Annotated in this window: 43 protein-coding genes, 1 rRNA gene and 1 other annotated feature (1 of these 45 running past the window's edge); of the genes, 22 read left to right on the forward strand and 22 right to left on the reverse strand. The window is 35.4% G+C overall.

What is annotated here, in order from left to right; translation table 11 throughout:
* Nucleotides 1-36: 36 nt before the first annotated feature.
* Nucleotides 37-1,594 (reverse strand): 16S ribosomal RNA (locus tag AC4BBX_RS08535).
* A gap of 776 nt (nucleotides 1,595-2,370) precedes the next feature.
* Here AC4BBX_RS08535 and croR point away from each other — a divergent pair.
* The 4 genes from croR to AC4BBX_RS08555 all read left to right on the forward strand — a co-directional run bounded on the left by croR (nucleotide 2,371) and on the right by AC4BBX_RS08555 (nucleotide 7,345).
* Nucleotides 2,371-3,060: a response regulator transcription factor CroR gene (gene croR, locus AC4BBX_RS08540; protein ID WP_490453443.1), complete on the forward strand. Its 690-nt coding sequence runs from the start codon at nucleotides 2,371-2,373 to the stop codon at nucleotides 3,058-3,060.
* The gene (locus AC4BBX_RS08545; RefSeq protein WP_490453444.1) at nucleotides 3,050-4,219 is read left to right on the forward strand and encodes a sensor histidine kinase; all 1,170 of its coding nucleotides are present in this window, start codon (nucleotides 3,050-3,052) and stop codon (nucleotides 4,217-4,219) included. The genes croR and AC4BBX_RS08545 overlap by 11 nt, the downstream gene beginning before the upstream one ends.
* A 35-nt stretch (nucleotides 4,220-4,254) precedes the next feature.
* Nucleotides 4,255-4,456, forward strand: a binding site (T-box leader).
* Nucleotides 4,457-4,517: 61 nt separating this feature from the next.
* Nucleotides 4,518-5,792 (forward strand): serine--tRNA ligase, encoded by a 1,275-nt coding sequence (gene serS, locus AC4BBX_RS08550; RefSeq protein ID WP_490453445.1) that lies wholly within the window; start codon nucleotides 4,518-4,520, stop codon nucleotides 5,790-5,792.
* 113 nt (nucleotides 5,793-5,905) lie between these two features.
* The gene (locus AC4BBX_RS08555) at nucleotides 5,906-7,345 is read left to right on the forward strand and encodes a polysaccharide deacetylase family protein (RefSeq protein ID WP_490453446.1); all 1,440 of its coding nucleotides are present in this window, start codon (nucleotides 5,906-5,908) and stop codon (nucleotides 7,343-7,345) included.
* Nucleotides 7,346-7,393: 48 nt separating this feature from the next.
* Here the strand turns inward: AC4BBX_RS08555 and guaB are convergent, their stop codons facing one another.
* From guaB to AC4BBX_RS08600, 9 genes are all read right to left on the reverse strand, one after another.
* The gene (guaB, locus tag AC4BBX_RS08560) at nucleotides 7,394-8,878 is read right to left on the reverse strand and encodes an IMP dehydrogenase (RefSeq protein ID WP_490453447.1); all 1,485 of its coding nucleotides are present in this window, start codon (nucleotides 8,876-8,878) and stop codon (nucleotides 7,394-7,396) included.
* 219 nt (nucleotides 8,879-9,097) lie between these two features.
* Nucleotides 9,098-9,793 carry a DUF1129 domain-containing protein gene (locus AC4BBX_RS08565; RefSeq protein WP_490453448.1) on the reverse strand — a complete coding sequence of 232 codons (696 nt, stop codon included), beginning with the start codon at nucleotides 9,791-9,793 and terminating at the stop codon, nucleotides 9,098-9,100.
* 164 nt (nucleotides 9,794-9,957) lie between these two features.
* The gene (ychF, locus tag AC4BBX_RS08570; protein ID WP_490453449.1) at nucleotides 9,958-11,070 is read right to left on the reverse strand and encodes a redox-regulated ATPase YchF; all 1,113 of its coding nucleotides are present in this window, start codon (nucleotides 11,068-11,070) and stop codon (nucleotides 9,958-9,960) included.
* Between the two features lie 7 nt (nucleotides 11,071-11,077).
* Nucleotides 11,078-11,266 (reverse strand): DUF951 domain-containing protein, encoded by a 189-nt coding sequence (locus tag AC4BBX_RS08575; RefSeq protein ID WP_490455792.1) that lies wholly within the window; start codon nucleotides 11,264-11,266, stop codon nucleotides 11,078-11,080.
* 15 nt (nucleotides 11,267-11,281) lie between these two features.
* The gene (locus tag AC4BBX_RS08580) at nucleotides 11,282-12,169 is read right to left on the reverse strand and encodes a ParB/RepB/Spo0J family partition protein (RefSeq protein ID WP_490453450.1); all 888 of its coding nucleotides are present in this window, start codon (nucleotides 12,167-12,169) and stop codon (nucleotides 11,282-11,284) included.
* Entirely contained in the window at nucleotides 12,159-12,923 is a 765-nt protein-coding gene (locus AC4BBX_RS08585) for a ParA family protein (protein WP_490453451.1), read from the reverse strand. Before AC4BBX_RS08585 ends, AC4BBX_RS08580 begins: the two co-directional genes overlap by 11 nt.
* Nucleotides 12,924-12,948: 25 nt before the next feature.
* Entirely contained in the window at nucleotides 12,949-13,665 is a 717-nt protein-coding gene (rsmG, locus tag AC4BBX_RS08590) for a 16S rRNA (guanine(527)-N(7))-methyltransferase RsmG (RefSeq protein WP_490453452.1), read from the reverse strand.
* 1,634 nt (nucleotides 13,666-15,299) lie between these two features.
* Nucleotides 15,300-16,580 carry a 2-hydroxycarboxylate transporter family protein gene (locus AC4BBX_RS08595; protein WP_490453453.1) on the reverse strand — a complete coding sequence of 427 codons (1,281 nt, stop codon included), beginning with the start codon at nucleotides 16,578-16,580 and terminating at the stop codon, nucleotides 15,300-15,302.
* A 13-nt stretch (nucleotides 16,581-16,593) separates the two neighbouring features.
* Nucleotides 16,594-18,255, reverse strand: a complete 1,662-nt coding sequence (locus tag AC4BBX_RS08600; protein WP_490453454.1) for a malolactic enzyme — start codon at nucleotides 18,253-18,255, stop codon at nucleotides 16,594-16,596.
* A gap of 116 nt (nucleotides 18,256-18,371) precedes the next feature.
* Between AC4BBX_RS08600 and AC4BBX_RS08605 the strand changes: the two genes are divergently transcribed.
* On the forward strand, nucleotides 18,372-19,268 hold the full coding sequence (locus tag AC4BBX_RS08605) for a LysR family transcriptional regulator (protein ID WP_490453455.1): 897 nt from the start codon (nucleotides 18,372-18,374) through the stop codon (nucleotides 19,266-19,268).
* Between the two features lie 254 nt (nucleotides 19,269-19,522).
* Here AC4BBX_RS08605 and AC4BBX_RS08610 read toward each other — a convergent pair whose 3' ends face one another.
* The 3 genes from AC4BBX_RS08610 to AC4BBX_RS08620 all read right to left on the reverse strand — a co-directional run bounded on the left by AC4BBX_RS08610 (nucleotide 19,523) and on the right by AC4BBX_RS08620 (nucleotide 21,064).
* Nucleotides 19,523-19,720, reverse strand: a complete 198-nt coding sequence (locus tag AC4BBX_RS08610) for a hypothetical protein (protein ID WP_490453456.1) — start codon at nucleotides 19,718-19,720, stop codon at nucleotides 19,523-19,525.
* A gap of 303 nt (nucleotides 19,721-20,023) precedes the next feature.
* Nucleotides 20,024-20,665 (reverse strand): FusB/FusC family EF-G-binding protein, encoded by a 642-nt coding sequence (locus AC4BBX_RS08615; protein ID WP_490453457.1) that lies wholly within the window; start codon nucleotides 20,663-20,665, stop codon nucleotides 20,024-20,026.
* A 138-nt stretch (nucleotides 20,666-20,803) separates the two neighbouring features.
* Complete coding sequence (locus tag AC4BBX_RS08620) at nucleotides 20,804-21,064, reverse strand: hypothetical protein (RefSeq protein ID WP_490453458.1); 261 nt, start codon at nucleotides 21,062-21,064, stop codon at nucleotides 20,804-20,806.
* A gap of 642 nt (nucleotides 21,065-21,706) precedes the next feature.
* Between AC4BBX_RS08620 and malQ the strand changes: the two genes are divergently transcribed.
* Both malQ and AC4BBX_RS08630 read left to right on the forward strand, forming a co-directional pair.
* Nucleotides 21,707-23,266, forward strand: coding sequence for a 4-alpha-glucanotransferase (gene malQ / locus AC4BBX_RS08625; RefSeq protein WP_490453459.1), 1,560 nt, complete (start codon nucleotides 21,707-21,709; stop codon nucleotides 23,264-23,266).
* A 128-nt stretch (nucleotides 23,267-23,394) separates the two neighbouring features.
* The gene (locus AC4BBX_RS08630; RefSeq protein ID WP_490453460.1) at nucleotides 23,395-25,677 is read left to right on the forward strand and encodes a glycogen/starch/alpha-glucan phosphorylase; all 2,283 of its coding nucleotides are present in this window, start codon (nucleotides 23,395-23,397) and stop codon (nucleotides 25,675-25,677) included.
* Nucleotides 25,678-25,755: 78 nt separating this feature from the next.
* Here AC4BBX_RS08630 and AC4BBX_RS08635 read toward each other — a convergent pair whose 3' ends face one another.
* From AC4BBX_RS08635 to AC4BBX_RS08655, 5 genes are all read right to left on the reverse strand, one after another.
* Nucleotides 25,756-26,289: a GNAT family N-acetyltransferase gene (locus tag AC4BBX_RS08635; protein WP_490453461.1), complete on the reverse strand. Its 534-nt coding sequence runs from the start codon at nucleotides 26,287-26,289 to the stop codon at nucleotides 25,756-25,758.
* An 85-nt stretch (nucleotides 26,290-26,374) separates the two neighbouring features.
* Nucleotides 26,375-26,671 carry a hypothetical protein gene (locus AC4BBX_RS08640; protein WP_490453462.1) on the reverse strand — a complete coding sequence of 99 codons (297 nt, stop codon included), beginning with the start codon at nucleotides 26,669-26,671 and terminating at the stop codon, nucleotides 26,375-26,377.
* Nucleotides 26,672-26,856: 185 nt separating this feature from the next.
* Nucleotides 26,857-28,755: a tRNA uridine-5-carboxymethylaminomethyl(34) synthesis enzyme MnmG gene (gene mnmG, locus AC4BBX_RS08645; RefSeq protein WP_490453463.1), complete on the reverse strand. Its 1,899-nt coding sequence runs from the start codon at nucleotides 28,753-28,755 to the stop codon at nucleotides 26,857-26,859.
* Nucleotides 28,756-28,771: 16 nt separating this feature from the next.
* Complete coding sequence (gene mnmE, locus AC4BBX_RS08650; protein WP_490453464.1) at nucleotides 28,772-30,166, reverse strand: tRNA uridine-5-carboxymethylaminomethyl(34) synthesis GTPase MnmE; 1,395 nt, start codon at nucleotides 30,164-30,166, stop codon at nucleotides 28,772-28,774.
* A 360-nt stretch (nucleotides 30,167-30,526) separates the two neighbouring features.
* Nucleotides 30,527-30,727 (reverse strand): hypothetical protein, encoded by a 201-nt coding sequence (locus tag AC4BBX_RS08655; RefSeq protein ID WP_490453465.1) that lies wholly within the window; start codon nucleotides 30,725-30,727, stop codon nucleotides 30,527-30,529.
* A 480-nt stretch (nucleotides 30,728-31,207) separates the two neighbouring features.
* Between AC4BBX_RS08655 and AC4BBX_RS08660 the strand changes: the two genes are divergently transcribed.
* Nucleotides 31,208-31,543, forward strand: coding sequence for a heavy metal-binding domain-containing protein (locus AC4BBX_RS08660; protein WP_490453466.1), 336 nt, complete (start codon nucleotides 31,208-31,210; stop codon nucleotides 31,541-31,543).
* A gap of 51 nt (nucleotides 31,544-31,594) precedes the next feature.
* On the opposite strand, the gene jag is transcribed toward AC4BBX_RS08660, so the two are convergent.
* From jag to rpmH, 4 genes are all read right to left on the reverse strand, one after another.
* Nucleotides 31,595-32,344 carry an RNA-binding cell elongation regulator Jag/EloR gene (gene jag, locus AC4BBX_RS08665; protein ID WP_490453467.1) on the reverse strand — a complete coding sequence of 250 codons (750 nt, stop codon included), beginning with the start codon at nucleotides 32,342-32,344 and terminating at the stop codon, nucleotides 31,595-31,597.
* Nucleotides 32,345-32,361: 17 nt separating this feature from the next.
* Nucleotides 32,362-33,189 carry a membrane protein insertase YidC gene (gene yidC, locus AC4BBX_RS08670; protein WP_490453468.1) on the reverse strand — a complete coding sequence of 276 codons (828 nt, stop codon included), beginning with the start codon at nucleotides 33,187-33,189 and terminating at the stop codon, nucleotides 32,362-32,364.
* A gap of 18 nt (nucleotides 33,190-33,207) precedes the next feature.
* Nucleotides 33,208-33,543 (reverse strand): ribonuclease P protein component, encoded by a 336-nt coding sequence (gene rnpA, locus AC4BBX_RS08675; RefSeq protein WP_490453469.1) that lies wholly within the window; start codon nucleotides 33,541-33,543, stop codon nucleotides 33,208-33,210.
* 612 nt (nucleotides 33,544-34,155) lie between these two features.
* Nucleotides 34,156-34,290, reverse strand: a complete 135-nt coding sequence (gene rpmH / locus AC4BBX_RS08680; RefSeq protein ID WP_002293121.1) for a 50S ribosomal protein L34 — start codon at nucleotides 34,288-34,290, stop codon at nucleotides 34,156-34,158.
* A 597-nt stretch (nucleotides 34,291-34,887) separates the two neighbouring features.
* Between rpmH and dnaA the strand changes: the two genes are divergently transcribed.
* From dnaA to AC4BBX_RS08750, 14 genes are all read left to right on the forward strand, one after another.
* Entirely contained in the window at nucleotides 34,888-36,228 is a 1,341-nt protein-coding gene (dnaA, locus tag AC4BBX_RS08685) for a chromosomal replication initiator protein DnaA (RefSeq protein ID WP_490453470.1), read from the forward strand.
* A 161-nt stretch (nucleotides 36,229-36,389) separates the two neighbouring features.
* Complete coding sequence (gene dnaN / locus AC4BBX_RS08690) at nucleotides 36,390-37,520, forward strand: DNA polymerase III subunit beta (protein WP_490453471.1); 1,131 nt, start codon at nucleotides 36,390-36,392, stop codon at nucleotides 37,518-37,520.
* A gap of 225 nt (nucleotides 37,521-37,745) precedes the next feature.
* Complete coding sequence (yaaA, locus tag AC4BBX_RS08695) at nucleotides 37,746-37,985, forward strand: S4 domain-containing protein YaaA (protein WP_490453472.1); 240 nt, start codon at nucleotides 37,746-37,748, stop codon at nucleotides 37,983-37,985.
* Nucleotides 37,972-39,093, forward strand: a complete 1,122-nt coding sequence (recF, locus tag AC4BBX_RS08700; RefSeq protein WP_490453473.1) for a DNA replication/repair protein RecF — start codon at nucleotides 37,972-37,974, stop codon at nucleotides 39,091-39,093. Before yaaA ends, recF begins: the two co-directional genes overlap by 14 nt.
* Nucleotides 39,090-41,039, forward strand: a complete 1,950-nt coding sequence (gyrB, locus tag AC4BBX_RS08705) for a DNA topoisomerase (ATP-hydrolyzing) subunit B (protein WP_490453474.1) — start codon at nucleotides 39,090-39,092, stop codon at nucleotides 41,037-41,039. Before recF ends, gyrB begins: the two co-directional genes overlap by 4 nt.
* 40 nt (nucleotides 41,040-41,079) lie before the next feature.
* On the forward strand, nucleotides 41,080-43,569 hold the full coding sequence (gene gyrA, locus AC4BBX_RS08710; protein ID WP_490453475.1) for a DNA gyrase subunit A: 2,490 nt from the start codon (nucleotides 41,080-41,082) through the stop codon (nucleotides 43,567-43,569).
* Between the two features lie 442 nt (nucleotides 43,570-44,011).
* Nucleotides 44,012-45,871: a glycoside hydrolase family 66 protein gene (locus tag AC4BBX_RS08715; RefSeq protein WP_490453476.1), complete on the forward strand. Its 1,860-nt coding sequence runs from the start codon at nucleotides 44,012-44,014 to the stop codon at nucleotides 45,869-45,871.
* 100 nt (nucleotides 45,872-45,971) lie between these two features.
* Entirely contained in the window at nucleotides 45,972-46,979 is a 1,008-nt protein-coding gene (locus tag AC4BBX_RS08720) for a LacI family DNA-binding transcriptional regulator (protein WP_490453477.1), read from the forward strand.
* Between the two features lie 190 nt (nucleotides 46,980-47,169).
* Nucleotides 47,170-48,732 (forward strand): ABC transporter substrate-binding protein, encoded by a 1,563-nt coding sequence (locus AC4BBX_RS08725; RefSeq protein WP_490453478.1) that lies wholly within the window; start codon nucleotides 47,170-47,172, stop codon nucleotides 48,730-48,732.
* Between the two features lie 422 nt (nucleotides 48,733-49,154).
* Entirely contained in the window at nucleotides 49,155-52,079 is a 2,925-nt protein-coding gene (locus AC4BBX_RS08730; RefSeq protein WP_490453479.1) for an extracellular solute-binding protein, read from the forward strand.
* Complete coding sequence (locus AC4BBX_RS08735) at nucleotides 52,072-53,019, forward strand: carbohydrate ABC transporter permease (RefSeq protein ID WP_490453480.1); 948 nt, start codon at nucleotides 52,072-52,074, stop codon at nucleotides 53,017-53,019. Before AC4BBX_RS08730 ends, AC4BBX_RS08735 begins: the two co-directional genes overlap by 8 nt.
* A 22-nt stretch (nucleotides 53,020-53,041) precedes the next feature.
* Complete coding sequence (locus AC4BBX_RS08740; RefSeq protein ID WP_490453481.1) at nucleotides 53,042-53,911, forward strand: carbohydrate ABC transporter permease; 870 nt, start codon at nucleotides 53,042-53,044, stop codon at nucleotides 53,909-53,911.
* Nucleotide 53,912: 1 nt separating this feature from the next.
* Nucleotides 53,913-55,934, forward strand: a complete 2,022-nt coding sequence (locus AC4BBX_RS08745) for a YIP1 family protein (RefSeq protein WP_490453482.1) — start codon at nucleotides 53,913-53,915, stop codon at nucleotides 55,932-55,934.
* Nucleotides 55,931-57,671 carry the 5' portion of a DUF5696 domain-containing protein gene (locus AC4BBX_RS08750; protein ID WP_490453483.1) on the forward strand. Its footprint extends 518 nt past the window's final position, so 1,741 of the gene's 2,259 nt are visible here — the first part of the coding sequence; its start codon is at nucleotides 55,931-55,933; the stop codon falls past the right edge of the window. Before AC4BBX_RS08745 ends, AC4BBX_RS08750 begins: the two co-directional genes overlap by 4 nt.

A 57,671-nucleotide genomic window follows, 5' to 3' on the forward strand; every position in this document is an offset into this window, starting at 1 on the left:
TGCAATCGACTGTGTAGTCTCCGTACTATTCCTTAGAAAGGAGGTGATCCAGCCGCACCTTCCGATACGGCTACCTTGTTACGACTTCACCCCAATCATCTATCCCACCTTAGGCGGCTGGCTCCAAAAAGGTTACCTCACCGACTTCGGGTGTTACAAACTCTCGTGGTGTGACGGGCGGTGTGTACAAGGCCCGGGAACGTATTCACCGCGGCGTGCTGATCCGCGATTACTAGCGATTCCGGCTTCATGTAGGCGAGTTGCAGCCTACAATCCGAACTGAGAGAAGCTTTAAGAGATTAGCTTAGCCTCGCGACTTCGCGACTCGTTGTACTTCCCATTGTAGCACGTGTGTAGCCCAGGTCATAAGGGGCATGATGATTTGACGTCATCCCCACCTTCCTCCGGTTTGTCACCGGCAGTCTCGCTAGAGTGCCCAACTAAATGATGGCAACTAACAATAAGGGTTGCGCTCGTTGCGGGACTTAACCCAACATCTCACGACACGAGCTGACGACAACCATGCACCACCTGTCACTTTGTCCCCGAAGGGAAAGTCCTATCTCTAGGATGGTCAAAGGATGTCAAGACCTGGTAAGGTTCTTCGCGTTGCTTCGAATTAAACCACATGCTCCACCGCTTGTGCGGGCCCCCGTCAATTCCTTTGAGTTTCAACCTTGCGGTCGTACTCCCCAGGCGGAGTGCTTAATGCGTTAGCTGCAGCACTGAAGGGCGGAAACCCTCCAACACTTAGCACTCATCGTTTACGGCGTGGACTACCAGGGTATCTAATCCTGTTTGCTCCCCACGCTTTCGAGCCTCAGCGTCAGTTACAGACCAGAGAGCCGCCTTCGCCACTGGTGTTCCTCCATATATCTACGCATTTCACCGCTACACATGGAATTCCACTCTCCTCTTCTGCACTCAAGTCTCCCAGTTTCCAATGACCCTCCCCGGTTGAGCCGGGGGCTTTCACATCAGACTTAAGAAACCGCCTGCGCTCGCTTTACGCCCAATAAATCCGGACAACGCTTGCCACCTACGTATTACCGCGGCTGCTGGCACGTAGTTAGCCGTGGCTTTCTGGTTAGATACCGTCAAGGGATGAACATTTTACTCTCATCCTTGTTCTTCTCTAACAACAGAGTTTTACGATCCGAAAACCTTCTTCACTCACGCGGCGTTGCTCGGTCAGACTTTCGTCCATTGCCGAAGATTCCCTACTGCTGCCTCCCGTAGGAGTCTGGGCCGTGTCTCAGTCCCAGTGTGGCCGATCACCCTCTCAGGTCGGCTATGCATCGTGGCCTTGGTGAGCCGTTACCTCACCAACTAGCTAATGCACCGCGGGTCCATCCATCAGTGACGCAAAAGCGCCTTTCAGCTTGCTCTCATGCGAGAAAAAGCATTATACGGTATTAGCACCTGTTTCCAAGTGTTATCCCCTTCTGATGGGCAGGTTACCCACGTGTTACTCACCCGTTCGCCACTCCTCTTTTTCGATGAACCGAAGTTCGGTGAAAAAGAAGCGTTCGACTTGCATGTATTAGGCACGCCGCCAGCGTTCGTCCTGAGCCAGGATCAAACTCTCATAAAAAAATTTGAAAACAATCTTGCGATTGTTAAGCTCATAAAATTAACGTTGCTAGCATTACTGCTTGCTTGTTGTTGTTTGCTTCTATAAAAGAAGCATCCTACACATTTGGTTCGTTTGCTTGCTTTGTTCAGTTTTCAAAGGTCTACGTTGTGCTGTGTTAGCAACTTTTATATCATATCAGCCGACCAAGTAAATGTCAACCGTTTTATAAAAGTTTTTTCAGAAGTTTTTCAACTAACTGAGCTACTGTTTTCAGCGACTTGATTATCTTAACAAATGAATTGTTATTCGTCAAGGACTTTTTTAAGAAATTTTCTTGTATTATCAAGGTTATTACTCGATTCGTTTTTGACGACTTTGTTATAATATCATCTGTTTTACTAAGCGTCAATCTTTTTTTCATAAAAAAGAAAAACTTCTCTTAGTCAATTAAGACAAGTAATAATATACCAAGTTTTCAGCCTTTCGTCAACAGAAAAAACCTTGATACATCAACGTTTCTACTTACATCCCTTTCATTAAAATTATACTGAATTTTAGCTATTTTTTTCTGTGAAACAAGAAGATTTATTCTGTTTTCATGAAAATCGTTCGTTTTTCCTTCTTGATGCTTTTCTATTTCCTTATATTCTCTAAAGATTGGGTAGAAATTTATCTATTTTGATGGATTTTTGATAAAATACAGCTAGAGAATGCTGTCTATATAGTAGATAGTTTTAACTAAATAGAATAAATACTACAAAAAAGCTATTTAAATAGAAACTAGGAGGATTTTTATGAAGATATTAGTTGCAGATGATGATAAAGAAATTGTAGAGCTGATCAGTATTTACTTACACAATGAGGGCTATGAACCAGTTAAAGCTTATGATGGTAAAGAAGCTTTGTCTAAAGTGCGGACAACTTCTGATATTGAATTACTTATCTTAGATATCATGATGCCTGAATTAGATGGGATGCAAGTAGTTAAGACGTTAAGAAAAGAATCGCAAATCCCTATCATTATGTTAACAGCCAAAACAACAGATATGGATAAAATTAAAGGTCTTGTCGCTGGTGCAGATGACTATGTAACGAAACCTTTTAACCCTTTGGAAGTGATGGCTCGTGTGAAGTCACTGTTACGTCGGACAAAAATGCAAGTGGCTTCTAGTCAACCAGATGTCTTAGAAGTTAGTTCCTTAGTCATTAATCGTGACTCTCATGAAGTGAAGACGATTGATGATAAAGAAATTCAATTAACCGCCTTAGAATTTGGGATTTTATACTTGTTAGCTTCCCATCCTAATCGAGTGTTTAGTGCGGATGAAATTTTTGAACGTGTCTGGAAACAAGAAAGTGTCGTTTCAGCTAAAACCGTGATGGTTCATGTTAGTCACTTACGAGATAAAATTGAAGAAGCAACTGGTGGAGAAAAAATTATTCAAACCGTATGGGGAGTTGGATACAAAATAGATGCAAAATAACCATAATAATATAGAAAGAAAAAAACGAATTACACTGACATCGAAAGAAATTAGTGAACTTTTTGCTGAAGCGATTATTACAATTATTCTATTAATTATAGTAAATATTGCTATGCTAGTAGCTATTTCTGCCATTGTTCACAGCACTCCTGCTTTAAATGAAGCGATATTTGTTTCAAGACAAAGCTTTGTTGAAAACTTAAATTCCGATATCTTTTGGAGTGGGAGAAATATCTTGGTGCCAATTATGCTGATATTGGATGTGGCATTTCTATACTGGCGTTTGATTCGTCGGTATCGTCAAATGCAATTGCGCCACATTATTAGTGAATTGCATTACATCGCAGAAGGAAACTACGATCATCGCATTCCTTTTGAACTAAGAGGCGATTTGAATCGAGTTGTCAGTAGCATTAATGGCTTAGTCGATAGTACAGTAGCGGCGATTGAGGAAGAACGACGTATCGAAAAATCTAAAGATGAGTTAATTACCAATGTCAGTCATGATATTCGCACTCCTTTAACATCAATTATTGGCTATTTAGGCTTAATAGAAGATCGGCAATATCATTCAGAAGAGGATTTACTAAAGTATACACATACCGCTTATGTCAAAGCCAAACAAATGAAGTCTTTAGTCGATGATTTATTTGAGTATACAAAAGTGAGACAACCTAGTGTACCAGTCAATTTGATGACTTTCGACATGATGCAATTAATCGAACAATTAGCTGCTGATTTTGAATTGGAAGCTTCTAAGAAAAATATCGAAGTATTCACGTTATCTAGACCTGCTCAAATTATGATGGATGGTGATACGGAAAAATTAGTCCGTGTCTTTAATAATCTATTAACAAATGCTTTGAAGTACGGCAAAGGTGCAACAAAGATTGTCATTGAAGCGGAAAAAGTCGGAACAGAAGTCGTTGTTATCGTCAAAAATAATGGGAAAATGATTCCCAAAAAAGCCCTTGACTCTTTATTTGACCGCTTTTACCGTGTGGAAGAATCTCGTTCACAAGAAACAGGTGGAACAGGACTAGGCTTAGCGATTGCTCAAAGCATTGTCGCTCTACATGGTGGGTATATTTATGCTAAGTCTACTCAGGAATGGACCTCTTTTATTATTCATTTGCCGTTAAACCGCAACAGAGGTTGACGAATGGCAAAAATTCGGCTATGCTAATACCAATTAAATGATCTATGAGCAAAGAACCTAGTACAAAGTAAGTCATTTTTAGAGAGCTGATGGTAGGTGAAAATCAGCAATGACTCATTTGGAATCCAGTTCTTATGATGCGTCTTTTGAAAGAAAGAACCTTCCCTCAGGTTACGAGGTCAAGTGCGACATTAGTCGAACTTGGGTGGCACCGCGAACAACTATTTCGTCCCAAGCTTTTTAGCTAGGGATGGAATAGTTTTTTTTATTATTCAACTATTATTTAGGAGGAAAAAGTATGTTAGACATTAAAATGATTCGTCAAAATGCAAAAGTCGTTCAAGAAAAATTGAAAACCCGTGGCGTTTCTGAAGTAGTAATTACTGAATTTGTACAATTAGATGAAAATCGTCGTCAATTATTAGTTCAAGTGGAGGATTTGAAAAAATATCGAAATGATGTTTCTGCAGAAATCGCACAATTAAAACGAAACAAAGAAGATGCAGCTGATAAAATTGCTGAAATGAAAGAAGTGGGCGGAAAAATCAAGGCTTTAGATACAGAAGTCGCTGAAATTGATGAACAATTACAAGTCATCGCCACTACTTTTCCAAATATTCCTCACGATAGTGTTCCAGTTGGCGGGGATGAAGAAGAAAATGTGGAAGTTCGTCGTTGGAGTGAACCGAAAACCTTTGATTTTGAACCAAAACCTCATTGGGAAGTTGCTGAAGACTTAGGAATTCTAGATTTTGAACGTGGTGCCAAAGTTTCAGGTAGTCGTTTTGTTTACTATACAGGATTGGGTGCTCGTTTAGAACGTGCCTTGTATAACTTTATGTTGGATCAACATATCTATGAACATGGATATACTGAAATGATTACTCCTTATGCTGTTAACAGTCAAGCGATGTTTGGTACTGGTCAATTTCCAAAATTCAAAGAAGATGTTTTCCAATTAGCGGATACAGATTTAACTTTAATCCCGACTGCTGAGGTTCCTTTAACAAATTACTACAGCCAAGAAATTTTAAATCAAGAAGACTTGCCGGTATACTTCACTGCCCTAAGCCCTGCCTTCCGTTCTGAAGCAGGTAGTGCCGGTCGTGACACTCGTGGATTGATTCGTTTGCACCAATTTAACAAAGTTGAGATGGTAAAATTCAGTGATGCAGATCATTCTTATGAAGAATTAGAAAAAATGACAAACGATGCAGAAGCGATTTTACAAAAATTAGATTTACCTTATCGTGTATTAGCATTATGTACTGGCGATATGGGCTTCTCAGCTGCCAAAACTTATGATTTAGAAGTCTGGATTCCAGCCCAAGATACTTACCGCGAAATCAGCTCATGTTCAAACTGTGAAGATTTCCAAGCCCGTCGCGCGATGATTCGTTACCGTGATGAAAACAATAAAATACAATACGCTCATACCTTAAATGGTTCAGGTTTAGCAGTAGGACGCACAGTTGCTGCCGTTTTAGAAAACTACCAAAATGCGGATGGTAGCGTAACAATCCCAGAAGTATTAGTACCTTACATGGGTGGCTTAACCAAAATTGAAAAATAATCAATGAACAGAGGCTCAAGTAGTCTCTGTTTTTTTAAATGGTTTTCCATTGCAAGAATATTACAGTCATGTTACAGTGTTAGTAATTATTGCATAAAAGAAGGGTTTTACTTATGACTGTTTATACATCACGCAGTGAGCTACATCGCAAGAAAAAATCAAGTAAAAAATGGATTTGGCCACTCGTAATACTACTAATAATGCTATTACTTGCCGGCGGTTTCTTTATTTACCAACGAATCCAAGATTATCAACTTCAACAAAAAATTAATGCACAATTAAGCGACTTGATTACCGAAATTCAACAAGAACAAACCGAAAATGATTTAGTCAGTGAAGAAATAGAAGTTGTCCGAAAAAGAAACCATTCTCTTTTCTATCTGCCAACCGAACAACCTCTACCTTTTAACCCAGAGCATCAGCTGAATGAACTAATGCTCGCTGAGAGAAAGAAGGTTGATCAACCCAGACAAACGTTAACAGTAGGTTCCGTAGTACAAGAAAAATTGACCGAACAATTAAGTACTTTTCATTTACACGTAGATACTTACAATTGGGAAGATGACCAAGAAGAATTTGCGAAAGTTGGCGAAGTTTCAACAGATCCCATTTATAGTGTGACAGAGACTGGGGCAACCATTACTGTACAAGACTTGATTGGATCTGAAGAGGATCTATTTGGAATCCAACAAGTACTACAACAAAAACTTTTAGATGAATCTGAAAATCCGGACGAAATTTTAGATGCTGTATTAGACTTTCCCTCTTTATCTTTTGAAACAGAGATGACTTATACTCCTGACCATCTGATGGTTTCCTTACCTACAGATTTGGTTGGCGTTGCAGAAATCAATTTAACTTATAATGAAATTCTGCCTTTTATTGATCAAAATTTTGTTGATCCATCCGTGATTACTGACGAATCTCCTACTTTTGAAGAAGGAAAAAAATATGTTGCTTTAACTTTTGATGATGGACCTAATCCTGATACCACACCTGAGTTGATTCGCATTCTAGGTAGTAAGGATGTATCAGCTACATTCTTTATGTTAGGTCAAAATGCTGAATATTATCCAGAAATTGTCAAACAATTAGCTGATGAAGGCCATGAATTGGCAAACCATTCTTACTCTCATCCGATGTTAACACAGATTGATGAGGATACTTTAAAAGAAGAGGTTCAAAAAACCGACAAAGCAATCTACCAAGCTTCCGGTATTTTACCAAGAAGTCTACGTCCACCTTATGGCGCCATTGATGCAACTTCTGCCGCAGTTATCGGCAAGCCAATTATTCAATGGGACATCGATTCTTATGATTGGGATTCAAAAAATACTGAAGCAACGGTTCAACAAGTAAAAAATACAATTCATGCAGGTGGAATTATATTAATGCACGACATCCATCCATCAACAGTCAAAGCTGTCGGAAAAATCATTGATGATTTGCGACAACAAGGGTATGAATTTATTACAGTCAGTCAATTATTGTCCAACAAAGAAAAACCACACTACCAATATTTCAGCCAAAATGATAAACGCGAAATTGAATAAGAAAAGGACCAAAGAAAGCTCATCATAAGCTTTCTTTGGTCCTTATTTTTATTTTTCGATAGAGTAGTTTGGTGCTTCTTTTGTAATTTGTACGTCATGCGGATGTGACTCTTTTAAGCCATTGCCACTCATTTGAATGAACTGCGCATTGTCACGTAATTCTTTTAGATTGGCTGCTCCAACATACCCCATACCAGATCTTAAGCCACCAGTCATTTGGAAAATAATGTCTGAGACACTTCCCTTATAAGCCACTCGGCCTTCAATTCCTTCTGGTACTAATTTATTGGCTTCATTGACGCCACCTTGGAAGTAACGATCACTTGATCCTTTTTCCATCGCGCCTAATGAACCCATCCCACGATAAGTTTTGAAACGGCGACCTTGGAAAATTTCAAATTCACCTGGTGATTCATCAGTACCTGCCAACATACTTCCTAACATAACTGCATAACCACCCGCAGCTAAAGCTTTCACGATATCTCCAGAATACTTAATTCCACCGTCGGCAATAATTGTTTTTCCATATTGACGAGCGACAGAGGCAGAATCATAAATGGCTGTTAATTGCGGAACTCCCACACCTGCAACAACACGGGTTGTACAGATAGAACCTGGTCCAATCCCTACTTTTACTACATCCACTCCTGCATCATACAGAGCTTTTGTTCCTTCGCCTGTTGCAACATTTCCAGCAATTAAAGTTGCTTTAGGGAATTTTTCACGAATTTCTTTAATTTTACGTAAAACACCGGCACTATGACCATGAGCAGTATCAATCACGATAGCATCTGCGCCAGCTTCTAGTAATGCTTCTGCGCGTTCAAAAGTGTCACTAGTCACACCGACAGCTGCCGCTACTAATAAACGGCCATGTTCATCTTTAGCCGCATTTGGAAATTCAATCACTTTTTCAATATCTTTAATAGTAATCAGACCACTTAGACGATAGTCGTCATCAACGATTGGTAATTTTTCAATTTTGTGTTGTTGTAAAATCTTCTCGGCATCTTTTAAAGAAGTCCCGATCGGTGCTGTCACCAATTGATCTTTTGTCATCACTTCATCAATAGCGATATGATAGTCAGTGACAAAACGTAAGTCACGATTGGTTAAAATCCCTACTAATTTACGGTTTTCCATGGTTTCAACAATTGGGACACCACTGATACGGTAACGACTCATTAAGTCTTCCGCATCTTGAACTAAATGATCCGGTGTTAAGAAGAATGGATCAATAATAACGCCACTTTCTGAACGTTTTACTTTACGTACTTCATCGGCTTGTGCGGCGATACTCATGTTTTTATGAATGACCCCTAGGCCACCTTGACGAGCCATCGCAATCGCCATTTTGTTATCTGTTACGGTATCCATACTGGCACTTATAATTGGGAGATTCAGCTTAATATTTTTTGCTAATTGCACACCCATATCAACATCATTTGGCAATACATGACTTTCTGCTGGCACTAGCAACACATCATCAAAAGTCAATCCTTTTTTTACGAACTTTGTTTCCCAGTTGGACATTTTCGTAACCACTCCTTAAAAATTTTTATTTTAATGAAAAAAATAGCAAATATTACTTAATAAGTCAACCATTCACCGCTAAAAGATATTTTTCTTGATAAATTGATTAGACTAACCTCATTTACAGCTAAATAATTTGTTTTAAACTTACAAAACAAACAAAAACTTAGACATTTACTAAAGGGAGTGTGATGAACGAACATCACACTCCCTTTTGGATTATCTTCGAGGTGCTGATAAGCTACCTACAATGTTATATCGTTTCTTCAAGTAGTAACGGCCACCTAATGAAGCGGCTCCCAAAGCTACAAGAATTACTGGATCTAAAATAATGTTAATTACTGGTGGCAATAATGAAGAAAGAGCAATGACTGAAATCCAAACAAGGAATGATCCCGTCAAAATCAGCATAACTTTCCAAATTTTTGGACGTTGACTCTTATCTGCACCTGGTTGTTCGTATTTGTAAATGTATTTATACATCAAATAGAAGACCCAACCACCGATCATTGACATAAGTAGTAAAGTAATTAAGCCGTAGACTTGGGTACTTTCTTGAACAAACAGCCCCATAACCCCTGTCATTAAGGCAAAAATACCTAAAACTAACAAAGTATTATCTAACCACATTAAAACTGGTTTGCTTTCTCCGGTTGCTGCTTCTGGTTTCGTCAAAATTGCTTCTGTACGTTCAGAGACTGTACCGAATAATTGACGTGCCGTACGTCCACCTTTTTGTTCTTGAACTAATACTGGTAAGATTTCATGCAAAGCGACTGTTTTTTCCTCTTCCGATAAGTTCGCTGCATCCAATGATTTTTTTAAATCAAAGATATACTGTTGATTTCTTTTTGTTAATTGTTTTTCTAGTTCACGATTTTCTGAAACATATTCTCGCAGAGTTTCTGGTTCCATGACTCTCGTTTCTCCCTTCTCCGCCTAAACTTTCAACACCCACAGGATATTTTACCATAAAAAAGAATCTTTATGATAGCCTTTTCTCTCCTTGCAACAGAATTTTTTCTGTCGAAAATCCTCTGTCAAAACGAACCGTATTGGCACTTGATGATCGCTTTTAATTAGACGTTAAAACGGAATAACATAACATCTCCGTCTTGAACAACGTATTCTTTTCCTTCTAAACGAACACGACCTGCTTCTTTTGCAGCTTGATTGCTACCATATTGATCTAAATCATCAAAAGAAACTGTTTCGGCACGGATAAAGCCACGTTCAAAGTCCGTATGAATAATTCCAGCTGCTTGTGGCGCTTTGATTCCTTTACGGAAAGTCCATGCACGCACTTCTTGTTCACCGGCTGTAAAGTAAGTCGCTAAGCCTAATAAGTCATAAGCTGCACGAATTAATTGATCTAAGCCTGATTCTTCAATGCCTAAAGCTTCTAAAAATTCTGCTTTGTCTTCCTCATCTAATTCCGCAATTTCTTCTTCTGCACGAGCACTTACGACAATCACTTCTGCATTTTCACTCGCTGCAAATTCACGTACTTGTTTCACATAATCGTTGCTTTCTGCATCAGCCACTTCATCTTCTGAAACATTGGCTACATATAAAACAGGTTTAGTCGTTAATAAGAATAATGAACGAACAAATTTTTCTTCTTCTGCAGAAAACTCAATCGTACGAGCTGACAAACCTTCTTCTAAAACTGGTTTGATTTTTTCTAAGATAGCCAATTCAGCTAAAGCGTCTTTATCTTTGGTTTTAGCGACTTTTGCGACACGAGCATAACGCTTCGTCACAGAATCTAAATCTGCCAAAATCAATTCTAAATTAATTGTATCGATATCTGCTAACGGATCGACAAAATCCGCATCACGGTTTTGTTCACGCATGATATTTTCGTCATCAAAACAACGTACCACGTGACAAATAGCATCTACTTGACGAATGTGACTTAAGAATTGGTTTCCTAGACCTTCACCTTTACTCGCACCTTTAACGATTCCGGCAATATCGGTAAATTCAAAAGTGGTTGGAACTGTTTTTTTCGGTTTAACTAATTCAGTTAAACGTTGCAGACGCCAATCAGGAACTTCAACCATTCCTACGTTTGGGTCAATTGTTGCAAAAGGATAGTTAGCTGCCTCTGCTCCAGCTTTGGTAATTGCGTTAAATAAAGTTGATTTTCCTACGTTTGGTAAACCTACAATTCCAGCAGTTAATGCCATTTTTTCTTCACTCTTTCTCTGCTTTTTCTAAAACTTTTTTCATTTTTTTATTAAAATCACGGCGGGGCATCATCACGATATGCCCGCATTTTTCACATTTGATTTTGATGTCTGCCCCCATGCGGATAATCTCCCAGCGGTTGGTCTGACAAGCATGTGGCTTCTTCATTTCTACTGTATCACCTAAGTCGTACATCTGCTCACCCATTTCTTATGCTTCATCAAATTGAATATTTAAAATATCTAAAATCCGCGTCAAGTCACTTTGAGAAAGGTACTCAATTTCGATTTTTCCCTTGCCTTCTTTTTCATGGATTTCAACACTTGTGCCGAATTTATCCATTAAACGATCTTCACTTTCTCTTAGATAATACGGTTTTTCTTTAATAATACGAGGGACTTTCTTTTTATCTTTTGATTCATTCATTATCCCCACTAACTGTTCCAATTGACGAACAGTTAAGTTTTCTTTCACACAACGATTGGCTAATTTTAAAATTTGCTCTTTATTCTTCAATCCTAGCAAGGTTCTCGCTTGTCCCATTGATAAACGGTCATCTTGCATCATTTCTTTGACCAATTTAGGTAAAGACAACAAACGAAGATAATTCGCAATATATGGACGACTCTTTCCTAAACGTTGAGCAACTTCTGCTTGTGTCAATTTTAAATTTTTCATCAACATTTCATACGCTTCAGCTTCTTCTAACGGATTTAAGTCCTCTCGTTGTAGATTTTCTAAAACGGCCACTTGCATCATCGATTCTTCATCGAATTCACGAATGATTGCTGGGATAGTTTCTTTTTTAGCTAATTTTGATGCTCGGAAACGGCGTTCACCAGCGATGATTTCATACCCTTTGACAGCTGACTTCCGAACGATAATCGGTTGGAAAACACCTGATTGCTCAATCGAATTTGCCAATTCTTGCAAGGATTTTTCATCAAATGTTTTACGTGGTTGATACGGATTAGGACGCAATTCGTTAAGTGAAATATCAATAATTTGTTCTTTGCGAACATCGACTTCTTCAATACTAGACAAGTCTTGGAATAAAGCGTCAATTCCTTTTCCTAAGCTTTTCCCTTTATTTTTCACGAACTAACACTTCCTTTGCTAATGCTTGATAGACTTCTGCTCCTTTTGAACGCAAATCATAATCTACAATAGACAAACCGTGACTTGGAGCCTCAGACAAGCGAATGTTTCTTGGAATAATGGTGTCGTAGACTTTTTCTTGGAAATAGCGACGAACTTCTTCGACGACTTCTGCACCTAAATTGGTTCTAGCGTCATACATCGTTAACAAGACACCTTCAATTTCTAAATCTGGATTAAAATGTTTTTGAACCAAACGAACAGTATTTAAAAGTTGACTCAATCCTTCTAACGCATAGTATTCACATTGAACCGGGATTAAAATAGAATCACTTGCTGTGAATGCATTAATCGTCAAATGTCCCAATGAAGGAGGACAATCAATAAAAATATAATCGTATTGTTCTTTGATTTCATTTAAAGCTGTTTTTAATCGAGACTCTCTAGCCATCATCGATGTTAATTCAATTTCCGCTCCTGCTAATTGTAAAGTTGCGGGAACAATATCTAGATTTTCACGAGAACTTGGAGCAATTGCTTCTTGAATGGGCACTTCATTGACCAATACATCATAGATATCCACTTTAACATCTGGTTTGCGAATCCCCATCCCACTAGTTGCATTTCCTTGCGCATCAATGTCTACTAGTAAGACTTTCTTACCTTCATAAGCTAAACTAGCGCCTAAATTCACCGTAGTGGTGGTTTTGCCTACACCACCCTTTTGGTTTGCAACAGAGATAATTCGTGCCATGACTCTTCTCCTCCTACCTCATCTTTTATTTAATCGGTTGTTTATTTGGTAATCCAGGTTTTCTTGGATATTTTTTTGGTGTTTCTTTTTTCTTTTCAATTACGAGTGTGTGACGCTCATCGCCTGTCACTGGTAAATGAATTTCTTTGTCTTCAATAAACTTTCCACCTAAAATAGCAATCGCTGGTTTGGCTTCTGTTAATTCCTCTTCACTTTTGGCTGCTTTTAATGCATAGAAAAAGCCACCTTTTTTCACTAAAGGTAAGCATAGCTCGGTTAAGACATTCAAACGAGCCACCGCTCTGGCTGTAACATAATCATACTGTCCACGATGTTGTGAATTTTGACCAAATGTCTCAGCGCGATCATGAAATAATGACACTTGCTCCAAACCTAATGCATCGACTAGTGTTTGTAAAAAAGTAATCCGTTTATTCAATGAATCAACGATGGTAATTTGTAAATTAGGAAAAACAATTTTTAGCGGAATACTTGGAAATCCTGCTCCTGATCCCACATCACATAAAGCAGCATTTTCATCCAAAGACACAGATAACGCCAATGTAATCGAATCATAAAAGTGTTTGAGATACACTTCTTTTTTTTCAGTAATGGCCGTCAAATTCATCTTCTCATTCCACTCAACCAAAAGTTCATAATAACGCTCAAATTGATCCATTTGAGTTGGATTTAATTCAAGACCTTGCTCAAGCAATACTTGTTGAAATTCTTCAGGTAACATCTTCTTTTCCTTTCTTTTCGTGAAACAAAAAAATGTTTCACAGACTAGTTACTACTTTAACTTAAAATCATGCATCATGCAATAGTTTGCCCTATTTTCCAAAGAGAAATTAACAATTTCTCTTAATGTATACAGCCAAATTTAGCGGGAGGTTTTTACTTCATAGATAAAACCGCCTTATTCGGACTCAAAAGTAAAAACACAAGCCTACTCACTGAGTCTGCTTGTGTTTTTATTTAAATACTATTGTTAGTTAGTTGCTTCAAAACGAACACTACGTGCGGGGATAAAGTTCGTGATGACCAGTTCATATTGGTTATCTGGACTTGTTGCTACAAATATAAAAGTATAACAAGAGTATGTAATGAAATTATGGTACTGAAAAACGGAAAGATAAATAGCCTCAAAATGCAACAAGACTTAGTTTCTGATCAATTAATAAAAAAAATAATGGGAGAACTTTAAATGATAACCATTACTTTTAGAGATTTACTTAATTTAAAGAAGCTAATATTCACATCAATTTCTTTATTAGCTGCGGGGTATTTTTCTTATAATTTTAACATTCATTTTAATCTGTCCATTATTTTTTTAAGTGTCTTTATTGTTACTTTTCTTTCGTCCATGCAGATATATTTTTCATACTTTATCAAAGGTAGGATTATTGACTATTATCAACTACCAATACCAACAAACTATTTTTATATAATTTTTCTAATGAGTGTTTTCTTTGTAGATCTACTTGAAAGATTGTTAGTATTGGGAGTCATATTTTATAGTCAATTTATTAGCAATTTTCCGGCATTTATATACTGTTTGGCTTATTCAATGTATGTTATATTGATTAGCTTCTTTATATGTGACCTCATTCAGAAAGATTGTCTATTTTTTTACAAAAAAGCTTCTAAAATGATAATATATCTGATTGCTCTGATTATTCCGGTTTTGATAGAAAGCTCCATATTGCTATTCTTATTATTACTAGTTGCAACGTTTAAATTAGTAAAAATAAAACACTTAATTTATATTTCTGAACAATTAAGAAGCAGATCAAGCTTTGTTAAAAACAATTATTTTACCAATTCTTTAGTTAAGGATGGTGCTTTTTTTACCAACTTGATTTTTGGGATGTTTTTCATTGCATATTTATTAATACAAAATACTAATGTTCATGTTATTGTACCATTGATTTTTACTATAATTTCCATTAATTCACCCATCGCAACATTAATATCGTCAGATATTTGAAAATTATAACTGTAAATTTGTTTACTGGTTTTTTTATAGCAATATTAATAATATTCGAATCAATATTTTCAACTATATTGGAAATACGTTTTCCTATAAAAAAATGGCATTTAAAAAAAGAGATATGGAAAAATCCACGAAAATATATTTTAGCTGCTATAATTTATTTATTTACGTTTCTCTTTAGCTTTTTATTTTAGCTCTGATTCTCGAATCTCTTTGCAGAGATAGAGGAAATGAGCTATTTTATTGACTCTTTTATGAGTAAATGGCTGAACCTTTGTTCGCTTCGTTTGACTAATTTGGTGAATACGTTTGATGAATGCAACAAAAGGTGCTGCTACGCATGATACGTAGCAGCACCTTTTTTTATATGTTGTTTCGGATCAAGAATAAAAGAAACGGATCAAGATTCCACCTAAAATTAGCACGATTGCACCGCATAAACGGTTGGCCATTTGGGCAAATGCAATCATTTCCATTCTATCAGAGGCAGACAATACAGCTATATTGCCTGTTCCCCCCATGGAGTTGTTGATCATACCGGCGCCAATTGCGGTTTCAACGGGATACATCCCCAATACCATCCCGAAGAACCAGCTGGCAGCCCCCATAGATACGACACTGGTTAGGCAAAGCACGATAAATTGCCAAGTAAAGGCAGAGGCCAATGTTGACAGATCAATCAATGCCAAACCAATCCCCGCCAAGACCGCGTGGGTCAAATTCGTCATTACAACATTGTTGAACATCACCACAGAATCTTCGAGTTTCTTAGGGACAATGTTCAAGGCTTTCAGAATAAAGACAATCACGATCATAAAGGCATACTCGTGAATTTTAGGGAAAAAGTCGCTTAAAATTGCACCAACGACCAACAGTGAGAAGGAAAACAGCATCCCAACCCCGATTTGTTGGGCATCAAGCGTTATTTTTGGTTTTTCTAATTCTTCTTTCGTGGCATTGATCAGGGTGCCATGGCCATTGTATTTGGTTTTAGCAAAGGCCTTTGCGATAAATAAAGCACCAATAATGGCAAGAATATTTCCGAAAGTAACTGCTGGAGCTAATTGAGAAAAGATAACGGCTTGATTGCCGTTTGCCAAGCCATCGGCATAAATTTGTGAAAGTGGGGTGATTCCCGCACCCATCCCGCCAGACATCATTGGTAGAGACACATACATCACCGAATCAGCAAAGCCATTGCCTAGCAGCATACCAACAAGGCCGACGGAGAAAAAGCCTATTACCATGGTGATCAAAGCAACAGGAATGAATTTCGTAGAAGCTTTCACCAACAAATTGCGATTCATACCTAAAATCGAGCCGCAAATCAAAGCGGCAATATAGAAATCAAGAAAGCCAAAACCGCCCCCCATGAAGTCACTGACCGCGTCAATGACTTTCGTGGGTACGAGATGGAAGGAGGCTAAAAGAGTGGCACCAAGCAGGGTAAAAACTGACCCACCGCCAAGATAAGAATTCATGATCGGGAGTTTTTCGCCAATGAAATACAGCAGGTGTCCTAAGGCAACCAGTAAAATGGTGATCCCAACCATGTTTAATGGCAATTTGTCTAAGGCAATCGCACTGAATATGACAACCATGAAAAAGAGATACAAGGGAAGACTAATTCCCGAAATCATCATCGTTTTTAATTTATTCATTTTTCAGACCTTCCTAGTATGTTGGATACCATTTAAGATTTTGGACAGCTTTTGCCATATCGGTTTCTTGCACTTGGGCTAGTCCTTGTTCTTTGGCTTTATTGGCAACTGCTTCAGCCACTTTGATAGAAACGTCCGCAACGTATTCAAATGGTGGAAGAACAGGTGCTCCGGGTTGGCTCAAATCAACCAAACCACTTAATGAGTGAGCAGCGGCACCAATCATTTCGTCGGTCAAGAGAGAGGCTTCTGAAGCCAACATACCTAAACCTAGACCAGGATAAATCAAGGCGTTGTTTGCTTGGCCGATTTGGTAGTCGACTCCTTTGTATTGGATCGTTCCTGAAGGGACACCGGTTGCCACAAAGGCTTTTCCATCAGACCATTCGATCACTTGTTCAGCCGTCGCTTCTAATTTTTTGGTTGGATTCGAGATAGGGAAAATCACTGGACGAGCAGTGTTTTCACACATCGCTTCCACAACTTCTTTGGTAAAGGCACCCGCATTGGTTGAGGTACCGACCAAAATCGTTGGTTTTGCTACTTTAATGACATTGATCAATTGCGTCATATCGCCAGCATTGGCAAAGTCAGCCCGTTTTTTGGCAAATGGTTTTTGTGCAGGAGTCAAATCGGACATATCATCGAACAAAAGCCCTTGTTTGTCAACTATAAAGAAATGATTGTAGGCTTCTTCTTCTGAAAGACCTTCGCTTACCATTTCCGCATGGACTCGACTGGCAATCCCAGCACCAGCGGAACCACCGCCATAACATAAGTAGACTTGATCCGTTAATTTTTCACCTGTAATATCCAGTGCACCGAAGATACCGCCAAGTACAACGATTCCCGTTCCTTGGATGTCATCGTTAAAAGTTGGAATTGTTTGTTTGTATTTGTCCAAAATCGTTGCAGCATTTGAACGGCCAAAGTCTTCCCAATGCAAGTAAAGTTTAGGGAACAACGATTCTGCCGTTTGAACAAATTGATCGATGAATTGGTAGTAGGCATCACCGTAAACACGTTCTTGCCGATTGCCTAGATACAAATGATCCTCTAACAATTCTTTACGGTTGGTACCAGCATCGATCACGATTGGTAAAACAGAAGCAGGGTCGATCCCAGCAGCTGCTGTATAAATCATCAATTTACCGACAGAAATATCGACACCTTGGACACCCCAGTCACCAATCCCAAGAATCCCTTCAGCATCTGTGGCTACGATCAAGCGAATGTCCCGATCGCCAGCGGCATTTTTCAACGTTTCTTCGATATTCTCTGGATGATTGATATCTAAGTACGCTGCATATTGAGGATCAACGAATAGGCGGCTGTAATTTTCAATGGTATCAGCAATCGTTGGATCATAGACGATCGGATTGAATTCAACGATATGTTGGTTGAATAAATAGTAGAACAATGTCCGATTGGTATTAAAGATCTCCATTAAAAAGTGACGTTTTTCAATGTCTGATTCTTTGGTGACATATTGCAAATAGGCTTGTTCTGCTTGTTCTTCGATCGTTTGCACATGTGGGGGCAATAAACCGATCAATCCTAGTTCTTTTCGTTCTTCTTGTGTAAACGCGGTTCCTTTGTTTAAAAATGGGTTGTTTAAAATGTCATGTGCTTTCATTATGTTCCTCCAATGGATATATTTTGAGTACTCGTTCATTTCCATTAGCTACTTTAATCCCCGGACAGAGTTATAGTCAACTATCGGTGGTATAATAAAAATTATTTATAACAAAACCGCTGCTAGTTTAAACCGGTTAAGGGAGGAATCAGACGATGAATATACGAGATTTAGAATACTTTAACTCTTTGGCAGATATGCTTTCTTTTACCCAAGTAGCGCATAAATTTGCCGTCAGTCAACCAACCGTCAGCTACGCTGTTAAACGCTTGGAAGAGCATTATGGCTGTGATTTGATCGTGCGAGAAGCCTCGCATCGCTCCATCTCATTGACGACGGAGGGGGAAATTTTGAAGGCTCATGCACAGTATATCTTAGATGAATTTGTGACCTTGGACCGAGCCATCGACCATGCCAAAAACAACCGGACCCACATCGGCCTGCCACCGATTATTCGTTCCAAAGTCTTTTCAAAACTCTTAGATGAAAAAGAGATCATCCGCTTTATTTCGAAATTTCACTTGGTATCTGGGGGATCCAATGAATTGCTTTCAAAACTATTATCAGGAAAAATCGATTTTAGCTTGCTGGGTAGTGTCAATCCCCTCGTCCACCCGAATCTGCAGGTGAAATTATTGCATCAGCAAGAGTTTTTTATCTTTGTGTCAAAAGAAAACCCATTGGCAGGAAAAAAGGAAATCTCATTTGAAGAAGCTGCCGAATATCCCTTTATCTTGCTGGAAAAAGGCTATACCCACATGCGCGCCTTTCAGAATTTAAGAGAGAAATCAAAGAAGAAACCGGAAGTCCCCTTTTATTTTTCAGACGTTCAGACGATTGGTCAGTTGGTCAGTTCCAATATCGGCATTACCTTGATGACGGAATTTCCCGTATTTCAAGAAATGGAAGGCTTAGTGAAAATACCGCTAGTCCCTGAAGATAAGGAAATCTTTTATATTCAATATGCCTATTTAAAGAGTGCGATGTTGAATCAAGAGGTCCGCAAGTTAATCAGGATTTTGGATGAGCTGTATTGGGAAGATGAAGGGTGAGGAGTGGAAATACGTGGAGTAGTGGTTTTTTTGATGCAAGATCAGAGAAAAATGGTGTACGTATTCTAGGACTAGCAAAATAAGTGCAGTTAATAATTTTGATTTAGGAGTCAAAGTTTTATGCAATGTTAGCAAAGTTTATCCAAAATTATACGATAAAATTAAAAAATCTTATTCTCGTTATCAAAATACTTTGTTTAACTAATCCACTCCTTATGTAATTAGCCCGTTCAATCGGAACGGGCTTTTTGTTCTTACTCTACATCTACGCTGTAATTGGGTTTGATATTGATTACTTGTTGCAGTCGTGCTTGAGGTGTCTCAATGACTTGCTCCGAACTATCTACGCTTTCTCCTGTAGTTACCGTCGTATCCGATCCTTCACTTCCACAAGCCTTCAAACCAACTGAAAACAGTGCTCTTCCCAACCAAATAAAACTCTTTACGTTCAACTTTTTTACTTCATCTCCCCCTTATTGTTTATTATAAATATTGTACCATAGGGGTCTTTCTTTTCAGTTTTGAGGGTTATGTAGTGATATTGTATTTTTCAAATAAACGATCTTTATTACTTTTCAGTATTTGATACATATCACTATCTAATTTATCTAAATGATGATAAATAGACTCTTTCATTACATCTTTTCTTAGAAAAATACTTCTAGCTAGATCTTCCTGTATTGAAGAGCAGTCCTTAGATAAATAAAAATAGAAAAAGCATTGATTCTCTTCATAATAGAAAATCAATGCTTTTTTTATTTTTTCATCTCTTCAACAAACTTATTGAAATGGGTCATTTCCTGTAATTGTTGATTACACTGTTCACTGTCTGCACAAATGTAGTTCCCTTTTTTTGTGTAGGTCCCATCACCACTTGTTTTTGTGGTTGTTAAAAACATAGCTACAGGAGATACTTTCTGACAAATCGCGCAAACATTTTTAATAATATTTGGATTTATTGAACCAGACAATCCTTGTAGTTTTTCGTCTTGATAATAGAGAATAAATTTCTTTTGACTGCCAGGATCATTCCAGCCAACATACGAATGTTCATCCATCGCTAAAGTATCCCAATTAGGTAGCTTTAGCTTTTTGGTTTTTCTAAAAACTTTCTCTACTTGTTTGTTTGATGGTTCTTTGAAAGGAATAACAATTCCTTTTAAGTTCTCGAAATAGGTTTCAACTTGAGCTCTTGTCAGTGTCTTATCGAGAATATATGTTTTTAATTCCTCTATTTCAGAAATTGTTTGCGGAACAATTTGATTAATCTTCTCTAAAGCCAAAGCTTGAACAGTTTTAATGACATTTTGATCATTCACCGAATGATAATCATTTACTAAATGCAATACTTGTTTTTTTATAGCAAAATATTGATGTGGGTAAATCACAGGTTCCATTTTTATCCCTCGTTTCTAAAACTACTTTGATATCATACGTTTATTCATTCAAAATAGCAAACGTTGATGTTTCACGTGAAACATCATAAAACCCGCATTGTGAAAACCATCCTAATTAAGGTAGGACAAAATGAATATTTATGCATTTTCGCCTGATGGAATATAGATAGCTTTTCCTTTTGTTTTAAATAAGTGTTTCGTGTTTTTTTCTTCCCAAACTACTTTTTCGATCTTATCAAATAGATTAACACCCGGAATAGGATGCTGGCTTTGGATTTCTAAAAACTGTTCTACAACAGATTTTATGTCACTGTTAGTTAATTTATCGGTCTTTAGCTTAGGATAAAAATGATGTCGTTTACCTTCACTAGTTAAAAAAACAAATTTTAATCGTTTCATTGTAATTCTCCTTTTACTTTATTTAGTCTCTACTTCTATATAACGAAAAAAAGAGTTGTTTTGTCTCATAAAATAACATCAGTATACAAACATACAAAAAAGTTTTTGTGAATTTTTTACGCTATTTCTAATTGTCTTAATTTTTTTATTTTTAAAGAAAAACAGTATTTTCCTCCATTGTTTCACGTGAAACGTCAGAATATTTACAAACTACTTCTATAGACAAGTTCATTCTAATTTCTCTCAAAGTATTTACTCAATTTCACAAAAAATATTGATCCAAAATGCGTTATTTAGAGATTATATTCAGTAAATAAAGACTAATAATCCCTCAACGATTCACATTTACTTTGTCAAATAATCTTTCAATATTTCCTTGTTTCCCACTGGTTTTTTATTTCAAATCCTTGTTAAATCAACAGAGGTAGCGCTTCATACTTAAAATTGCCTATACAAGCGCTCTTTTTTATTGTATTCTTAAATTGCTTGGATTTTTTAATGGCATTGTTTCTTCTAAACAATGATATATTGCTAATGGTTGCGCTTACCTTTATAATAGAATAGTGGACTTCCATCGTAATATTGTTTTGCACTTATTTTTTATTAATAAAACATCTCTATTCTCAAGGGGGAACTTAACACATGAAAAGATCAAGCGGCGTGCTTTTACACGTTTCATCATTACCTAATACTCAAGGAATCGGAACTTTTGGGCAATCAGCCTATGAATTTGTTGATTTCTTAGTGAAATCTGGCCAAAGTTATTGGCAAATCTTACCTTTGGGTACTACCAGCTATGGAGATTCTCCTTATCAATCATTTTCAGCTTTTGCTGGAAACACACATTTTATTGATTTTGAGTTGCTGTCTCAGGAAGGATTATTAGAAGCTGATGATTTTCAACATATCCACTTCGGAGATAGTCTAGAATACATTGATTATGGACGTATATTCCAAGCAAGACGGCCTATTTTAGAAAAAGCAGTTAAAAATTTTATTGAACAAGACAATTTAACAGACTATGAAACCTTTATAACCATCCATTCCGAATGGTTAGATCCTTTTGCTGAATACATGGCTGTGAAGGAACATTTCGATTTAAAACCTTGGTTTGAGTGGGATGATGATATTCGTACACGTCAACCAGAAGCTTTAAATCTTTACCGTGAACAATTAGCGGCTGAAATGACCTACCATCGTGTCACGCAATACTTCTTTAACAAACAATGGTTAGCTTTAAAAGACTACGCAAACAATAATCATATTGATATTGTGGGAGATATACCCATTTACGTTGCTAGTGATAGTGTCGAAATGTGGACCACTCCACACTATTTCCGTACAACAGATGACTTAAAACCAACTGTTGTCGCTGGATGCCCACCAGATGCTTTTTCTGAAGAGGGACAACTATGGGGAAATCCGATCTATGATTGGGACTTCATGGAAGAAAATGATTATGATTGGTGGATTCGTCGAATTGAAGAGAGTCTAAAACTGTACGATATGATTCGTATTGATCACTTTCGAGGTTTTGAATCTTACTGGGAAATTCCAGCAGATCATAAAAATGCTATCAAAGGACAATGGGTACAAGGACCTGGAATCAAATTATTCCAAAAAGTCCGTGAAGTCCTTGGTGAAGTAAATATTATTGCAGAAGATTTAGGATTTTTGACTCAAGAAGTCATCGATATGCTCAATGCAACTGAATTTCCTGGAATGAAAGTTTTACAATTTGCATTCAACGGGGAGGATAGCACCTACTTACCTCATCGTTATATTGAAAATTCGATTTGTTATGTCGGCACACATGACAATGAAACGGGTTTAGGCTGGTATCAAGACAGTGTAACCCCAGAAGAACGAAAACAAATTGACAAATATTTACATCGTTCTTCTGATGAAACAATTGCTGCAGCTTTAAACCGAAATATCGCTGCTTCAACTAGTTACTTGGCGATTTATACTATGCAAGATTTACTAGACCTTGATAATAGTGCCCGAATGAATATTCCAAGCACTATCGGCGGAAACTGGGAATGGCGGATGAGAGAAGATGCTTTAACCACTGAATTAACCGAAGATTTGTTGGATTTAACAACCACATATTTCCGTCTAAACAGCGAAAACTTCAAGGAAGAAATCTCTGAAGAAGAAGCCGATACAGTAAAAAATACTGAGGAAAAATCTGAAGAATAATTCAAGATATTTTTTATTCCTAAGCTATTTTTTAGTCAAAACACAAGAATTAATTTTATCATAAGGTTGCACTGACTACATTTCTGTGTCGGTGCCAACTAAAAAATTATAGAATTAGAGGAGAACCCATGAATCAATTACAAAAATACGTTACGAAAAATTTTGACAAGTCAATTAGTGAGTGTACAGATCAAGAATTATACAAAGTATTGCTTGATTTCACTCGTACAAAAGCCCATGATTTCCCATTTCACCGTGATACAAAAAAAGTTTATTACTTTTCTGCTGAGTTTCTAATTGGTAAATTGTTATCGAACAATCTACTAAATATGGGACTTTACGATGAAGTAAATGCTGAATTACAAGAGCACGGTAAAAGCTTAATGGATATTGAAGAAGCTGAAAATGAACCATCTTTAGGAAACGGTGGCCTTGGTCGTTTAGCCGCATGTTTTGTTGACTCAATTACTACTTTAGGTATCAATGGCGATGGAATTGGTTTAAATTATCACTTTGGTTTATTCCACCAAGTATTCAAAGACAACCAACAAACAGCTGAAAAAGACGCTTGGTTAACTGGGGATGACTGGGTAATTAAAAGCTCACGTAAATTCAACGTGCCTTTCAAAAACTTCCAATTAACATCAACTTTATACAACATTGATGTCCTAGGATACAATCAAACAAAACGTAATCGTTTAAGATTATTTGATTTAGATACAGTGACACCAACAATTATTGAAGAGGGCATTACCTTCGATAAAACAGATATCCAAAAGAATTTAACTTTATTCTTATACCCAGATGATTCTGACCACAATGGTGAGTTACTGCGTATCTATCAACAATACTTCATGGTTTCCAATGGGGCGCAATTAATCATTGATGAAGCAGTTGAAAAAGGTAGTAATTTACATGATTTAGCAAAATATGCAGTGATTCAAATTAACGATACTCATCCAGCTTTAGTTATTCCTGAAATGATTAGTCAATTGAACTATCGTGGGATTGAATTTGATGAAGCAGTTGAAATTGTTCAAGCAATGACAGCTTTCACTAACCATACTATTTTGTCAGAAGCCTTAGAAAAATGGCCATTAGCATACTTGGAAGAAACTATTCCACATATCGTTGTAGTATTAAAAGAATTGGATGCTCGCGTTAAAACAAAATATCCTGAAAATGAAGCTGTTCATATTATTGATGCCACTGATCGTGTGCATATGGCTCACTTGGCTATTCACTATGGATTTAGTGTAAATGGCGTAGCTGCTTTACACACTGATATTTTGAAAGAGTCTGAATTAACAGCTTTTTATGAAATCTATCCTAATAAATTCAATAACAAAACAAACGGTATCACTTTCCGTCGTTGGATTATGGATGCTAACAAAAAACTAGCGGCTTATTTAGATGAGCTATTAGGTAATCAATGGCGTATTTCTCATGATTTAACTGGATTATTAGACTATGTTGATAACAAAGAAGTCAAAGAAAAATTAGCAGCCATCAAATTTGATAACAAATTGAGCTTGAAACATCATTTAGAACAAACACAAAATGTGACTTTAAATGAAAACTCAATCTTTGATATTCAAATCAAACGTATGCACGAATACAAACGTCAACAAATGAATGCTTTATATGTTATCTATAAATACTTAGATATCAAAGCAGGAAACATTCCAGAAAGACCTTTGACTGTTTTATTTGGTGGGAAAGCTGCACCAGCCTACACAATCGCACAAGATGTCATTCATTTAATTTTAGCTTTATCTGAATTAATTGCTAATGATTCTGAAGTAAGTCCACATTTACAACTAGTGATGGTTGAAAATTACAATGTAACTCATGCGCAATATCTAATTCCAGCATGTGATATTTCTGAGCAAATTTCATTGGCTTCAAAAGAGGCTTCTGGAACAGGAAATATGAAATTCATGTTAAACGGTGCATTAACTTTAGGAACAGAAGATGGCGCCAACGTAGAGATTCACGAACTAGTAGGGGACGATAACATCTACATTTTCGGTAAAGAAAGTGATGAAATCATCGATCTTTATGATAAAAATGGTTATGTAGCAAGAGATTATTACCAACAAGAAGCGATTCAACCGTTAGTAGACTTTATCGTTAGTGATGAAATGTTAGCTTTAGGTAACGAAGAGCGTTTGACTCGTTTGCATAATGAATTAATCAACAAAGACTGGTTCATGACTTTAATTGACTTAGTAGAGTACATTGAAGTAAAAGAAAAAGTCTTAGCTGACTATGAAGATCAAGATGCTTGGTTGAGCAAAGTAATCAACAATATTGCTAAAGCCGGTTACTTCTCTTCTGACCGTACAATCACAGAATACAATCGTGATATCTGGCATGTAAATCAACATCAAAACAGTGTCTTAGTTTAATTTAAATAAAAAACAACGCATTCACGCTCATAAAGAGTAGTGAATGCGTTGTTTTTTATTTATGCATAAATATACATTTTAATTATTAATACTTATCCAATAGCGACGAATCAATTGTTCGTCATTGGGATCGAGCACTTTATTTTCTAACACTCCTTGATTTTTCTCAATCGTTCGAGCAGAAGCGATATTTTGATCATTGCAAGTGATTAATACTTTTTTCAGACCAAATGCTAGTGCTTTTTCTAAAGCCAAAGCCAACATTTTCTCGGCATAACCTTTTCTACGCTCTGAAGGGGCCACTGAGTAACCAATATGACCACCATATTTAGACAAATAGTCATTTAATGCTAAACGAAAATTAAGCATACCCACTATTTTTTGGTCAGATATCCTCAGTAAAAGATATTGCCTGGCTGGTACAAGATTTTCTGGAACCGTTTCTCGATATTTGTAGTTGTTAATCAATTCTAACCATTGTTCCACTGATTTAACTGAAGCTAACGAGGATGTTCCGTGAATCCCCTCTTCGGTAACTGGAAACTCATCGCGATAAGCAAGGATCTCTTTTTCATACTCAATGGATGGCTCTACTAAAATTATTTCATTCATCTTCTCAACTCCCAACGCCTATCATTCTGGCTATTATAGCAGAGGTAGAGAACACTATATTTTCAAATTGTTTCACGTGAAACACTTATGATAACCCTCTACGTTGCATTTCTCTCTGATAAATCTCTTTGCTTTCAGTCAAAAAATTCTCATAATCATTAGCATAGAACAAAAACATAATTTTCGATAAAACGTTGTTACTTTCCATTTTAACTGTTTGCAGATACTGCTTTTGTAATTGGTTATTGCTTAATTTCCCCACTCGTTTTTCTTGGCGTTTTAAAGATGTACGCAGAACCATTCGTAAACGCCAGCGCATCAAGAAAATAACTACTCCCACACTAACAACTATTAATAGTAAAATTAGAACGATGTCTATCATATCAACACTCCTTATTTCGGTTTAATGTAATTAAGTTTTCTCTACGCATACCATCTCACTAGCTTGGAGTTCCTAGTAAATGAGACTGTTAAATTCAAGTCTACGGTGTTTAAAAGATTCTGTCAATTAATCACTTTTATTCACTCTCTAGTTTTCTGCAAAAAAAAATAGCCTCTGGTAGAGGACTATTTTTCAGTTACCTTTGCAATTCTTCCTTGTTCGATATAGACCATCAAAATGCTTAAATCGGCAGGGTTTACACCGCTGATTCGGCTAGCTTGGGCAATCGTTTCTGGTTGAATTTTTTGTAATTTTTGTTTGGCTTCGGTTGCTAAGCCATTAATTGCAGCATAATCAATGTTTTCTGGAATGCGTTTGGCTTCCATACGTTTTAGTTTATCCACTTTTTCCATGGCTTTTTTGATGTAGCCTTCGTATTTGATTTGAATTTCAACTTGTTCAATTTCTTTACCAGTTAATTGGTCATTGGCAGGGATAAATGGCGCAATTTCCATATAACTAATTTCTGGACGACGAAGAAATTCATTGGCTAAAATCCCATCTTTTAACAACGCTGAGCCTTTTGCTTCTAAGAAAGCTTGGACTTCTTTGGTTGGTTTGATACGAATGGTTTTCAAGCGTTCAATTTCATCTTCTACAGCTGTTTTTTTCGTTAAATAATCTGTATATTGATCTTCTTGAACTAAGCCAATCTGATGACCCATTTCAGTTAAACGTAAATCGGCATTATCATGACGTAATATTAAACGATATTCCGCACGAGAAGTTAACAAACGATAAGGTTCGTTGGTGCCTTTAGTGACTAAATCATCAATCATTACACCGATATAACCATCGCTACGTTTTAATACTAAAGGTTCTTTGCCTTGAATTTTTAAGCCGGCATTGATCCCAGCCATTAAACCTTGTCCAGCAGCTTCTTCATAACCACTTGTTCCATTGGTTTGTCCTGCTGTATACAAATTCTCAATCACTTTTGTTTCCAAAGTTGGACGTAGTTGATGGGGAACGACCACATCATACTCAATTGCATAGCCTGTACGCATCATTTGAGCTTTTTCCAAACCAACAATCGAGTGTAATACATCTTCTTGCACATCTTCAGGTAGGGAAGAGGATAGACCTTGGACGTAAACTTCTTCTGTATTTAAGCCTTCTGGTTCTAAGAACAATTGATGACGTTCTTTGTCAGCAAAACGGACAATCTTGTCTTCAATCGATGGGCAATAACGTGCCCCCACACCTTCAACAATTCCTGTAAACATTGGCGCTCGATGTAAATTTGCTTGAATAATTTGATGGGTACCAGGATTTGTATAGGTTAACCAACAAGGAATCTGATCTTGTTTATATTGGTCATCTGCCGTACTAAAACTAAAGTGGTTTGATGCTTCATCACCCGGTTGAATTTCCGTCACACTGTAGTCAATCGTGCTTGATTTTACTCGTGGTGGCGTTCCTGTTTTAAAGCGTTCAATTTCTAAGCCTAATTCTTTTAAATTATCTGCTAAAGCGACAGAAGGTTGAGAGTTATTGGGACCTGAAGAATATTTTAATTCCCCAATAATAATTTCTCCTCGTAAAGCTGTTCCTGCAGTAATGACCACCGCTTTGGCATCATAACGTGCACCTGTTGAGGTAACAACGCCTTTACAAACACCTTCTTCAACGATTAAACGTTCCACAATCCCTTGACGAAGCGTTAAGTTGTCTTCATTTTCAATAGTGTGTTTCATTTCTGTTGCGTAAGCATGTTTGTCTGCTTGAGCACGCAAGGCACGGACTGCTGGACCTTTTCCGGTATTTAACATTCGCATTTGAATGTAAGTTTTATCTATATTTTTTCCCATTTCGCCACCTAGAGCGTCAATTTCACGGACAACGACACCTTTGGCTGGTCCTCCAATAGATGGGTTACAAGGCATAAATGCCACCATATCTAAATTAATTGTAATCAATAATGTTTTGTTGCCCATTCGACTTGCGGCTAATGCTGCTTCTGAGCCAGCATGTCCTGCACCGACAACAATCACGTCATAAGATCCACCTTGATATTCTTGCATTAAATTCCTTCCTTTCCTATTTTCCTAAACAAAATTGGCTAAATAATTGAGTTATTAATTCATCTTGTACGCTATCACCAACAACTTCTCCTAGATAATCCCAACAACGAGTCATATCCATTTGAACTAAATCTACAGGCATACCTGCTTCAATTCCAGTCATTACTTCTCCCAAAGATTGGGATGCATTTTCTAACAAGGCAATATGACGGGTATTTGATAAGTAAGAGGCATCCTTATCTGTTGTTTGTCCACCAAAGAATAAATCAGCAATTGCTTGTTCTAATTGGTCTAAGCCCTCATTTTGTAAAACAGAGACCGCAAACATTGCATCCCCAGCTAATAATTCAGCTAATTCTTCTCGATCTAATTGAGTAGGTAAGTCTGTTTTATTTAATAAAATGATTCGTTTCGTCCCATTGGTTACTTCAATTAATTGACGATCTTCAATCGATAAAGCTTCACTTTGATTTAAAACTAATAAAATTAAATCCGCTTCTGATAAAGCTTTGCGACTACGTTCCACACCAATTCGTTCAACAATATCTTCTGTTTCACGAATGCCGGCAGTATCAATTAATTTTAACGGTACGCCACGAACATTGACATATTCTTCAATAACATCACGAGTAGTCCCCGCAATATCCGTTACAATCGCTTTTTCTTCTCGCAATAAGTAATTCAACAAACTAGATTTTCCAACATTTGGTCGTCCGATAATGGCTGTGTTTAAGCCTTCACGTAAAATTTTTCCTTGTTGAGCGTTTTGTAATAAGGCATCAATTTGTCCTTGCACTTGTTGCGCTTTTTCCAATAATAAACGAGTGGTCATTTCTTCTACGTCATCGTATTCAGGATAGTCGATATTTACCTCTACTTGAGCCAAAGTTTGTAAGATTTCTTGACGTAGTGTCCGAATTAATTTCGATAAATTACCATCTAATTGATTCAAGGCAAGATTCATCGCTTTATCCGTCTTTGCGCGAATTAAATCCATAACTGCTTCTGCTTGTGACAAGTCCACACGGCCATTTAAGAAAGCTCTCTTAGTAAATTCTCCCGGTTCAGCTAAACGTGCGCCTGAGCGTAATAATAGTTGCAAAATTTGATTGACTACGACAATTCCACCATGACAATTGATTTCTATGACATCTTCTCTGGTAAAGGTTTTGGGCGCTCGCAAAACGGATACCATTACTTCATCTACTAATTGTTCTTTGATTGGATCCACCAAATGACCGTAATTAATCGTATGGCTTGCGACTTCACTTAATGGAAGTTTTGCCTTAAACAATTGATCCGCAATCGTAATCGCTTGATCACCGCTCATTCGGACAATACTAATGGCTCCTTCACCTGGCGGAGTAGAAATTGCTGCAATTGTATCAAATTCTTGGGTTATTTCTGCCACTTTACTCGCTCCTTGTTGATTATTTTTAAGAAAAAATTACTTTATGACACAAAAAAAGTGCCCACTCCACCCATCAAACGTGATGAGTAGACTTCGCACTTTGACTGCTTGTCTGCTTAAATTCATGACATAGAGTAGCATATTTTTATCTTTATGACAAGTTTTCAAGATTTTCGTTATATTTCTAGCTTTAGTGATTGTTACTTTTCACAACAAATTTGATGCTTCACTACGATTGGCTTGCGTAACAAAACAGAATAGAGGATGAACAGTACCTACTTGGTATGTAATTTGGCAGAATTGATACAACGTTCCAGTATATTACTCATGAAGAATATCTTTGATAGTTCTAGTTAATGATTAGTATCTTACAAAGGTCATACTTGTTATTACTCGTAAGATACCTTGGTCACGTTGAAGTTTTCTTAATAATTTTTGACCATTTTTAGATAAACGATTACTGATGGACAATTCTTGTAAGGACTTAATTAAATCTCTCATAACTTTATCGTGTTTAGACGCTTTAGTATAACCTAGTTTGTCAATAGTGTCAGATACCATCTTTTTTTCTGCAAAATTTAGGTCTTGATGTTTTTTTCAAATTTGATTAAATCTTTTCTTTCATTATGTATAAATATATTCATAACTTTAACCCCCCATTTTCAATTAACTTGTATTACTAGTTATTGCACAAATCTATGTCCTAGAAACTACAAATATTGACCTATAATGAAGTATCCTTAATATATATACTATATCAGATATATTTGTTTTCAAAATAAATTAAATTTAAATTAGAATACAGATTTCAGAATGAGTTTTTTTTAATTTAAAATCCAAAAATTCTAGTTTGCCAAAGGAAATTACAATTATCTATAGGCATTTTACCTGAATTTAGATTAAAAAATTCGTCATTTTTTGGCTGAGCGACTCTATATAGGAAGAAAACAATGATTTTTTACAAATATTCAATTAAGTTTTGCGGATTTGCTAGAAAAAAGCTAAAATATAGATATAGAAAGTGGGAAAGAAGGGATTATTATGGCTGAGAAAATTAATTATAAAAAAGACGGTAACGAAAATGTAAACCGAATTCTCCTATCAACAGGGAATGTAAATAAACCGTATATTGTTCGAGACATCGTTTTTGTCGCAGATCGAATTGAAGTGGACATGTTTGAACCTGGACACAATCCAAACGAATTGTTGGCAGACATCGCTTATAAACTGAAAGAACAAGCTTACGAATACGGAGCAAATGCCGTAATCAATTGCCATTTTGAGCATGAACATGTAAACAAAGATGGTCATCATGCATTTGAAGTTTTTGCCTATGGTACCGTAGTTCAATTTACTCAATCAACTATTGGTGGCTAATGAATAACAACAAAAAACCAGCGATGACTTCAAGTTATCGCTGGTTTCATTTTAGAAATATTTTTTTGATGGTTCTACAACCAAATAACGATAAGGTTCATCCCCTTCAGAATGAGTCGTTACATAGTCTTTTTTACTTAATGCGGAATGAATTTGTTTACGTTCAAAAGCTGGCATTGGTTCTAAAAAGACTGGACGACCGGTACGATCAACCTTTTCTGCTGTGCGTTCTGCTAATCGTTGAAGAATCGCTTGACGTTTTTCACGATAGTTGCCAACATTTACCACAACGGATAATTTGTTTTTAGCCACGCGGTGAATGAATACTTGAGATAGATATTGTAAAGCATTTAAAGTTTTTCCGTGTTTTCCAATCAAGATTCCTTGTTTTTGAGTTTCTAATTGAAAGACAACTGCTCCATGTTCACGAGACATTTTGACCATTGCTGGTGCATTTAATTCGTTTGAAATATTTGTTAAGTATAAAGCCAAGGCAGTCAAGGCTTCTTCATCTGCTAAATCTTCTAAAGCCGCGGTTGCTGTTACAGCAACTTCTGGTTCTTCAACAACTTCTTCTACAGCTGGTTCTGGTTCGCTAATCGTCTCCACGATTTCTTCAACCACTTCAACTTCCTCAACAATCGGTTCTAAAGAAACTTGAGCATTTTTCTTCCCTAAGCCTAAGAATCCTTTTTTACCTTCATCTAAAACTTCTATTTTTACATCAGCTTTAGTTAAACCTAAATCAGACAGACCTTTTGTAATTGCTTCTTCCGTGGTTTGTGCTTCATAGATTGTCATAACAGATACTCCCTTCGTTATTTTTTACGTTTTTTCTTCGGATTTTGTGCTTTGCGTAAGGCACGTTGACGATCTCTTTCGCGTTGAGCAACTTCTTCTCTCTCTCGACGAATTTTAAATGGATTATTAATTAATAAGGTTTGACCAGCTTGGAAAGCATTAGAGACTACCCAATACAATGATAAGGCACTCGGTAAGTTAAGACCCATCATTAAAATCATTACAGGCATCACATAGTTCATCATTTTCATACTAGGATTAGCATCGACTTGACCCATGCTTGTTAAATAAGAACTTGCAAAGGTAAAGATAGCCGCTAAAATTGGTAAGATATAAAAAGGATCTGGCTCGCCCAAAGCATTTAACCATAAGAAATGACCTTCTTTTAATTCTGGTACACGAGAAATTGCTTGCCAAACTGCCATCATAATTGGCATTTGGATAACTAATGGTAAACATCCTGCATAAGGATTTACCCCATGTTCAGCGTACAATTTTTGTTGTTCTTCTCTAAGTTTAGCTTGTGTAGCTGTATCTCTTGAAGAATATTGTTCTTGTAGTTCTTTGACTTTTGGTTGTAATTCTTGCGTTTTACGCATACTTTTATTTTGGAAATCCATTAATGGCAACAAAATAATTCGGGTAACGATAGTAAATAGGATAATCCCAATCCCTCTGGAACCTCCAATAGATAACCACTTGATGGCTTCACCGAAATAATACACAATGTATCGATCCCAAAATCCAGTACTATTTGCAGAAACGTCTCCCGTTCCACAAGCAGATAATAAGACTACCAACGAAGCTAAACCAATCGTTAATAGTAGACGCTTTCTTTTTTTCACTAAACTATTTCCTTTCCCTTACTTGATTATTTTTGCAAGTTTAAATACATGCAGTAAATTCGAGTACACTTCTTGGGACGATAAAGTTGAAACGGAAGGGCGGGCAATCACGATAAAATCCAATTGTGGATCAATAGAATCCTTCATTTCAAAAATGCTTGCACGAATTTTTCTTTTGACTGCATTACGTGCGACAGCATTCCCAATTTTTTTCCCAACAGAGATTCCTACTCGAAAATGGACTTGTTCTTTAGGTAAGACATAGACCACAAACTTACGATTTGCAAAGGATTGTCCCTCTTGAAAAACTTTTTGAAATTCACTTTCTTTTTTGACGCGATAAGCCTTTCTCATGTTCTTTTCATCATTTCCTTCTACTTAGATACTCACTAATCAATAATACCATATTTTGAGTAACCGATTCATCTTTTAAACGAAAATAAGCAAAAAAATTCCCTTAGAATGGTTATTTTTAAAAGCAAAATTAGCTGAAAACTGAAACTTCCAGAACAAAGCTCCGAAAAATGTTCTTGCTGTGTGAGACCGCCACGAGCCTCTTGACAGAGTCTCTTTGGCTGCTGACGTTCAAACTCTGACTAAGTACGACACACACTAAGCCAGAGTAATTCATTCAGCTCTTTGTCACACGACAAGGTATTTTCTCCGTTTGTCCTTCCAGTTTCTAACTACATGTTCTTTTTTTATTTATTAAACATAAGTAGCTTAAATGTCAAATGAGGATGAATTACACTGTGTTTGAACACCAAAAGCTTTGAGACTCCTAAAAGGTGGCTCAAAGCGGTTTCTTGCAATGAGTATCTTTTTCAGACAGAGGGACCGGAAGTTTTTATTTTCCATACTAGAATGGAATACATAAAAAAAGCAATCTGAACTTTTTGATTCGCTCAGATTGCTTTTTGATTTGCTTAAATGATTGTATAAAAAAAACCACTGAGGTTCAGTGGCTTATGCAGAAAGAACCTTTCTGCCTTTACGGCGACGGCTAGCTAATACACGACGTCCATTTTTAGTGCTCATACGTTTACGGAATCCGTGAACTTTTTGACGTTTACGTTTATTTGGTTGATACGTTCTTTTCATTTATTTCCACCTCCAACGAGTACTCTGTTATCGATCACTTCACGACATACTTTGATAGTATAACTAGTAACCCTAAGTTTTGTCAATAAAAAAAGTAAAAATTGTCCAATCTTTTCGAACAATAAATATCTCTATTTGATCTTTTCCACAGATTTTTTGGTTTCTTCTTTTAATTTACTCAGTTTACTTTTATCCACAATCAAATTATTTTACAACGAATATCTCTGTGAAGTATTTTTTTCTGTTTTTTAGTTATTATCGATTTATTCAGCAGTTATCCACATATAAACAGCCCTCTAAAAAGTTATGCACACGCGCTTTTTTCTTGTGGACAACTCCTTTACTTCCTTTTTATATCAACGCTTATTATCTACACATAGTTGTGTATAACTTTTTAACTAAAAATTTTATTCACAGTTTATTTCAGGTTGTGGATAAGTGGTTTTCCTCTGTGTGAATTCTTTTATCTTTTTTTATGCACATTGTGGAAAAAATAAAAAAACTTCTCATTTCTTTATTAATCTGTGGAAAACTTTTCTAATACGTGATAAATTAGTACTATCTATCTTTATCTATACTTTTACAGGAGGATTTGCTATGCCGTCTTTAGATGAGATATGGGATGAACTGAAGAAGGCCCTCAAAAATCAACTTTCCGCTGTTGGTTACGATACATGGGTCAGAAAAGTTACGCCTCTTTCCATAGAAAATAATCAATTAATTATCGAAGTTCCTACCAAAGTTCAAAAAGACTATTGGGAAAAACATTTAGTCGGGAACGTGCTTGAAACTTCCTTTATGTTGACTGGCGAAGAAATTTTGCCTGTTTTTATTTTGGCAGATGAAGCTGCTTCTTATAAAAATAAACCCGCAGGAAAAACTGAGCCTACGTCAAATGAAGTGATTGTTCCAAATAAATCGATGTTAAATTCAAAATATACCTTTGACACTTTTGTTATTGGTAAAGGCAATCAGATGGCTCATGCTGCAGCCTTAGTCGTTTCCGAAGATCCTGGATCGATGTACAATCCGTTATTCTTTTACGGAGGAGTGGGATTAGGAAAAACTCACCTGATGCATGCCATTGGCCATCGAATGTTGGAATACCGACCACAAGCAAAAATCAAATATGTCAGTAGTGAGAATTTCACCAATGATTTCATTACTTCTATTCAAAAGAATAAAATGGAAGACTTTCGTAATGAGTACCGAACCGTTGATTTGCTACTAGTGGATGATATCCAGTTTTTAGTGAATAAAGAAGGAACTCAGGAAGAATTCTTTAATACGTTTGAAGAGCTTTACAAAAACAATAAACAAATTGTTTTAACCAGTGATCGATTGCCAAAAGAAATTCCGACTTTACCCGAACGTTTAGTGTCTCGTTTTGCTTGGGGACTATCTGTAGACATTACGCCACCGGACCTAGAAACACGGACAGCGATTTTACGGAAAAAAGCCGAAGCCGAAAACTTAGAAATTCCTGATGATACTTTGAGTTATATTGCCGGTCAAATCGATTCAAATATCCGTGAATTAGAAGGGGCTTTGGTTCGTGTACAGGCTTTTGCAGCCATTCAAAGTTCTGATATCACAACGAATTTAGCAGCGGAAGCCTTAAAGGCATTAAGTTCAAGCCATTCAATGAGCCAGGTTTCAATTTTAAAAATTCAAGAAGAAGTGGCTAAATACTATCATATTCAGTTAAAAGATTTAAAAGGAAAAAAACGGGTCAAAAGTATCGTTGTTCCTCGTCAGATTGCTATGTACCTTGCTAGAGAAATGACTGATAATTCTTTACCAAAAATTGGTGCCGAATTTGGTGGCAAAGATCATACAACCGTGATTCATGCCCACGAAAAAATTCAGCAACTAGTAAAAACTGATTTGATTCTACAAAATGAGATTTCAGAGATTAAAGGATTACTTTTAGGTTAATGTGGACAAATGAAAAAAATAAGGAAAACTTATCCACACCTTATCCACAAGTGGAAAACTCGCTATTATTCACTTTTACCATAGTTTTCCACAGTATCCACTGACCTATTACTACTACGATCTTTTTATTTACAAATTAAATTTAAAAGGAGTTCATCATTATGAAAGTAACGTTAAACCGTTCAGCCTTTACCCAAGAATTACAAACCGTTCAAAGAGCGATTTCATCAAAAACGACAATGCCTATTTTAACAGGGGTAAAAATTGAACTATCCAATAATGGATTAACTTTGACAGGAAGCAATGCAGATATTTCTATTGAATCATTTTTAAGTGTTGAAAATGAAAAAGCACAAATGACAATTGAAAAAACCGGAGCTGTTGTATTACAGGCGCGTTTCTTTGGTGAAATTATTCGTAAGCTACCTGAAGAATATTTCACAATGGAAGTTATTGAAAATGATCAAGTAGAAATTACTTCAGGAAAAGCTAATTTTACTGTGAATGGTTTAGATGCAGATAGTTATCCACATTTACCAGTTGTCGATAGTCATAATCAAATTAAAATCCCCGTTCATGTCTTAAATAAATTAATTAGTGAAACAGTTTTTGCTGTTTCTCAACATGAAAGTCGCCCAATTTTAACTGGGGTTCATATGATTTTGGAAAATGACAAACTTTTAGCTGTAGCGACAGATTCTCATCGTTTGAGTCAACGAGTGATTCCTTTAGCAAGTGATTCTGAGACGTTCAATATCGTAATTCCAGGAAAAAGCTTAACCGAACTTTCTCGTTCATTAGCAGATGAGGAAGAAGAAGTGGAAATCAGCATCATGGATAACCAAGTCTTGTTTGAAACGAAAAATATGAAATTCTATTCTCGTTTGTTAGAAGGAACGTATCCTGATACCAATCGTTTAATTCCGAATAGTTTCAATACTGAAATTGAATTTGCAGTACCTGCTTTGTTAGCTGCGATTGAACGTGCTTCATTGCTTTCACATGAAGGCCGTAACAACATTGTTCGTTTGCATATTGCTGATGATGGTGTGGTGTTGTATGGAAATTCACCAGAAATTGGGAAAGTCGAAGAAGTTTTAACTTATGAAAAAGTGACGGGTGATCCGTTAGATATTTCTTTCAACCCTGATTATATGAAAGCTGCTTTGCGTGCTTTTGGTGATATGACGATTAATATTCGCTTTATTTCAGCGATTCGTCCATTCACTTTAGAACCTTCAGAGGGCCAAGGAGAATTTATCCAATTAATCACGCCAGTTCGTACAAATTAAAACCATTTTCATTCATTTTGAAAAAAACATGAAATTTTGGTCAGAAAAGAAAATTAAACAAAAGAAAGGCTTAAAATCGATTTTAAGCCTTTCTTTTTATTTTTAATAAAATTTGTCTAAAATAACTAAATCTTCTTAGAGCGGAAATTATACGGATAAATTTGTTTTATTCCTTTAAAAAGAGTATAATAATTACATATGCTGAAAGCAGAATTGAGGGAGAAAATGAAAGAGAAAATCGTTTTAAATTCCGAATACATGACACTTGGTCAAGTTTTAAAAGAAGTCAATGTCATCGGCAGTGGCGGACAAGCAAAATGGTATCTAGCAGAGAACACTGTGTTTGTAGATGGTGAGCCCGAAAATCGCCGAGGACGCAAACTTTATGATGGAATGATGATTGAGATACCTGATACAGGTACTTTTTTTATGGTAAAGAAGGCAAACAAAAATGCGGCTGAATGACCTTCAGCTTCAAAATTTTCGTAATTATGATCACTTAGCGCTGAAGTTTACCAAAAATTTGATTATTTTTTTAGGAGAAAATGCTCAAGGAAAAACCAATATTTTGGAAAGTATCTTTGTTTTGGCGATGACTCGTAGCCATCGAACAACTAACGAGCAGGAATTAATTCAATGGGAAAGCAACCAAGCAGCAATTAAAGGTAGCGTGGATAAAATCCATGGGAAGGTTCCTCTCGAACTTTTTTTAACTAAAAAGGGACGGAAAACGAAAGTCAATCATATTGAACAAAAGAAACTAAGTAGTTATATTGGCCAATTGAATGTGATTTTGTTTGCTCCTGAAGATTTATCTTTGGTGAAAGGGAGTCCGCAATTACGCCGAAAATTTTTAGATATGGAAATTGGTCAAATTGATCCTGTATATTTATACGATTTGGTTCAATATCAAAAAGTCTTAAAACAACGGAATCAATATTTAAAGCAACTAGCAGAAAAAAAGCAAACCGATGAGCTATATCTGGATATTTTGACGGAACAATTGCTTGATTTTGGAAGCAAAGTCCTCTTAGCCCGCCAAAAATTTGTAAAGCGCTTGGAACATTGGGCGAATCAATTACACCAAAAGATCAGTCAATCCAAAGAACATTTACAAATCGAATATGTGTCTAGCATTGATACAAGTGGGAATACTTTAGAAGAATTGCGAACTGCTTTTAGTGAGGAATTGGAAAAAGTCAAAAGCAAAGAACGTTTTCGCCAAGTGACTTTAGCTGGTCCTCATCGAGATGATTTAATTTTTTTAATTAATGATAAAAATGTGCAAACCTATGGATCTCAAGGTCAGCAACGAACCACGGCTTTAAGTGTGAAACTTGCTGAAATTGATTTGATGAAGGAAGAAACTGGAGAATATCCAGTTTTACTTTTGGATGATGTGATGAGTGAATTAGATGACGCTCGTCAGTTACATTTGTTAGAAACAATCGAAGGAAAAGTGCAAACATTTTTAACGACAACCACGTTAGAACATGTAAAAGATAAAATGACCGTAGAGCCTGAAATTTTCTACGTTAAACAAGGTCAATTAGAAGGAGAGAATGCTCAGTGACAGAAGAAGAAAAATTGTTAAGTGAACGTGCCAAAGAGTATGATGCCAGTCAGATTCAAGTATTAGAAGGACTAGAAGCAGTTAGAAAACGTCCGGGTATGTACATTGGTTCAACAAGTTCTGAAGGATTACATCACTTAGTATGGGAAATTGTCGATAACTCAATTGATGAGGCCTTAGCAGGTTTTGCGACTAAAATTCAAGTAATTGTTGAAAAAGATAACAGTATTACCGTAACCGATGATGGTCGAGGTATTCCAGTGGATATTCAAGCTAAAACAGGTCGTCCAGCGGTAGAGACTGTCTTTACGATTTTGCATGCCGGTGGGAAATTCGGCGGTGGCGGATATAAAGTATCTGGAGGTCTACATGGAGTAGGTTCTTCTGTTGTAAATGCTTTATCAACTTCTTTAGATGTGAAAGTCCACAAAGAAGGCAAAATTTACTACCAAGAATACCAACGTGGGCAAGTCGTCGCTGATTTAACAATTATTGGTGAAACAGACAAACATGGGACCGAGGTTCACTTTATTCCCGATCCAGAAATTTTTACAGAAACAGTTGAATTTAACTTTGATAAATTAGCGACTCGTGTTCGTGAATTAGCATTTTTAAATAAAGGGCTACATATTTCGATTGAAGATCGTCGCCCAGAAGAGTCTGTTTTACGTGAATACCATTATGAAGGCGGAATTAAGAGTTATGTGGAACATTTAAATGCCAACAAAACTGTTTTATTCCCTGAACCTATTTTCTTAGAAGGGGAACAACAAGATATTATTGTTGAAGTTTCGATTCAATACACAGATAGCTATCATTCTAATATTTTAAGTTTTGCCAACAATATCCATACCTATGAGGGTGGTACCCATGAATTTGGTTTTAAAACAGCCTTAACTCGTGTCATCAATGATTATGCTCGTAAGCAAAAATTGATGAAAGACAATGATGAAAACTTAACAGGGGAAGATGTACGTGAAGGATTAACAGCTGTTATTTCTATCAAACATCCAGATCCTCAATTTGAAGGACAAACCAAAACAAAATTAGGAAATTCAGAAGTTCGTACTGTAACGGATCGCCTATTTTCTGAACATTTTTCTAAATTTTTAATGGAAAATCCAACAGTTGGTCGTCAAATCGTAGATAAAGGGTTGTTAGCTTCTAGAGCACGTTTAGCTGCTAAACGTGCCCGTGAAGTGACTCGTCGTAAGGGAGCTTTGGAAATCAGTAATTTACCTGGTAAACTAGCCGATTGTTCCAGCAAAGATCCTGAAAAATGTGAATTATTTATCGTCGAAGGAGACTCTGCCGGTGGTTCAGCGAAGCAAGGACGTAGCCGTGAATACCAAGCTATATTACCTATTCGTGGGAAAATCTTAAATGTTGAAAAAGCTAGCATGGATAAAATTTTAGCCAATGAAGAAATTCGTTCCTTATTTACAGCAATGGGAACTGGTTTTGGTGCTGATTTTGATGTAGCTAAAGCTCGTTACCATAAATTAGTTATTATGACCGATGCCGATGTCGATGGTGCCCATATTCGAACCTTGTTATTGACTTTATTCTATCGTTACATGCGTCCAATCGTGGAAGCGGGTTATGTCTATATTGCCCAACCACCATTGTATGGCGTGAAACAAGGAAAAAATATCACTTATGTACAACCAGGAAAAAATGCTGATGAAGAATTAAAACGAGTAATTAGCTCGTTACCTGCGACACCAAAACCTTCTGTTCAACGCTACAAAGGTTTGGGAGAAATGGATGACCATCAATTATGGGAAACAACGATGGATCCAGAAAATCGTATGATGCTACGAGTAAGTATTGACGATGCGATTGAAGCAGACCAAGTATTTGAAATGTTAATGGGAGATAAAGTTGAACCTAGACGGAACTTTATTGAAGAAAATGCTCATTACGTGAAAAACTTAGATATTTAGTAGCGAAGAACGTTTATTAAAAATATAAGGGGGAGAAATTTTGGAAGATCAAAAGAAAAACATTCAGGACGTCAATCTATCCAGCGAAATGCGTGAATCCTTTATTGATTATGCCATGAGTGTTATTGTCGCAAGGGCCTTACCTGATGTTCGTGATGGATTAAAACCTGTTCACCGCCGAATCTTGTATGGAATGAATGAGCTGGGTGTGACCCCAGATAAACCACATAAAAAGTCAGCACGTATCGTTGGGGATGTTATGGGTAAATACCATCCACATGGAGACAGTGCGATTTATGAATCAATGGTTCGTATGGCGCAACCATTTAGTTACCGTTCGATGTTAGTTGATGGTCATGGTAACTTTGGTTCCGTCGATGGAGATGGTGCTGCGGCGATGCGTTATACCGAAGCTCGTATGAGTAAATTAGCTGTTGAAATGTTGCGAGATATCAATAAAAATACTGTTGATTTTGTAAGTAACTATGATGATACTGAACGTGAACCAAAAGTATTACCTGCAAGATTCCCTAACTTGTTAGTTAACGGAACTACAGGGATTGCGGTGGGAATGGCAACTAATATTCCACCACATAATTTAAACGAAGTAATTGCAGCGATTGATATTTTGATGGAAAATCCAGAAGCGACAACCAATGAGTTGATGGAAGCTCTACCTGGACCAGACTTCCCAACAGGTGGTTTGGTGATGGGGAAATCAGGCATTCGTCGTGCCTATGAAACGGGTAAAGGTTCAATTATCGTTCGAGCAAAAGTTGAAATTACCGAGATGCCAAATGGTAAAGAACGTATTTTAGTTACGGAATTACCTTACATGGTTAATAAAGCAAAATTAATTGAACGTATTTCTGAATTGCACCGAGACAAACGAATCGAAGGCATTACCGATTTACGAGATGAGTCTTCTCGTGAAGGGATGCGAATTGTTATTGACGTGCGCCGTGACGTGAGTGCATCAGTTATTTTGAATAATTTATACAAAATGACCGCCTTACAATCTTCATTTGGGTTTAATATGTTAGCCATTGAAAAAGGTGTGCCAAAAATTCTAAGCTTAAAACGAATTTTGGAAAACTACATTGAACATCAAAAAGAAGTCATTACTCGTCGAACTATTTTTGAAAAAGAAAAAGCCGAAGCGCGTGCCCACATTTTAGAAGGTTTACGCATTGCTTTGGATCATATTGATGAAATCATTGCGATTATCCGTGGATCGGCAACCGATGGGGAAGCCAAAGCTACGATGATTGAACGTTTTGAATTGTCTGATCGCCAAGCACAAGCGATTTTAGATATGCGTCTACGCCGTTTAACTGGTTTGGAACGTGACAAAATCGAAGGCGAATATCAAGAATTATTGAAACAAATTGCTGATTTGACCGATATTCTGGCTCGTCCAGAACGTGTGATGGAAATTATTCAAACCGAACTACATGAAGTAGGTCAACGTTTTGGTGATGCTCGTCGTACGGAATTATTAGTCGGAGAAGTTTTAAGCTTGGAAGACGAAGATTTAATCGAAGAAGAAGAAATCGTGATTACCCTAACCAACAATGGCTATATTAAACGCGTAGCAAACAGTGAGTTCCGTGCCCAACGTCGTGGTGGTCGTGGGGTTCAAGGGATGGGTGTACACGATGAAGACTTCGTAAAAACCTTGCTATCATGTTCAACCCATGATACTTTGCTGTTCTTTACCAATGCCGGAAAAGTCTACCGTGCCAAAGGGTATGAAATTCCAGAATATGGTCGGACAGCCAAAGGAATTCCAGTTATTAACCTACTAGGAATTGATTCTAACGAACGCATTCAAACCATTATTTCGATTTCTGAGCAACCAGAAGAAGGAAATTACTTGTTCTTTACAACCAAATATGGCGTAGTAAAACGTACCTCGGTAATGGCTTTTGCTAATATTCGTAGCAATGGATTGATTGCAATCGGTCTGAAAGATGGCGATGAATTAGTCGATGTCTTACCAACTAATGGTGAAGATGTGATTATCATCGGAACTCACAAAGGTTATTCTGTGACCTTTAAAGAAGAAGTTGTTCGTGATATGGGACGAACTGCTGCTGGGGTTCGCGGGATTCGTTTACGGGAAGAAGATTATGTGATTGGCGTTTCAGTCATTCGTGATGAAGATGAAGTATTAGTTATTACCGAAAACGGTTATGGAAAACGAACAGCAGGTTCGGAATATCCAATCAAAGGTCGTGGTGGTAAAGGGATTAAGACCGCTAATATTACACCAAAAAATGGTCCACTTGCTGGTTTGACCACGGTCAAAGGCGATGAAGACATTATGTTGATTACCAATAGAGGCGTCATTATCCGCTTTAATGTCGATACTGTTTCTCAAACAGGACGTTCAACTTTAGGGGTTCGTTTGATGAAGATGGAAGAAGATTCTAAAGTAGTCACTATGGCTACTGTCGAACCGGAAGCTGAGGAAGAAGCTGCAGAGACAACTGAAACGACAGAAACAACAGAAACAACAGAAGAATAGTTGAAAGGGAAGCATCTTTTTAGGTGCTTTCTTTTTTGGTTATCCAAGCGGTTAAAACTAAATTGATAATTTTTTTTGAATGATACAACTAAATTCTGTAACCGAATTCATTTTTTTGTTTTTAGTGGTTGACAATAATAAAATAGTAGGTTATCTTGTATACGTAAACGTTTACGTAATGTGTATATAATTTATTAAAGATATTAGGACTGAAGATATAGCAATTATTATTAAGTTAATTGTATTATTTTGATGTTACATAAACTGAATATCATTCCTCAAAATATTTATTATTTATCTGAATAGATATTTAGTAGTTTCATTAGTAACTTAGTGTAAAAATCTATTGATAGTTCTATGAAAGAATGGAGATTATGAAAATTTAAGAGGATTGAAAGAAGTGTTCTTAGACTAAAAATCTATTTAGAATCGGAGGAATTTTATGAATAATAAGAAAAAAATTATTATACCTATGCTATTAATAGTACTCTCGCTAGTTTTAGTCCTATTCTTGAAATATCCAAAAAATACTATGAAAGGTTCTATTATGATAAATAAATTAACTACTGAAAAAGCTATGTACTCTCCCGGTGATTTGATTGATTTTAGTATATTTCTAGAATCAGATACTTTAAAAAAGGGAAATTACTCACTTTCAATTTTTCATTTAGAAAAAGAAATTGACAAATTAGAAGGAAATTGGTCTTTTGAAGAAAATGAACAGAAAATTAATATAACTTGGCAAGCTCCTGAAGATGATTTTAAAGGATACATGGTAAAAGCTACTCTATATAACGAAAAAGGAGAAGAGCTGAGTGAAATCACTTCAGCGGTAGATATTTCTTCTACTTGGACAAAATTTCCTCGTTTTGGATATTTAACAAATTTTGCTTCAAACGTTGATACTGAACTGATTATAGAACAAATGAAAGATATGCAGTTAAACAGTATTGAGTATTATGATTGGAAATACCTCCATCATCAACCAATCCCTGAAGATAATAGTATGTCTTGGAAAGATTGGGCAGGAAGAGAAATAAGTGGAGAAACAATCAAAAGTTATATCAATAATGCTAAAGCAAAAAACATGATAAATATGTCTTATAATATGATTTATGGTGCAACAAATAACTATAGTGAATACGGTATCAAAGATGAATGGGGACTTTATTATGCCGAAGATCATGGTGAAGAAGGTAAACAAAAAGGAGATCGTTTTACTTTTCGTATGGGAGAAAGTCCATCAGGTCAATCAGATTTATTTTTCTTTGATATAGAAAATAAAGAGTGGCAAGATTATATTATCGAAAAAAATATAAAAGCTTTAGAAGAAATGGGATTCGATGGATGGCACGGTGATACTGTTGGAGAATGGGGAAGCATGTGGACATACGATGAAATCGGAACAGATGCTAAAGGAAAATACGTTAAGGATGGGTATACTCAATTTTTAAATGAAGCTAAAAAACAATTAGGAGATTATTATTTATCTTTTAATCCTGTTGGGGCACAAGGACTTGAAAATGTATCTAAATCTGATGTTGATGTTTTGTATGCTGAAATTTGGCCATGGGATACAAATAGTCAAGGAACTAAATTTGATTCCTATAATGCAATCAAAGAAGAGATTGATATTTCTAGAAAAGAAAGTGGAGGTAAGTCTTTAATTGTACCAGCGTATATGGAATATGATTATGCACAAGGTGCAAAAAATCAAGAATTTAATATGTCTGCAGTATTATTAACAGCTGCTTCCGTATATGCTGCAGGTGGTTCTAGAATTGAGTTGGGTGATGGACACCACATGCTTTCAAATGAGTATTTCCCATCTAAAAACTTATTAATGAGTGATGAACACAAAAACAGACAAAAAGATTTACAAAATTTTATTGTAGCTTATGAAAATTTATTACGAGATGGTTTGGAAGATAGTAAAAAAAATATAGAAATTGAGGATCATAAAATTTCTCGATTTGGAATTGCTGATAGTATTTGGGCATATAGTAAGGAAGATGAGAACTACGAGACAATTCAATTAATTAATTTAGTTGGTGTAACAAAAAATGATTGGCGTGCCAATGATGGTCATAAGGAAACTCCAGAAAAATTAAGAGATTTAAAGTTAACTTTTTATACTGAGGAAGATATTCAATCTGCTTGGATAACATCTCCAGATCCTGAGTTTAAATCTGCTTCCAAAGAATTAGAGATGGAAAAGGGAACAGATGATAAAGGAAGTTATATCAAAGTCTCGATACCGTCACTGGAATATTGGAATATGATTTATTTAAAAAAAAATTAATAGAATAAAATAAAGAGTATCTTGTAATCTTCAATTAATGATTTTAAAATAATGCTAGACGAATTAATTAACAAGTGTTTAATAGATCAAGGAGATAAATATGATACCAACAATCAAAGACATAGCAAGAGTAGCTGATGTTTCAATTGCGACTGTTTCACGTGTGATTAATGATTTAGGCGGTTACAGTAAAGAAACACAAAAAAAAGTAGAAAAAGCAATCGAAGAACTTGGATATTCAAAAAATGAAAATGCAACAAGTCTAGTAACAAAAAAATCACATACTATTGGAGTAGTAATTCCCAATGTAAATACAAGTTTTTATGGAGATATTGTTAATGGTATTGAAGATACAGCACACAAACAAGGATACAGTGTAATTTTAACGCATGCAGGTGTTGAGGGAAGGAGGGTAACAAGTAGTCTTAAATTGATGGGAACAAGAAGAGTTGATGGGATAATAATTGTTTCTATAAATTTAAATGAAGAACAAATCAATTTAATCAATGATATGAAGTTACCAACAATCTTACTTTCAACGAAAAGTCAAAATGAAAGTATTCCTTTTATCAAAGTAGATGACTATGAAGCGATCTATGCAGCAACAGAATATTTAATTTTAAAAAAACATAGTAAAATTGGGTTAGCAGGAATAAATAAAAATGATCCTATAGCAGGGAAACCTAGAATTGAAGGTTATCTTGATTGTTTGAAAAAATATGGAATAAAAACTGATACTAATCTTATTTTTTCGGGAGATTATTCCTTTGATGCTGGTCAAGAAGCGATGTCTTATTATTTAGAAAAAAAATTAGAACCAACAGCTATAATTAGCGCAAGTGATGAGACAGCATTAGGAATTATTTCAATTGCTAAAAGACATTCTATTAGAATACCCGAAGATTTATCTGTAATGGGCTATGATGATTCTAATATTGCTTGGATGACGACACCTTCTCTTACTACCGTAAAACAGCCATTTTACGACATGGGTATACAAAGTAGTCTATTTATTATCGATTTTTTGAAAAAAGGAAAAGCCATCAAATCACAAGTTTTTCCATTTCAAATTATTGAAAGAAGTACTGTACAAGACCTAGAATACTAATCAATCGTATTTATAGAAATAGGTTAATAAGATAAAATATATCTTATTAACCTTTACGTAAACGTTTACTAATAGCGGAAATTTACTGGAAAAGAAAGGAGTATTTGTTATCTGATAAACGTAAGCGCTTATAATTCTAAATTAAAGTAAAAATATTTTATCTACTAATAATTATAGAAAGGTGAGTATTATGAAAAAATGTAAATTTTCAAGTTTAATAATTTTGGCTTCGTCTACATTATTGTTGACTGCATGTGGAGGAAATAATAATGAAAGTGATGAAAGTGGAGGTAGTATTCCAAATTCTTCAGAATTTGCAGATTATGTAAATATTGATGAAGATGAAAATGATATTCCTGATTGGATGGAAGAAGAGATTGAACTTTCTTTCGCCAGTGGCTTCTACGGTAGTTCTAACGAAGAAAACCCTATGTGGTTAAATATCGAAAAATTTATGTCTAAGTATCCTAATATAACTGTTACACGTGATCAGAAATTTGCTTCGGGAGAGGCAGATGATTTTGAGCAATTAGATATGTTGAATGCTTTAGCACAAGAAGGTAAATTGCCGGATATTTACTATTCTCCACTATCAGCAGAAGTTTATGACAGAGAATTTTCACTTGATTTAACTCCATATGTCGAAAGTGATGAAGAATCCCAATGGATTTCAGAAAATGCAAGAGAATTTATGACTAGCTACGATGGAGAAACAATTTATGGATTGCCTTGGATGTCTGTATCGCAATATGTTTTGATTAACACAAAATTACTCAGAGAGAACAATATTGCTATTCCTGAGTTTAATTGGACATATGATGATTACGAAGATTTGAGAAAACAAATTGCAGTATTAACACCTAATAATCCAATTTTCCCTGGAATTGTTAACTTTTCAGAAATTGGACCACATTATTTTGATGGCATTCCAAATGGATGGAAAGGATATAATATTGAAAAACAAGAATGGGATTTAGCAAATTCTACAAGATTTGGTCAGTGGTTTGAACAAGAAGCTAAAGAAGCCCAAGAAGGACTTCATTTCTATGATTTAAGTGAAGAAGAACGGATTGCAAAAGTAGGAAATCTTGGATGGGCTTTTGGTGATGGATTGCAAGTGATTGATAGTGCTTGGATGTATGAACTTAGCGGTAATGTAAACGATTTTATTATAGATCGTAATATGGATATAGAAATCTATCCAATGCCAACAGCACCTGAAGGAGGTCAAACAAACTTAGCTGCATACTATGACACTCTTAGCATCTCAAGTCAATTAGAAGAAAATCCGGTAAAAGCAGAAGCTGCCTTCCAATTAGTAAAATGGCTTACTTATAGTGAAGAGGGATTATTATCAAGATGGTCACTAATTGATGAATATACTGGATTACCAGAGGATGCCCCATTGAGAGCAGAAGATAGATTATTGGACTTTATTCAAGGATGGCCAGTTACAACTAATCCAGAAATTTTAGCAGAACATCCATTCGTAAAAGGATTTTCTGAAGATAGTGAACTTGCAGTATATAATTTTGATGCTTTCAAAGAAGAGTCGTTCCAACAACAACTTTCTAACCCAGTTGCATATCCTCGACAAATGCCAGGTTTTTCTAGTGTACAAGGAAATGTAAATACTTGGGAAATCATGCATCAAATTCGAGATGAAGGTGTCAAATTTAATGATATAGCTGGAGAATGGGATCTTAAAATAAATGAGCAATTAGAAGATTACATGCGTCAATATAGTCATTAATATATTTCAATCAAATCATCAATATTATCAAAATAAAATATAGATATCGATGATTTGTTTTCTTTATGCGTGTACTATGAAATAACATTTAGTACACGCATTATAGAATTTTTATTATTAACATAGAATATTATTAATTATTTAATAATTTATCAACTTTTGGATTAAAAAAACATAGGTATTAATCTTGAAAAAAATTGGATATGAGATTAAATTTAATTATTTTTTTATTTTGAAATATGAACAAATTAGCACACTGATATAGTATTAAGTATTTAACTCAAAGTAATTTTTAAGTTAGAAACAATAAACCAATGATAGGCGGGGTAGTTTTGATAAAGAAAAAGAAATTATTATTTGGAGGTATTGTTTTACTGGCCACCATTTGTGTAGCTGTGATACTTATCGTAGGCAAATATAATATGAGAAACCCCTTCGAGGAAGAATTATCAAAATCGGATCAAGAAATAAGTAAACAAACGATTGAAGCATATATTGCTAGTTCATCATCAGAAAGCAATTATTATACTGTTTTAAAACAATGGATGGAAGAAGATTTGGAGCTACCAAAAGAAACTTATACAAATGTTCCTGCAGAAAGAGTTGGTGGCGAGCAGTTAGAAAAAAGTGAAAGTAAAGACTATCCAACAGAGGTGACACATGTAGAACCTCAGGATGAATTCATCTTTTCAATTGAAACAAAACAAGAAGGTCTTTATGAGATATGGTTAGATTATTACATTTTGGATAACACGATTTCGACTCCTGAAATTTCTATTGAAATTAATAATGAAAATCAATACAATGAAACGAATTTAATACAATTATCAACCGAATGGGAACCAGAAAACTTAATTGGAGAAGCAAGACTTGATCGCTATGGTGATGAATTACCACCACGTTCACTGTTGAAATCTCATTGGGAAACAAAAGCTTTATTTGATCCAAATCATTTTTCTGCAACCCCTTTAAAATTTAAGCTAGCTAAAGGGAATAATGAAATCAAGTTAACAGTCAATGAAGGTTCGTTATTATTTGGAGATATAGTGTTTACCAATAGGATAGAGAAAGTACCAACTTACGATGAATATAAAGATAGTTATCGTGATAGTGCAGTGATTCAAAATCAAATAACTTTAATTGAAGCAGAAAACATGTCTTCAAAAAGTCGTCAAAGTATCCGTCCAAAGTATTTACGAGACTCTCTAGTTACGCCGTATGAATATAAAACACGAGTATTAAATATTCTCGATGGAGATTCTTTTGCTGATGCAGGAGATACAGTTAGTTATGATTTTTCAGTTAATGAAAGCGGTTTTTATGCATTGAGTTTAAAGTATTTTCAAAATACTAATAATGGAATGCCTACACGGAGAAGAATTGAAATTGATGGAGAGGTTCCTTTCGAAGAATTATCATTATATAGCTTTGAATACGCTGCAAACTGGAGGAATTTAACTTTAGAAAATGAAGAGGGAGAGCCTTATTATATCTATCTTACAGAAGGTGATCATACATTAACTTTATCTATAAATAATTCAGATGTTGCGACTATTTATCATGAATTATTAGGATCATTGCAAGGAATTGAATTATTAGCAAATGAAATAACTCAATTAACTGGTGGGGTAGAAGATAAGAACAGAAATTGGCGGATTGAAAGATATATGCCAGATATAAAAACCTATCTGAGTGGTCTAATTTTAAGATTAAAAGAACAAAAAAATGCCTTAAGTGAATTATTAGGAAATGATCGTTTACCAGTGATTACTGAAATAGAGATTGCTATAAATATGTTGGAAGATTTTTATAAAAAACCTAATGATATTCCAAATTATATGAAACGATTTAGTGAAGGTGATAGTTCAGCTTATGGTCGTATTCAATCCGTTCTTCCTAGTTTAGTAACGAATCCATTGAATCTTGATAAATTTTTCGTTCATTCTTCAGACATAGAGCTTCCAAAAGCAAAAGCAAATATCCTTTCTACTATCTGGGAAGGAACGAAAGCATTTACTTATTCTTTCTTTAACCCCAGATATAGTGAAGCGGATGAGGTAGATGCTGATACAATCGAAGTTTGGGTTAACCAATCTCGTTTAAATATGGAGATTATGCAACGATTAATAGATGAACAATTTACTCCAGAAACCAATATTAAAGTAAATTTATCATTATTACCCGATGAGCAAAGAATTGTGTTAAGTAACGCTGCATCAAGCGTTCCTGATGCGGCATTGAGCGTTTCACATAATATGCCATTTGAACTTGGTTTACGAGGAATCATTGAAGATTTAAGAGGTTACGACGGATTTTATGATTTAACAAAAGAATTTAATCCGAATTCATTCACTCAATTGATTTATGACGAAGGGGTTTATGGAATACCAGAAACTCAAACAGTAAAATTATTATATTATCGAAAAGATTTATTAAATAGAATTGGAGAAGAGCCACCTCAAACTTGGGAAGAAGTTGTAAGTTTGATTCCGATGCTTCAGAGATACGATATGAATGCATATATACCATTAGGTGCTAATAATGCTTTTAAAGGGTTAGATAATACGACACCTTTTATTTATCAATTTGGAGGTAGGTTGTACAACGATACTGGAAATAAAGCTGAAATTCATTTAGATGGTGCATATGAAGCGTTTGATTTTATGACAAGTTTATTTACTGTTTACAATATGCCCGTGACAACTTCGGAATTCTTTCAAAGCTTTCGTGATGGCAAGATTCCTATTGGTATTGCAGATGCCAATCTCTATATTCAATTAAAACATGCAGCACCTGAATTGGCTGGTCAATGGGGAATTCTTCCAATTCCGGGTGTAGAAAATGATGATGGAGTAATTGAGAGATGGGATCCAACTTATGGCAATAATTCAATTATTTTTAGTGAAAGTGATAAAAAGGATAAAAGCTGGGAATTTATCAAATGGTGGACATCTTCAACCACTCAAGCAACATTTTCATATGATATTCAATCTACTTTGGGAAGTCAGTTTTTATATGCAACAGCAAATATAGAAGCATTTGAAAAAAGTAGTTGGCCGTCGGATTCTAAACAAGTAATTTTAGATCAATGGGAGTGGATGCGTACAACTGGTAGAGTTCCTGGAGACTACGCTTTAGAAAGAGAGCTTAGCAATGCTTGGAATAAAGTAGTTGTCGATGGAGAAAATCCTCGTATCGCTATTGATCAATCAATAAGAATTATTGATAAAGAGTTAGAACGAAAACTAAGAGAATTTGGTTATATCGAGGGAACTGAATTAGTTAAACCTTATAAAGTTCCCGTTTTAGAAAATGTAGAGAGTTGGGTGAGAAAAGAAAATGAATGAGGCTCAAACGGAAAATATAGATAAAAATCAAAAAATTAATAAGGCAAAAATAAACAAATTTTTACAAAACGTTGGTGATTCTCCATTTTTATTCATCACACCTTACGCTATGCTATTTGGTTTGTTGATTCTGTTACCAATTATTGTGGCTGCTTTACTTTCATTTACGTATTTCAATACTGTAGAAATACCTAGATTTGTTGGTTTTCAAAATTATATTGATTTAATTATGGGAGATAGCGTTTTTCTTCAAAATGCATTAATGAACACAATTTTATATGGGGTTATTGTTGGTCCACTAGGCTATATTTTGTCATTTATATTAGCCTGGTTGATTTCACAAGTTCCTCATAGAATGCGTACAATTTACACTGTTATTGTTTATTCACCTTCAATTACTGGAGCAGTTATGATGGGAACAGTTTGGCGTGTTCTTTTTAGTGGAGATGAAACAGGCTATTTAAACTATTGGTTGATCAATTTGAACATTATTAAAGAACCAATTCAATTTTTACAAGATCCAACAATTTTATTTGTTGTGATGATATTTATAGGTATCTGGAGCAGTATGGGTGTTGGGTTTCTTGCAATGCTAGGTGGTTTACTGAATATTGACCGCAGTTTGTATGAAGCTGGTGCCATAGATGGAATAAAAAATCGTTGGCAAGAGATTTTTTATATTACGATTCCATCAATGAAACCCCAAATGTTATTTGGGGCGGTAATGTCTATCGTAGGTACTTTTAATACAGCAGGAATGGCAGCCTCTTTAAGTGGAGGTACTCCTCCTCCTCAATATGCTGGATGGTTAGTTGTAGATCATGCACAAGATTTTGGTTTTGTAAGATATGAGTTAGGTTATGCTTCTGCAATTACAGTAGTACTATTATTAATAGTCACTCTATTTAATAAGATAAGCTATAAATTGTTTAGCGAATAAAAAAAGAAAGTGGTGAAAAATCTTGTCTAGTCCAGTTAAAGTTGCTCCTAAAGGTTTTCATAAAGATCAAATAAAAATTCATATCATCCTTATACTAGTTTCATTAATTATGGGATTACCGATTATCTATATAGTTAACCATGCATTTAAACCTTTTACTGAATTATTTGCCTATCCACCTAAGTTTTTTGTAAATAGGCCAACTATTGAAAACTTTCGGCTTTTAATGAACTTTTCAAATGAATCAGGAATACCACTGAGTCGTTATATTTTTAATAGTATTCTTGTGGCGTCTGTATTGATTATATTAACTTTATTAATTAGTACTGCAGCATCGTTTGCCTTATCTAAACTTCAATTTACTGGTAAAGAAACATTTAATAAAATTAATACAATTGCGTTAATGTTTGTCCCAATAGCAGTTGCAATTCCAAGATTTCTTATTATCGTAAATTTAGGACTTTATAATTCAATTTGGGCACATGTGGTTCCGATGCTCGCTATGCCAATTGGGTTATTTCTTTTAAAACAATTTATTGATCAGATACCTGATTCTTTAATTGAAGCTGCACGAATGGATGGGGCTAATTATGCTCGAATTTACTGGAGTATTATTTTACCTAATATAAAAGCTCCTATGATTACAGTATCGTTATTAACCTTCCAGTCTGTTTGGGGTAATTTAGAAGCTTCTTCTATTTTTATGGATAAGGAATCAATTAGGACTCTACCGTTTTATATGTCAACTTTATCTTCTCAGACAGGGAATATGGTAGCGAGTGCAGGTGTTGAAGCAGTAGGGAGTTTATTGATGTTTTTACCTAATTTGATTTTATTTATCATTCTTCAAAATAAAGTCATGAATTCAATGGCACATACGGGGATTAAATGATATGAAAAAAATAAAAAAGATATTACTTTTGCTATTACTAGTCATAATTACTTTACAAGGAAAAATAACTATTTTTGCAGATGAAATTCCATATTATACATTTACTAGTGATAGCCAAAATGAATTATTACGAACGCAAACTGCATATACTCCAAAGACGAAAATTAGTACTCTTAATGGACAAAGATTAAAAGTCCCTGAGCATATTTTTGTTGACAAAGATGATTATATCTATATTACCGACAGTGATTTGAATAAAATTTTTATTTTAGATTCGACATATAATTATAGTGGTGAGTTAGCAAGTAATGAATGGGCAACAGCTAAAAGTACTTTTGTTTCTGAAGATATAATTTATGTTGTAGATGATTCTGATGCTAAAATTTTATTGTTTGACAAATTTAGTCATGAATTATTAGATACTATTGGTACACCAGATTCTCCAGTATTTAAAGAAGGTTATGCTTTTAAACCTACTCATATAGCTGTAGATGTTCGTGGAAATATATATGTTAGAGGTACGGAATCAAGTAACGGTTTAATGATGTTGAATCGAGAAGGGGAATTTATTACTTTTTTCGGTGCAAATACAATTAATGTTCCACTTCTAGATCAAGTTCGTTCCATTTTCTTAACAGAAAAACAAAAGAGAGATTTAGGGACTTTTTTCCCAGATATTATTTCGAATGTTGCCGTTGACAGTAAAGGTTTTATTTATACAGCAACATCTTCAATTGAAAAATCCCCAGTAAAAAAATTCAATGTCTCAGGAAAAAATTATTTTTCTGACGACCTTATTGGTGATTTTAATATGGAAAGTATTTGGGCAGGTCAATATGATAATATTTATGCTCTTACATCAGATGGTTGGATATATGAATATGATTCTCAAGGGAAATTATTATTTATGTTTGGTGGAAATGATGTGAACTCAAGTCGTTTCGGAATATTGAAACGTCCGATTAGCATTGCTTCAAATTCTCTGGATCAATTATTTGTGGTTGATCAAGGTTCTGCGAACATTCAGGTTTATGATCGAACTAGTTTTTCAGATGCTGTTCATCGTGCGATGGAGAGTTACCAATCAGGAGACTATGCTAAAAGTCAATCTCTATGGGAATACACTTTGCAATACAATTCTGTCTATGATAATTCACGAATTGGTCTAGGAAATGCCTTTACTCGTGAAGGTGAATATACGAAAGCTCTGGATGAATTTTCTTTGGCCCAAAATAATGAAGGAATTTCTGAGGCATTTTGGGAGATACGTCAAGTTTGGTTGTCAGAAAAATTAAATGTTATCTTTACAATTTTTTTATTAATCATAGTTCTTTTCTATTTTTATCGCTTTTTTAATAAGAAATATGGATACTCGAAACGATTAAAATCTAAACTGAGTCCTCTAAAAAATTATAGATTTATTGATAACTTTTTATTTATATTTGAGTTCAATAAATCACCTTTAGATGGTATTTATGAAATCAAAAAAACAAAACGTGTTTCAAAATTTTTCACAACATTTTTATATTTAAGTTATATTTTACTCTATCTTTGTTATTACAAATTTTCAAATGTTATTTTTGTTCCTAGAGACCAATTTATAGCTTATCAACTATCTATCGTAATATTCCTATTTATCTTGTGGATTGCTTCTACGTATTTAATTTGTTCAATTAGTGATGGAGAGGGTACATTAATTCAAACTTATAATGGAGTAGCATATGCTATGACACCATTACTCTATGTTATGCCAGCGGTAATATTATTTAGTAATGTATTAACATTAGAACAGTCAGTATTTTATTATCTACCCCAAGTTTTGATGCTCGTGTGGATTATAGGGTTGTTTTTCTTTATGATTAAAGACCTTCATAATTATGAGGTTGGTGAAACAGTTAGTATTATTTTAAAAAGTATCTTCACAATGTTGATTATAGGGATTTTCATTTTTGTTCTCTATACTCTAGGAAGTCAATTAGTTGGATTTGTTGTTGATATTATAACCGAGGTGAGAAGACGTTGAAGAAAAAAATACAGAATACAATTTTTATTGTTTTGTTTATCGTAATAGGTATTATCTTCTTTTTCTCAATTAGTCGAACAGAAAAAGTAAGTGATACAAAGATAATTGAACCTAATTTTGAAAAAATTGTAGTCAATGATCAATTAGGTGTAATAACAACGGATAACAAAAGTGAAGATATTCCTACTTCCTTTAAAAAAATAGCTGAAAATGACCAATTAGAACTATTCGTTGAGGAAGAAACTATAGCAATTGCTATAGTTGATAAAACAAGTGGAACGGTTTGGGCATCGTATGATACTGAGTCAGATTTAGCTGCCGATGGATATAGCCAAGAGATTATTAATTATATTCAATCAGGAATTTCAATTACAACTTATGATGGAAATACTCCAAGCAGACGAACTATTTTAGATGCTGGTGTGGAAAAAGAAATTCAGCAGAAACAAAATGGAGTTATAGTAACTGTTGACTTTACTCTTCAAAAAATCAAATTTGACGTTTCCATATCAATTCAAGGTGGAGATTTATTGGTCCATATTCCTGCAGACAGTGTAGAAGAATATAATGAAAACCTAGGAAAGACTGGCAAAAATAATACCTATTTAAATCAAATTACAATATTTCCATTTTTAGGAAGTACTGAAGGGCAAGAAAATGGTTATGTTGTCATACCTGACGGAGCGGGTGTTTTAGTAAATTTAAGTGACATACCGAAATCTAGTGATGGATATTCTGGATTTGTTTACGGAAAAGACAATGGATATGAAAATAATCCTAAACAACGAAAATTTTCATCAAAACCATTGGAGCATGTGACTTTACCAATCTATGGAATTATTCATGATGAAGGTCACAAAGGATTATTAGTAATTGCAGAAAATGGAGAAAGTTATGCAACGTATAACTATCGTCCAAAAAATACTGATACTAGATATTATCAGTCTTATTTTACTTATACCTATCGTACAGTTTATGCACAACTTCAAAGTCGAGTTAACCAAGATCAATTTCTTTTAGATTATCAAGAAAAACCTAATTCTTTTGATTTAGTTCAGCGTTATGTGTTTTTAGAAGAGCAGGCTGATTATGTTGGAGTAGCAAAGAAATACCGTTCATTTTTAGAAAAGAAATATGATTTTGAAGATTCGAAGAAACAAAATGATAACCAAATACCTATGAAAATAGATTTCATAACTAATGAAATGAAGGAAGGTAGTCTAGGCCTTGAAGAAGTTGTATTAACAACTTATGAGAATGCTGCAGAAGTTGTTAATCAACTTCAAGAAAAAGGTTACACAACTCTAGATATTACATTTAAAACTTTTAATAAAGAAAAATGGCAATATGGAATAAATTCGTTCAATAGTCTAGGAGGTAAGAATAAATTAAGAGAGGTATTGGATGGTTTTAAACGTGATAACGTTGATTTTAATTATTATGTTGACTATTCAAAATCCTATTTTAATGATACTCAATTTGCTGCTTACAAGATGAACAGAAGTACTTTTACTATTCTAAATAGTGAAAATGAGATGCTGGCATATCTAAATAATCCGAAATATTATTCGAATTTTATAAAAAAAGATATAGAGTTTTTGAATGATTTTTCAATTGACTCATTAGCAGTAGATGGTTTGAATACGAATATCTTTACTCATTTTGATCAAGATAACTTTACAAATAGTCTAACAAATATGGCGAATACATCTCATTTACTGGAATACCTTACTGAAA

This window comes from Enterococcus sp. AMC1157, from assembly GCF_058216555.1.

Bases quoted from the DNA above. Each gene is read 5' to 3' on its own strand.
- croR (WP_490453443.1), top strand. From the start codon at position 2,371: ATGAAGATATTAGTTGCAGATGATGATAAAGAAATTGTAGAGCTGATC.
- AC4BBX_RS08545 (WP_490453444.1), top strand. From the start codon at position 3,050: ATGCAAAATAACCATAATAATATAGAAAGAAAAAAACGAATTACACTG.
- serS (WP_490453445.1), top strand. From the start codon at position 4,518: ATGTTAGACATTAAAATGATTCGTCAAAATGCAAAAGTCGTTCAAGAA.
- AC4BBX_RS08555 (WP_490453446.1), top strand. From the start codon at position 5,906: ATGACTGTTTATACATCACGCAGTGAGCTACATCGCAAGAAAAAATCA.
- guaB (WP_490453447.1), bottom strand. From the start codon at position 8,878: ATGTCCAACTGGGAAACAAAGTTCGTAAAAAAAGGATTGACTTTTGAT.
- AC4BBX_RS08565 (WP_490453448.1), bottom strand. From the start codon at position 9,793: ATGGAACCAGAAACTCTGCGAGAATATGTTTCAGAAAATCGTGAACTA.
- ychF (WP_490453449.1), bottom strand. From the start codon at position 11,070: ATGGCATTAACTGCTGGAATTGTAGGTTTACCAAACGTAGGAAAATCA.
- AC4BBX_RS08575 (WP_490455792.1), bottom strand. From the start codon at position 11,266: ATGTACGACTTAGGTGATACAGTAGAAATGAAGAAGCCACATGCTTGT.
- AC4BBX_RS08585 (WP_490453451.1), bottom strand. From the start codon at position 12,923: ATGGCACGAATTATCTCTGTTGCAAACCAAAAGGGTGGTGTAGGCAAA.
- rsmG (WP_490453452.1), bottom strand. From the start codon at position 13,665: ATGTTACCTGAAGAATTTCAACAAGTATTGCTTGAGCAAGGTCTTGAA.
- AC4BBX_RS08595 (WP_490453453.1), bottom strand. From the start codon at position 16,580: ATGAATAAATTAAAAACGATGATGATTTCGGGAATTAGTCTTCCCTTG.
- AC4BBX_RS08600 (WP_490453454.1), bottom strand. From the start codon at position 18,255: ATGAACGAGTACTCAAAATATATCCATTGGAGGAACATAATGAAAGCA.
- AC4BBX_RS08605 (WP_490453455.1), top strand. From the start codon at position 18,372: ATGAATATACGAGATTTAGAATACTTTAACTCTTTGGCAGATATGCTT.
- AC4BBX_RS08615 (WP_490453457.1), bottom strand. From the start codon at position 20,665: ATGGAACCTGTGATTTACCCACATCAATATTTTGCTATAAAAAAACAA.
- AC4BBX_RS08620 (WP_490453458.1), bottom strand. From the start codon at position 21,064: ATGAAACGATTAAAATTTGTTTTTTTAACTAGTGAAGGTAAACGACAT.
- malQ (WP_490453459.1), top strand. From the start codon at position 21,707: ATGAAAAGATCAAGCGGCGTGCTTTTACACGTTTCATCATTACCTAAT.
- AC4BBX_RS08630 (WP_490453460.1), top strand. From the start codon at position 23,395: ATGAATCAATTACAAAAATACGTTACGAAAAATTTTGACAAGTCAATT.
- AC4BBX_RS08635 (WP_490453461.1), bottom strand. From the start codon at position 26,289: ATGAATGAAATAATTTTAGTAGAGCCATCCATTGAGTATGAAAAAGAG.
- AC4BBX_RS08640 (WP_490453462.1), bottom strand. From the start codon at position 26,671: ATGATAGACATCGTTCTAATTTTACTATTAATAGTTGTTAGTGTGGGA.
- mnmG (WP_490453463.1), bottom strand. From the start codon at position 28,755: ATGCAAGAATATCAAGGTGGATCTTATGACGTGATTGTTGTCGGTGCA.
- AC4BBX_RS08655 (WP_490453465.1), bottom strand. From the start codon at position 30,727: ATGGTATCTGACACTATTGACAAACTAGGTTATACTAAAGCGTCTAAA.
- AC4BBX_RS08660 (WP_490453466.1), top strand. From the start codon at position 31,208: ATGGCTGAGAAAATTAATTATAAAAAAGACGGTAACGAAAATGTAAAC.
- jag (WP_490453467.1), bottom strand. From the start codon at position 32,344: ATGACAATCTATGAAGCACAAACCACGGAAGAAGCAATTACAAAAGGT.
- rnpA (WP_490453469.1), bottom strand. From the start codon at position 33,543: ATGAGAAAGGCTTATCGCGTCAAAAAAGAAAGTGAATTTCAAAAAGTT.
- rpmH (WP_002293121.1), bottom strand. From the start codon at position 34,290: ATGAAAAGAACGTATCAACCAAATAAACGTAAACGTCAAAAAGTTCAC.
- dnaA (WP_490453470.1), top strand. From the start codon at position 34,888: ATGCCGTCTTTAGATGAGATATGGGATGAACTGAAGAAGGCCCTCAAA.
- dnaN (WP_490453471.1), top strand. From the start codon at position 36,390: ATGAAAGTAACGTTAAACCGTTCAGCCTTTACCCAAGAATTACAAACC.
- yaaA (WP_490453472.1), top strand. From the start codon at position 37,746: ATGAAAGAGAAAATCGTTTTAAATTCCGAATACATGACACTTGGTCAA.
- recF (WP_490453473.1), top strand. From the start codon at position 37,972: ATGCGGCTGAATGACCTTCAGCTTCAAAATTTTCGTAATTATGATCAC.
- AC4BBX_RS08715 (WP_490453476.1), top strand. From the start codon at position 44,012: ATGAATAATAAGAAAAAAATTATTATACCTATGCTATTAATAGTACTC.
- AC4BBX_RS08720 (WP_490453477.1), top strand. From the start codon at position 45,972: ATGATACCAACAATCAAAGACATAGCAAGAGTAGCTGATGTTTCAATT.
- AC4BBX_RS08725 (WP_490453478.1), top strand. From the start codon at position 47,170: ATGAAAAAATGTAAATTTTCAAGTTTAATAATTTTGGCTTCGTCTACA.
- AC4BBX_RS08730 (WP_490453479.1), top strand. From the start codon at position 49,155: ATGAGAAACCCCTTCGAGGAAGAATTATCAAAATCGGATCAAGAAATA.
- AC4BBX_RS08735 (WP_490453480.1), top strand. From the start codon at position 52,072: ATGAATGAGGCTCAAACGGAAAATATAGATAAAAATCAAAAAATTAAT.
- AC4BBX_RS08745 (WP_490453482.1), top strand. From the start codon at position 53,913: ATGAAAAAAATAAAAAAGATATTACTTTTGCTATTACTAGTCATAATT.